This window comes from Pseudomonas sp. BF-RE-21, from assembly GCF_019947305.1.
Taxonomy (GTDB): domain Bacteria; phylum Pseudomonadota; class Gammaproteobacteria; order Pseudomonadales; family Pseudomonadaceae; genus Aquipseudomonas; species Aquipseudomonas migulae.
In genome coordinates this window covers 1-49,745 of record NZ_JAGYGF010000046.1, presented here as the reverse complement: position 1 = coordinate 49,745, position 49,745 = coordinate 1, and the positions used below count along the sequence as shown (strand labels likewise).

The 49,745-nt window shown below is 60.7% G+C and carries 45 protein-coding genes and 1 pseudogene; 27 read left to right on the top strand and 19 right to left on the bottom strand.

All coding sequences use genetic code 11. The annotated features are described in order from the left end of the window. Positions 1 to 99: 99 nt before the first annotated feature. Positions 100 to 540, bottom strand: a complete 441-nt coding sequence (locus KGB25_RS23500; RefSeq protein WP_008034574.1) for a hotdog fold domain-containing protein — start codon at positions 538 to 540, stop codon at positions 100 to 102. Between the two features lie 162 nt (positions 541 to 702). On the opposite strand from KGB25_RS23500, the gene KGB25_RS23495 reads away from it, so the two are divergent. Further along, positions 703 to 1,320, top strand: coding sequence for a TetR/AcrR family transcriptional regulator (locus KGB25_RS23495; protein ID WP_223436901.1), 618 nt, complete (start codon positions 703 to 705; stop codon positions 1,318 to 1,320). A gap of 1,225 nt (positions 1,321 to 2,545) precedes the next feature. On the opposite strand, the gene KGB25_RS23490 is transcribed toward KGB25_RS23495, so the two are convergent. Together KGB25_RS23490 and KGB25_RS23485 are read right to left on the bottom strand one after the other, a co-directional pair. Beyond that, positions 2,546 to 3,661, bottom strand: coding sequence for a P1 family peptidase (locus tag KGB25_RS23490; protein ID WP_223436896.1), 1,116 nt, complete (start codon positions 3,659 to 3,661; stop codon positions 2,546 to 2,548). Between the two features lie 167 nt (positions 3,662 to 3,828). Then, positions 3,829 to 4,932, bottom strand: coding sequence for a polyamine ABC transporter substrate-binding protein (locus KGB25_RS23485; protein ID WP_223436894.1), 1,104 nt, complete (start codon positions 4,930 to 4,932; stop codon positions 3,829 to 3,831). Between the two features lie 111 nt (positions 4,933 to 5,043). Here KGB25_RS23485 and KGB25_RS23480 point away from each other — a divergent pair, with 111 nt between their 5' ends. Beyond that, the gene (locus KGB25_RS23480) at positions 5,044 to 5,817 is read left to right on the top strand and encodes a helix-turn-helix transcriptional regulator (protein ID WP_207286512.1); all 774 of its coding nucleotides are present in this window, start codon (positions 5,044 to 5,046) and stop codon (positions 5,815 to 5,817) included. A gap of 117 nt (positions 5,818 to 5,934) precedes the next feature. Here KGB25_RS23480 and KGB25_RS23475 read toward each other — a convergent pair whose 3' ends face one another. Further along, on the bottom strand, positions 5,935 to 6,870 hold the full coding sequence (locus KGB25_RS23475) for a class I SAM-dependent methyltransferase (RefSeq protein WP_192496267.1): 936 nt from the start codon (positions 6,868 to 6,870) through the stop codon (positions 5,935 to 5,937). A 187-nt stretch (positions 6,871 to 7,057) separates the two neighbouring features. On the opposite strand from KGB25_RS23475, the gene KGB25_RS23470 reads away from it, so the two are divergent. The 6 genes from KGB25_RS23470 (at position 7,058) to KGB25_RS23445 (ending at position 12,143) form a co-directional block, all read left to right on the top strand. Beyond that, positions 7,058 to 7,666 (top strand): cytochrome b/b6 domain-containing protein, encoded by a 609-nt coding sequence (locus tag KGB25_RS23470; RefSeq protein WP_223436892.1) that lies wholly within the window; start codon positions 7,058 to 7,060, stop codon positions 7,664 to 7,666. Continuing rightward, entirely contained in the window at positions 7,663 to 8,442 is a 780-nt protein-coding gene (locus KGB25_RS23465; protein WP_223436890.1) for a molybdopterin-dependent oxidoreductase, read from the top strand. Before KGB25_RS23470 ends, KGB25_RS23465 begins: the two co-directional genes overlap by 4 nt. Before the next feature lie 71 nt (positions 8,443 to 8,513). After that, positions 8,514 to 8,798, top strand: coding sequence for a pentapeptide MXKDX repeat protein (locus KGB25_RS23460; protein WP_223436888.1), 285 nt, complete (start codon positions 8,514 to 8,516; stop codon positions 8,796 to 8,798). Between the two features lie 357 nt (positions 8,799 to 9,155). Next, complete coding sequence (fae, locus tag KGB25_RS23455; protein ID WP_008043405.1) at positions 9,156 to 9,668, top strand: formaldehyde-activating enzyme; 513 nt, start codon at positions 9,156 to 9,158, stop codon at positions 9,666 to 9,668. 10 nt (positions 9,669 to 9,678) lie between these two features. Beyond that, positions 9,679 to 10,713: an aldo/keto reductase gene (locus KGB25_RS23450; protein WP_008043408.1), complete on the top strand. Its 1,035-nt coding sequence runs from the start codon at positions 9,679 to 9,681 to the stop codon at positions 10,711 to 10,713. Beyond that, positions 10,710 to 12,143 carry an NAD-dependent succinate-semialdehyde dehydrogenase gene (locus KGB25_RS23445; RefSeq protein WP_223436886.1) on the top strand — a complete coding sequence of 478 codons (1,434 nt, stop codon included), beginning with the start codon at positions 10,710 to 10,712 and terminating at the stop codon, positions 12,141 to 12,143. Before KGB25_RS23450 ends, KGB25_RS23445 begins: the two co-directional genes overlap by 4 nt. Positions 12,144 to 12,257: 114 nt before the next feature. On the opposite strand, the gene KGB25_RS23440 is transcribed toward KGB25_RS23445, so the two are convergent. The 6 genes from KGB25_RS23440 to KGB25_RS23415 all read right to left on the bottom strand — a co-directional run bounded on the left by KGB25_RS23440 (position 12,258) and on the right by KGB25_RS23415 (position 19,817). After that, complete coding sequence (locus KGB25_RS23440) at positions 12,258 to 13,133, bottom strand: LysR substrate-binding domain-containing protein (RefSeq protein WP_223436884.1); 876 nt, start codon at positions 13,131 to 13,133, stop codon at positions 12,258 to 12,260. A gap of 260 nt (positions 13,134 to 13,393) precedes the next feature. Then, positions 13,394 to 14,575, bottom strand: coding sequence for a hypothetical protein (locus KGB25_RS23435; protein WP_207286507.1), 1,182 nt, complete (start codon positions 14,573 to 14,575; stop codon positions 13,394 to 13,396). A gap of 86 nt (positions 14,576 to 14,661) precedes the next feature. Beyond that, complete coding sequence (locus tag KGB25_RS23430) at positions 14,662 to 16,308, bottom strand: dipeptide ABC transporter ATP-binding protein (RefSeq protein WP_223436882.1); 1,647 nt, start codon at positions 16,306 to 16,308, stop codon at positions 14,662 to 14,664. Positions 16,309 to 16,310: 2 nt separating this feature from the next. Next, entirely contained in the window at positions 16,311 to 17,147 is an 837-nt protein-coding gene (locus KGB25_RS23425; RefSeq protein WP_008043419.1) for an ABC transporter permease, read from the bottom strand. Then, positions 17,144 to 18,097 carry an ABC transporter permease gene (locus KGB25_RS23420; RefSeq protein ID WP_223436880.1) on the bottom strand — a complete coding sequence of 318 codons (954 nt, stop codon included), beginning with the start codon at positions 18,095 to 18,097 and terminating at the stop codon, positions 17,144 to 17,146. The genes KGB25_RS23425 and KGB25_RS23420 overlap by 4 nt, the downstream gene beginning before the upstream one ends. Before the next feature lie 76 nt (positions 18,098 to 18,173). Next, the gene (locus KGB25_RS23415; RefSeq protein ID WP_207286505.1) at positions 18,174 to 19,817 is read right to left on the bottom strand and encodes an ABC transporter substrate-binding protein; all 1,644 of its coding nucleotides are present in this window, start codon (positions 19,815 to 19,817) and stop codon (positions 18,174 to 18,176) included. Positions 19,818 to 20,186: 369 nt separating this feature from the next. Here KGB25_RS23415 and KGB25_RS23410 point away from each other — a divergent pair, with 369 nt between their 5' ends. The 7 genes from KGB25_RS23410 to KGB25_RS23380 all read left to right on the top strand — a co-directional run bounded on the left by KGB25_RS23410 (position 20,187) and on the right by KGB25_RS23380 (position 28,438). Next, positions 20,187 to 21,119, top strand: coding sequence for a LysR substrate-binding domain-containing protein (locus KGB25_RS23410; protein ID WP_223436878.1), 933 nt, complete (start codon positions 20,187 to 20,189; stop codon positions 21,117 to 21,119). Positions 21,120 to 21,354: 235 nt separating this feature from the next. Next, positions 21,355 to 22,779 (top strand): aldehyde dehydrogenase, encoded by a 1,425-nt coding sequence (gene aldA / locus KGB25_RS23405; RefSeq protein ID WP_223436899.1) that lies wholly within the window; start codon positions 21,355 to 21,357, stop codon positions 22,777 to 22,779. Between the two features lie 84 nt (positions 22,780 to 22,863). Continuing rightward, positions 22,864 to 24,183 carry an MFS transporter gene (locus KGB25_RS23400; RefSeq protein ID WP_008043429.1) on the top strand — a complete coding sequence of 440 codons (1,320 nt, stop codon included), beginning with the start codon at positions 22,864 to 22,866 and terminating at the stop codon, positions 24,181 to 24,183. Between the two features lies 1 nt (position 24,184). Further along, positions 24,185 to 25,402, top strand: coding sequence for a mandelate racemase/muconate lactonizing enzyme family protein (locus tag KGB25_RS23395; protein ID WP_008043434.1), 1,218 nt, complete (start codon positions 24,185 to 24,187; stop codon positions 25,400 to 25,402). 163 nt (positions 25,403 to 25,565) lie between these two features. Continuing rightward, positions 25,566 to 27,173: a GMC family oxidoreductase gene (locus KGB25_RS23390; protein ID WP_207286502.1), complete on the top strand. Its 1,608-nt coding sequence runs from the start codon at positions 25,566 to 25,568 to the stop codon at positions 27,171 to 27,173. A gap of 112 nt (positions 27,174 to 27,285) precedes the next feature. Further along, positions 27,286 to 27,693 (top strand): response regulator, encoded by a 408-nt coding sequence (locus KGB25_RS23385; protein WP_207286501.1) that lies wholly within the window; start codon positions 27,286 to 27,288, stop codon positions 27,691 to 27,693. A 76-nt stretch (positions 27,694 to 27,769) separates the two neighbouring features. Continuing rightward, a complete protein-coding gene (locus KGB25_RS23380) occupies positions 27,770 to 28,438 on the top strand; it encodes an HAD-IA family hydrolase (RefSeq protein ID WP_223436876.1) in 669 nt (222 codons plus the stop codon). Between the two features lie 108 nt (positions 28,439 to 28,546). On the opposite strand, the gene KGB25_RS23375 is transcribed toward KGB25_RS23380, so the two are convergent. Then, positions 28,547 to 29,206, bottom strand: a complete 660-nt coding sequence (locus KGB25_RS23375) for a methyltransferase family protein (RefSeq protein WP_008043500.1) — start codon at positions 29,204 to 29,206, stop codon at positions 28,547 to 28,549. Positions 29,207 to 29,568: 362 nt separating this feature from the next. Further along, positions 29,569 to 30,513: a GlxA family transcriptional regulator gene (locus KGB25_RS23370; RefSeq protein ID WP_223436874.1), complete on the bottom strand. Its 945-nt coding sequence runs from the start codon at positions 30,511 to 30,513 to the stop codon at positions 29,569 to 29,571. A 124-nt stretch (positions 30,514 to 30,637) separates the two neighbouring features. Between KGB25_RS23370 and KGB25_RS23365 the strand changes: the two genes are divergently transcribed. Together KGB25_RS23365 and KGB25_RS23360 are read left to right on the top strand one after the other, a co-directional pair. Then, positions 30,638 to 31,429 carry an SDR family NAD(P)-dependent oxidoreductase gene (locus KGB25_RS23365; RefSeq protein ID WP_223436872.1) on the top strand — a complete coding sequence of 264 codons (792 nt, stop codon included), beginning with the start codon at positions 30,638 to 30,640 and terminating at the stop codon, positions 31,427 to 31,429. 102 nt (positions 31,430 to 31,531) lie between these two features. Next, a complete protein-coding gene (locus tag KGB25_RS23360) occupies positions 31,532 to 32,461 on the top strand; it encodes a pyridoxal-phosphate dependent enzyme (protein ID WP_223436870.1) in 930 nt (309 codons plus the stop codon). A gap of 69 nt (positions 32,462 to 32,530) precedes the next feature. Here KGB25_RS23360 and KGB25_RS23355 read toward each other — a convergent pair whose 3' ends face one another. Beyond that, entirely contained in the window at positions 32,531 to 32,848 is a 318-nt protein-coding gene (locus KGB25_RS23355) for a DUF2388 domain-containing protein (RefSeq protein WP_008043507.1), read from the bottom strand. Positions 32,849 to 32,893: 45 nt separating this feature from the next. Here KGB25_RS23355 and KGB25_RS23350 point away from each other — a divergent pair, with 45 nt between their 5' ends. Continuing rightward, on the top strand, positions 32,894 to 35,731 hold the full coding sequence (locus KGB25_RS23350; protein WP_223436868.1) for a C2H2-type zinc finger protein: 2,838 nt from the start codon (positions 32,894 to 32,896) through the stop codon (positions 35,729 to 35,731). Positions 35,732 to 35,771: 40 nt separating this feature from the next. Here KGB25_RS23350 and KGB25_RS23345 read toward each other — a convergent pair. Beyond that, positions 35,772 to 35,987: pseudogene (locus tag KGB25_RS23345) on the bottom strand (helix-turn-helix domain-containing protein); the annotation flags it as partial. Between the two features lie 96 nt (positions 35,988 to 36,083). Between KGB25_RS23345 and KGB25_RS23340 the strand changes: the two are divergent. The 3 genes from KGB25_RS23340 (at position 36,084) to KGB25_RS23330 (ending at position 38,671) form a co-directional block, all read left to right on the top strand. After that, complete coding sequence (locus tag KGB25_RS23340) at positions 36,084 to 36,872, top strand: SDR family oxidoreductase (RefSeq protein ID WP_223436867.1); 789 nt, start codon at positions 36,084 to 36,086, stop codon at positions 36,870 to 36,872. A 24-nt stretch (positions 36,873 to 36,896) separates the two neighbouring features. Beyond that, a complete protein-coding gene (locus tag KGB25_RS23335) occupies positions 36,897 to 38,006 on the top strand; it encodes an NAD(P)/FAD-dependent oxidoreductase (RefSeq protein WP_223436865.1) in 1,110 nt (369 codons plus the stop codon). A gap of 71 nt (positions 38,007 to 38,077) precedes the next feature. After that, entirely contained in the window at positions 38,078 to 38,671 is a 594-nt protein-coding gene (locus KGB25_RS23330; protein WP_192496277.1) for a DinB family protein, read from the top strand. Here the strand turns inward: KGB25_RS23330 and KGB25_RS23325 are convergent. Both KGB25_RS23325 and KGB25_RS23320 read right to left on the bottom strand, forming a co-directional pair. After that, positions 38,592 to 39,512: a LysR substrate-binding domain-containing protein gene (locus tag KGB25_RS23325; protein WP_223436863.1), complete on the bottom strand. Its 921-nt coding sequence runs from the start codon at positions 39,510 to 39,512 to the stop codon at positions 38,592 to 38,594. The genes KGB25_RS23330 and KGB25_RS23325 overlap by 80 nt on opposite strands. Before the next feature lie 297 nt (positions 39,513 to 39,809). Then, positions 39,810 to 40,697, bottom strand: coding sequence for a LysR substrate-binding domain-containing protein (locus KGB25_RS23320; protein WP_223436862.1), 888 nt, complete (start codon positions 40,695 to 40,697; stop codon positions 39,810 to 39,812). Positions 40,698 to 40,925: 228 nt separating this feature from the next. Here KGB25_RS23320 and KGB25_RS23315 point away from each other — a divergent pair, with 228 nt between their 5' ends. Genes KGB25_RS23315 through KGB25_RS23305 form a run of 3 tightly spaced genes read left to right on the top strand, consistent with a single transcriptional unit; the run spans position 40,926 to position 43,180 of the window. Continuing rightward, positions 40,926 to 41,942 (top strand): aldo/keto reductase, encoded by a 1,017-nt coding sequence (locus tag KGB25_RS23315; protein ID WP_223436859.1) that lies wholly within the window; start codon positions 40,926 to 40,928, stop codon positions 41,940 to 41,942. Positions 41,943 to 41,944: 2 nt separating this feature from the next. After that, complete coding sequence (locus KGB25_RS23310; RefSeq protein WP_223436857.1) at positions 41,945 to 42,742, top strand: SDR family NAD(P)-dependent oxidoreductase; 798 nt, start codon at positions 41,945 to 41,947, stop codon at positions 42,740 to 42,742. Between the two features lie 27 nt (positions 42,743 to 42,769). Continuing rightward, positions 42,770 to 43,180, top strand: a complete 411-nt coding sequence (locus tag KGB25_RS23305) for an SRPBCC family protein (protein WP_223436855.1) — start codon at positions 42,770 to 42,772, stop codon at positions 43,178 to 43,180. Positions 43,181 to 43,699: 519 nt separating this feature from the next. Here the strand turns inward: KGB25_RS23305 and KGB25_RS23300 are convergent. Together KGB25_RS23300 and KGB25_RS23295 are read right to left on the bottom strand one after the other, a co-directional pair. Further along, the gene (locus KGB25_RS23300; protein WP_223436853.1) at positions 43,700 to 45,094 is read right to left on the bottom strand and encodes a sensor histidine kinase; all 1,395 of its coding nucleotides are present in this window, start codon (positions 45,092 to 45,094) and stop codon (positions 43,700 to 43,702) included. Beyond that, a complete protein-coding gene (locus KGB25_RS23295; protein ID WP_008028105.1) occupies positions 45,072 to 45,755 on the bottom strand; it encodes a response regulator transcription factor in 684 nt (227 codons plus the stop codon). Before KGB25_RS23295 ends, KGB25_RS23300 begins: the two co-directional genes overlap by 23 nt. 175 nt (positions 45,756 to 45,930) lie before the next feature. Between KGB25_RS23295 and KGB25_RS23290 the strand changes: the two genes are divergently transcribed. Then, on the top strand, positions 45,931 to 46,239 hold the full coding sequence (locus KGB25_RS23290; protein ID WP_223436898.1) for a hypothetical protein: 309 nt from the start codon (positions 45,931 to 45,933) through the stop codon (positions 46,237 to 46,239). A gap of 77 nt (positions 46,240 to 46,316) precedes the next feature. On the opposite strand, the gene KGB25_RS23285 is transcribed toward KGB25_RS23290, so the two are convergent. Then, positions 46,317 to 46,928 carry a glutathione S-transferase gene (locus tag KGB25_RS23285; protein ID WP_223436851.1) on the bottom strand — a complete coding sequence of 204 codons (612 nt, stop codon included), beginning with the start codon at positions 46,926 to 46,928 and terminating at the stop codon, positions 46,317 to 46,319. 372 nt (positions 46,929 to 47,300) lie between these two features. On the opposite strand from KGB25_RS23285, the gene KGB25_RS23280 reads away from it, so the two are divergent. Then, the gene (locus tag KGB25_RS23280) at positions 47,301 to 47,705 is read left to right on the top strand and encodes a TraR/DksA family transcriptional regulator (RefSeq protein WP_007907888.1); all 405 of its coding nucleotides are present in this window, start codon (positions 47,301 to 47,303) and stop codon (positions 47,703 to 47,705) included. 200 nt (positions 47,706 to 47,905) lie between these two features. Then, positions 47,906 to 49,510: a methyl-accepting chemotaxis protein gene (locus KGB25_RS23275; protein ID WP_207286490.1), complete on the top strand. Its 1,605-nt coding sequence runs from the start codon at positions 47,906 to 47,908 to the stop codon at positions 49,508 to 49,510. The last annotated feature ends 235 nt before the right edge of the window (positions 49,511 to 49,745 follow it).

Below are 49,745 nucleotides of genomic sequence, written 5' to 3'. Positions count from 1 at the left end.
AGATGAAGTTGACTGATACTCCCTCTTCGTCGGAACGCCGCCCGGAGCAAGCCCGCTCCCACAGTTGTTTTGCGTCCACTCAGGCAAATCGGTCAGCGTTTAAGAAAGCTTCACGTTCATGGTGATCCGCGCCGTGAACACCTTCTTCCCCTCGACGTCGTGAATGTCCACCGGCACGAGCTTGTCGCCTTCCGTGGTCCAGTCCACGGAACCCCCATCGGCCACCGCCGTCACGTCGGTTTTTGCCTTCGCCAGGTACTCCACCGTCATGCCTTTTGGAATCCAGCGTGCGCCTTCGGGAATCGACACGTCGGTCATCATTCCCGCCGCCAATTCAGCCGCATTGCACATCGCGATCGCGTGCACGGTGCCCAAGTGGTTGGTGATTTCCTTGGCGAACGGCACCTGCACCGTCGCGCAGCCTTTGCGTAACTCCGTGACCAGCGGGTTGATGGTGCTGAAGTAGGGCGCAACCTGACAGGCCATTTTGCTGAATGCTTGCGGGCCCACGCTGTTGAACATGCTGAGAAACTGACTCATTTGAAACCTCGCTGAGGGGCTTAAAACAGAATGGTGTTCCGTTACAGAATATTGTTCTGTAACGGAACAGTATTCTGTCGGCGGGAAATCTGTCAACCTGTCGCCACGTGTCCGATGGCAGTCATCTGCCTTCACCATCGATTTTTTGGGACTGTGTTGAGCATGGAAACGTCAGATTTACTCGAGCGCTGCTACCCCGGAAGACGCGCCGAACTCAAGCGCGATATTTTTCGAAAGGCCCTCGCCCTGTTCAACGAGCAGGGGATCGAGGCCACGACCATTGAAATGATCCGCGCCGAATGCGACACCAGCGTGGGCGCGATTTATCACCACTTCGGGAACAAGGAAGGGTTGGTGTCCGCGCTGTTTTTCACCGCTCTGGATGATCAGGCCAGGCTGCGCGACAGCTATTTGAGCGAGGCGAAAACCACGCAAGAGGGCGTGCATGCGCTGGTGCACAGTTACGTGGATTGGGTCGACAGCCAACCCGAATGGGCGCGTTTCCAGTACCACGCGCGATTTGCTGTTACCAAGGGGCCTTTGAAGGACGAACTGGCTACCCGTAACAAGATGCGCAACAAGCAATTGCTGGAATGGCTGTCGGATTCGGCCAGAGGCGATGAGTTGAAAGGTTTTCCGGCTGAATTGATGCTGTCTCTGATTATTGGTCAGGCAGACAACTATTGCAGGACGTGGTTGTCGGGTCGGGTGAAGGGCAGTCCGAAGGTGTACAGGGACGAGCTTGCACAGGCGGCGTGGCGGTCGATTTCCGGCGGTTGACCTGCCAAAAGCCTGGCCTGATTGCGCAATGCTGTTCGGAGGGCATGCGCTAACGGGAGGTTTTGAATGGGGGCATATCCGTTGCTGCGGTAACGGCGGCTATTGGTTTCGCCCTTACGGCGAGTCACTTGGAAGAGCCCCAAGTAACCAAGGGCTTTTGCCCCTTTCGTTCGGTGCCTCGCTCCGGTCCTGCTCCGTGGGCCCGCCGCGATCGGCCATCCCTGGCCGTGCGCGGCTAACCCGGCATCCATGCCGGGTTGCCCACTACGCAGAACCTGCGCTCGGCCTCTCGAGGGGGCGCTCAGATCAAAAGCGGAAGGCGAGCTAACGCTCGGCCTGATGAGTGGTGAAAATCAAAAGCGTACACCGATCCCTGTAGGAGCCGGCTTGCCGGCGAAAAACGTCTAGGCGACGCGTTCATTCAGACAGCCCGCGTTATCGTTGACGTCCATCGCCAGCAAGCTGGCTCCTACAATTTTGAATCGTGTGAACCCAATCCTCGTGTAGGAGCCGGCTTGCTGGCGATAGCGGTGGGTCAGTCGCGCATTTATCGCCTGAAAGGACGCCATCGCCAGCAAGCCGGCTCCTACAGGAGATTGGTGTACATGTCCGGAATGAGTGAACGCAGCAGTGAAGGAGAACGCGTACGCAAAATGAGCCAGGTCGGCTTTCAGGCCGCCTCGGCGGCTGTGGCGGTAGTCGCCCCCTCGAGAGGCCGAGTGGAGGTTCTGCGTAGTGGGCAACCCGGCAAGGATGCCGGGTTAGCCGCCCCCGGCCATGGATGGCCGATGGCGGCGGGCCCACGGAGCAGGACCGGAGCGAGGGTATGCCGAGCCACAGCGAGGCACCGAACGAAAGGGGCAAAAGCGCTTTGGTTACTTTCGCGCTTTTCGAAAGTGACTCGCTGTAAAAGCGAAACCAATAGCAGCATCACCGCAGCAACGGATATGCCCCCCACCCAATCCAAAAAAATCACAATTGAACAGCATTACTACGTTCAGATACCGGGCTTTTTCTGGGTCTGTCACCCATGCAAAAAAAAAAGAGCCTCAAGGCTCTTTGATGGGGAAAAAGTAGAGCCCTTGAGGCTCAAGATGCACGTGAAACAGGCGGTGAGCTTGGTAGGGGTTCAGATCACTCACCACCTACGCAACCGCTCGAGTTGAGCAAACAAACGGCTGCGTAGAATCATCGTAGGAAGATGGAGTTTGGCACTCAAGTACCGCTAGTCGCGTCCCGGCCAGCCCGCACGACGCAAGGCGTTGAGCAGTGTTTCGGCGTCCAGCCCCGGCACCGTATGGCCATTGCCCTCGGCGGTGTCGCAGGCCAGCAGGGCGTTGATGATTGCTTCTTCCACGGCTTCGGTAGCGGCAAGGAACAACTCGCTGATGTGGTCGTTGTTGACCATGCTCAGGCTCTCGGTTGTCGGCGACTTCTTGCTCTCATAAGCAGCCGGTGGCACATCGTTACCGGTCGCAAAGGCAATGAAGATATCGCCGCTGTGGTCTTCGTTACCGCCACCGGTCCGCGCCAGACCGAGGCTGGCGCGCTGGGCGAGGCGGGTGCATTGATGTGGCAGCAACGGTGCATCGGTGGCCAGGCACACCACAATCGAACCCATGCCCGGATGCGGCAGCGATGCCTTGAGGAATGGTGAGTCAGCCTTTTCCATATAGCGCCCGACCGGGTAACCGTCGACGCGTAATTCGTTGCGGATGCCGTGGTTGGCCTGGACGATGGCGCCCACTGTCCAACCACCCTGACCGGCGTTCAAACGTCGCGAAGCGGTGCCGATGCCACCTTTGAATTCGTGACAGATCATGCCGCTGCCGCCACCCACCGCACCTTCTTTCACCGGCCCGCTTGTCGCCGTGCGCAGGGCTTGGGCCACGTGCTCGGGTTTGACGTGGAAACCGTTGATGTCGTTGAGCAAGCCGTCGAAGGTTTCCAGCACCACCGGCATGTTCCAGTAAAGTCGCCCGTCATCCGGTTGCTGTTCGCGGTCCAGCACAATCAACGCATCGCGCACCACGCCCAGGCTGTGGGTGTTGGTGAAGGCGATCGGGCTGGTGAGCAGACCCGCTTCGCGGATCCATTCCAGACCTGTGGCGTCGCCGTTGCCGTTGAGCACATGGACGCCGGCAAAACACGGTTGCTGGCTGGTGGAACCGGCACGCGGCTCGATCACGGTGACGCCGGTCAGGATGTCGCGACCGTTGGCGGTGCGGCCTCGCACATCGCTGTGGCCGACCCGCACGCCGGGCACATCGGTGATGGCATTGAGCGGGCCGGGTTGCAGTTGGCCGAACTGGAGGTTCAGGTCGCGGGCACGTGGTTTCATTGTTTCTCTCATCTTCAATTCGTGGCAGAAAAAATCGTTGGGCCAAACGCAATCCCTGTGGGAGTGAGACCGGCTTGCCGGCGATGGCGGTGTGTCAGTCGACATCTTCATTGCCTGACACACCGCCATCGCGAGCAGGCTCGCTCCCACAGGTTTTTTGCGGTGGATTACTGACCGTTTTTGACCTTGCTCCAGATCCGCGTACGCACGCGTTCGGTAGCCGGCGGCAGCGGCTGGAGGGTGAATAACGTGGCCAAGGCTTGCGCGGACGGGTACACCGCCGGGTTATTGCGAGTCGCTTCGGCCACCAGCGACGTGGCGCTACGGTTGCCGTTGGGGTAGTTGAGGTGATCACTGACCGGGGCAATCACTTCAGGGCGCATCAGGTAGTCGATGAAGGCCAGACCCTGCTGCGGGTGCGGTGCGTCCTTGAGCAACACGAGGGTGTCGAACCACACCGGCGCGCCTTCCTTCGGCAGGTTGTAGGCGATCTTCACGCCATTGTTGGCCTGCTCGGCGTTGGTCTTGGCTTCCAGCATCGCGCCGGACCAACCCACCGCGACGCAGATGTTGCCGTTGGCCAGGTCGCTGATGAATTTCGACGAGTTGAAATAGGCGATGTGCGGACGCAGTTTGAGCAGCAGCGCTTCGGCCTTCTTGTAGTCCTCGGGATTGGTGCTGTTGGGCGGCAGGCCGAGGTAGTGCAGGGCCACCGGTAGCATCTCCGACGGCGAGTCGAGCATGGCCACGCCGCACTGGCCGAGCTTGGCCAGGTTGGCTTCGTTGAACACCAGCTCCCAGGAATCCACCGGTGCCTTGTCGCCCAGCGCGGCGCGGACTTTATCGACGTTGTAGCCGATGCCGTTGGTGCCCCACAGGTACGGCACGGCGTACTGATTGCCCGGATCGTTGTTGGCCAGTTTCGCCAGCAGGTCAGCATCCATGTTTTTGAAGTCTGGCATCTGCGCGTGGGGCAATGGTGCCAGGGCGCCGGCCTTGATCAGGGTCGGCAGGCTGAAGTTGCTGGCCACCACCACGTCGTAGCCGCTGCGGCTGGTGAGCAGTTTGCCTTCCAGTACTTCGGCGCTGTCGAAGGTGTCGTAAACCGGCTCGATCCCGGTGTCGCGCTTGAAGTCGTGCAGGGTGTTGGGACCGATGTAGTCGTACCAGTTGTAAACGTGAACCGTCGGGCTTTCGGCAGCCAACGCCGACAGCGAAACGCACAAACAGGCGCTCAACCCGAGATTGATCTGTGGAAGGCGACGACTCATGATGCGGCACTCCTGGCCTGCTGCAGGCCGGTGATGAACAGGTGCTTGCAGCGTATCGGCAGGCCGGGGACTCACCCATTCCCATCATGGGTTACTCGAAAGGGGTAGAGCGTGGACGCGTTGCTGAAAGAGTTGCCGGTGCACCAGGGCCTGGCGCGGGTGTTTGGCGCGTTGGGCCGGGACGGTTTCTGGCGCGCACTGGTCGACACGCTGCGGTTGCTGGTGCCGCTGGACAACGCATTGGTTGCGGTGATGAGGCCGGGGCGAGTGCCACGCCTGCTGATCGATTTCGACGCCAAGGGCAGCGCCGACGAGCATGAGGAACTGGCCGGTTACAGCGCCGGCATGTACCTGCTCGATCCGTTTTATCAGGCCGCGTGTGCAGGCATTGCCGATGGCTTGCACAGCCTAGAGTCGCTGGCGCCAGACCAGTTTCAGCAGAGCGAGTACTACCTGAGTTACTTCCGCTCGGTGGTGGGCGACGACGAGTTGCAGTTCATGATCAACGTCGAAGATTCCGTGCTCGGTTTGTCACTCGGCCGTTCGACGCGTTTTACCCTGGAAGAGCAGGGTCGTCTGCTTTGTGTGCGTGACTGGGTGCTGGCGGCGATGCGCCGTCACCTGCAATTGATGCCGCCAGAAGGCCCGGTTGCCGAAGCCGTGGCCGGGGATCTGGCGACGTTGCTGGATCGCTTTGATGCGCGTTTGACAGTGCGCGAAATCGAAACGGCGCGCCTGATTCTTCAGGGCTTTTCAAGCAAGGCGATTGCCCAGCAATTGGGGATCTCGCCGGAAACGGTGAAAGTGCATCGGCGCAACGTCTATCACAAGCTCAACGTGAACGGGCATGGGGAGTTGTTTGCGTTGGTGTTGCAGCCGCGTTGACTGGCCAATCAAAGAGATTTGTTGCCTGTCAGGCCCCCATCGCGAGCAGGCTCACTCCCACATTCGATCGCATTCCAATGTGGGAGTGAGCCTGCTCGCGATGGGCGCGGCGCGGTGTTACTGCCGAAACACCAACGCCTTCAACCCGCACTCGACATCCGCATCCGGAAACTCCGGCGGATTCTCCAGCCGTTGCTCGAACCGCAGGCTCGGCGCCTCGCGCATGACGCCATCAATCAGGAAATCCGCGCCAAACGCCGGGTCGTTCATGCAGGCCAGCACCGTGCCCTGTGGCGTGAGCAATTCCGGCAACCGACGCAGCACGCGCTGGTAATCCTTGGTCAAAAGAAAACTGCCTTTCTGGAAGGACGGCGGATCGATGATCACCAGGTCATAAGGGCCTTTACCGATCACCTTGCCCCAGGACTTGAACAGGTCGTGGCCGAGGAAACTCACCTTGCTCATGTCGTGGCCGTTGAGCCGGTGATTGTCGCGGCCACGGTTCAGGGCCGGGCTGGACATGTCCAGGTTGACCACGTGTTCGGCACCGCCCTCGATGGCCGCCACGGAAAAACCGCAGGTGTAGGCAAACAGGTTCAACACGCGCTTGCCCTCGGCATTGGCGCGCACCCAATCGCGGCCGTAACGCATGTCGAGGAACAGCCCGGTGTTCTGCTTGCGGCCCAGGTCTACGCGATAACGCAGGCCGCCCTCGGTGATGGTCATGTCATCGATGACTTCCCCGACCAGCCATTCGGTGGTGCTTTGCAGCAGGTAGCGATGTTGCAGCGCCAACGTATGCGCGCCGGATGTCGCCCACGCCGGCGATTGAGTGAGCGCCATCAACCCCTGTTTCAGCGCTTCCAGCTGTGCCGCTTCCGGTTCCTTGAACAGCGACACGAGCACCACGCCTTGCAGCCAGTCGACGGTCAATTGCTCCAGCCCCGGCCAGCACCGTCCGCGACCGTGGAACAGTCGGCGGGTTTCTGCGGGTGCCGCGGCCAGGGCGGTCAGCAGATGGTCGTGGAGGGTGGTGAGCGCGTCTGAGTTCATCGGGCGGTGTCGGTCATTTGAGGGGGCGGCATTTTAACCACAAATGCACACCTTAGGCTGACAACACAAAACACTGTGGGAGCGGGGGGTAGTTATCACGGTTAATTTAACTTTACGTGAGGATTTGGCGATCTGTCGGCTCCCATACTCGGCTCCAACGAATAACAACAACCGCCGGGAGCCGATCATGTCGCCGATACCTGCTTCATCCCATCCGCGCTGGCTGCGCCTGACCCATTGGCTGAACGCCCTGGCGGTGCTGGTCATGGTCACCAGCGGTTGGCGCATCTACAACGCATCGCCGCTCTACGACTTCAGTTTTCCCAAGGGCATCACGCTGGGCGGCTGGCTCGGCGGGGCGTTGCAATGGCATTTCGCGGCGATGTGGTTTCTCGCGATCAACGGCCTTGTCTACCTGATTATCAACCTCGCCAGCGGTCGTCTCTCTCGACGCTTTTTCCCGGTGTCGCCCAAAGGTGTTCTGCAGGACCTGTGGGCCGCATTGCGCGGGCGGCTGGGGCATGCCGACCTGAGTCATTACAACCAGGTGCAACGGCTGGCTTACCTGTTTGTGATGCTCGATATCACGCTGCTGGTGGTCTCCGGGCTGGTGTTGTGGAAGTCCGTCCAGTTTCCGCTGTTGCGTGAATTACTCGGCGGTTATGAAGCAGCGCGGCATGTGCATTTCATCGCAATGGCGCTGTTGGTGGCGTTTGTCGCGGTGCATCTGGTGATGGTCGCGCTCGTTCCCAAAACGCTGCTGGCCATGATTGTCGGTCGCAAGGAGCCCGTATGAAAAAGCCCATCGAAGGTCTGGATGAGTCATCCATCCTCAAAGACGCCCGGAAAATCATTGCGCCACAGATCGAAGACCGCTCCCGCCGTTCGTTCCTGATGCGTGGGCTGACCCTCGGCGGCGTAGCCATGTTGTCGGGCTGCAACCTGACCGACAACGAAAGCGTCGAGACCGCGTTGTCGTCCATGTCGCGCTTCAACGATCGGGTGCAGGGCTGGCTGTTCAATCCCAATGCACTGGCACCGACCTATCCGGCGTCGATGATCACCCGGCCGTTTCCGTTCAATGCGTTTTACGGCATCGACGAGGCACCCATCGTTGAGGAAGAAAGCTATCGACTGGAAGTCACCGGCCTGGTCGCCGACAAGCGCAGCTGGCGCCTCGAAGAGCTGCGCGCGATGGCGCAGAACGAGCAGATCACCCGGCATATCTGCGTCGAAGGCTGGAGCGCGATCGGGCGCTGGGGCGGCGTGCGGTTCAGCGATTTCCTCAAGCGGGTCGGAGCCGACACCGATGCCAAATATGTCGGTTTCAAATGCGCCGACGATTACTACACCAGCATCGACATGGCCACCGCGCTGCACTCACAGACGTTGCTGGCGCTGACCTATGACGGCGCGGTGCTGCCGCGCGAATACGGCTTTCCGATGAAGCTGCGCATGCCCACCAAGCTCGGCTACAAAAACCCCAAACATATTCAGGCGATTTTCGTCAGCAACACCTACAGCGGTGGCTACTGGGAAGACCAGGGCTACAACTGGTTCGGTGGCAGCTGACGGCACCCGCCAACTTCACAGCGCGGCTCACGCTGCGTTCAATCGCAACCTGTGCTTCAAGGAGTTTCATCATGAAAAAGTTGACCACCGTCGTATTGTCCATGTGCCTCGCCGTAGGCGCCGCCAGCGTGTTTGCCGCCGAGACGACAACCAGTGATGGCATGAGCAACGACAGCATGAGCAAGGACTCGATGTCCAAGGACGCCATGAAAAAAGACTCGATGATGAAAAAGGATTCCATGTCCAAGGACGCGATGAAAAAAGATGCCATGTCCAAGGATTCGATGAGCAAGGACGGAATGAAAAAAGACGCGATGTCCAAGGACGCCATGAAAAAGGACGCCATGTCGCAGTAATTCATTACAACGCGATCCCTGTAGGAGCAGAGCTTGCTCGCGAAGACGGAGTGTCAGCCGACATCATCGTTGCCTGATACACCGCTTTCGCGAGCAAGCTCTGCTCCTACAGTGTTGTGCATTGCAGGGTATGACTTTAAGTCATGCCCCCATGACTTTTAATGGTTACAGCCCTACCAACCCCCAGTGTTAAAAAATCGCAAACACAGCTCATCAACAACAAAAAAGAGCGTTTGCACCCATGACTGATTCCCTCCGCCACGTCCTGCGCTCTTCAACCCCCGACCAAAACCACGCGACTTCCTCTGTCTGCGTGCACTTCTGATCATCCAGAAAATCACTGAAGAGTAACGACCCATGAAAGAACTCGACCTGTACATCGGTGAAGGTTTCGAAGGCCCAGGCGTGAACGCCGCGCACATCAACATCCTGATCGGCCCGCGCAACGGCCCGGCAGGGCAGGCGTTTGCCAACAGTCTGGCATCGCCAAGCCAGGGCCATTGCCCGTTCATGGTGATCGCTCAGCCGAACATCCCGGTCAAGCCGATGACCCTTTACGTGAACAAAGCCGCGATCAGCAGTGACCTGCACGGCAACGCCACCTGGGGCGCGTCGCAGGCCGGCATCGCCAAGGCGGTGCTCGAAGCGCTGCTCGACGGCACCTTGCCGCCGGAAGCCGAAGACGAGTGGGCCATCGTCACCGCCAACTGGGTCAACCCGGCCTGCGATGACCTCGATGCGGTGTACCTGAACAACTACAACGCCTGCCGCACGGCGATCCGTGCCGCGCTGACCGGCAAACCGGAAACCGCGCAACTGGCCGATGTGGTCAATCACATCAGCAACCCTTTCTACACGCCAAAAGCCTGAGGTCCGAATCATGCAATACATTCGTTTGGGCAACTCCGGCCTTGAAGTCTCCCGCCTGTGCCTGGGCACCATGAACATGGGCACCCCGGACTGGAAACCGTGGATCTTCGATGAGAAGAAAAGCGAGCCGATCGTCGCGCACGCGCTGGACAACGGGGTGAACTTCATCGACCTCGCGGACTTCTATTCCGCCGGTGTCGGCGAGGAAGTAGTGGGGCGCATCGTCAAGCGCCTGGCACGTCGCGAAGACCTGGTGATCACCACCAAAGTCGGCTACGGCACCCGCTCCGGCATCAACGCCAGCGGCCATTCGCGCAAGCACATCATGGACAGCATCGATGCGTCGCTTAAGCGTCTGAACATGGATTATGTCGACGTGTTCATGCTGCATTACTTCGACGTGAACACCCCGGTCGAAGAAACCATGAGCGCGATGAACGACATCGTGCGTTCCGGCAAGGCGCGTTACATCGGCGTGTCGACCATGCTCACCGGGCAGTTGGCGAAAATCCTCATGGCCTGTGAGCGCAACGGTTGGGTCAAACCGATCAACATGCAGCTGCAACTGAACTGCGCCTACCGCGAAGAAGAACGCGAGATGATTCCGTTCTGCCGCGACCAGGGTTTGGGCGTCTCGGTATTCAGCCCGCTGGCCCGTGGCTTGCTGACCGGCGACGCTCAGTCGACCCGCAACCAGACCGACTTCTTCACTCAGCAGATGTACAGCGACGAAGCCTCGTTCGAAATCGCCCATTCGGTACAACGCGTGGCCCGTGCCCGTGGTGTGTCCAACGCACAGATAGCTCAGGCCTGGGTCGCCAACCATCCCGGTGTGGATTGCATGCTGGTCGGCGCTGACACCACCGAGCAGTTCGACAGCGCCCTGGCCGCGCTGGAAACCAGACTCGATGCCGAAGAGCTGCACGAACTGGAACGCAATTACACCCCGTGCGACGTGATCAACGATTACACCGCCGGTAAACGTATCTTGCGTTCGGCCCGTCCGGGTCTTGAACGCTTCAATCTGACCGAGGCTGTGGCATGAGCTCGTTGATCCGTCACGGCAATTTCATCGACGGCCAATGGTCCAGCGGTGGTGCCACTTACCCGGTGCTGAACCCGGCCAATGGCGAGTTGATCACCGACGTACAAAAGGCCGGCGCTGAAGAAACCAACCGCGCCATCGACGCCGCCAACCGTGCGTTGCCGGCCTGGCGCAAGTTGACCGCCAAGGAACGCAGCCAGAAGCTCAAGCGCTGGAGCGAGCTGATGCTGGGTAACCAGAAGGATTTGGCGACGCTGCTCAGCCGCGAACAGGGCAAGCCCCTGGCCGAAGCCATGGGCGAAGTGGTCTACGCCGCAAGCTTTCTGGAGTGGTTTGCCGAAGAAGCCAAGCGCGCTTACGGCGACGTGATCCCGAGCCACAAGGCTGACGCGCGGATCATCGTGGTCAAGGAAGCCATCGGCGTGGTCGCTGCGATCACCCCGTGGAACTTCCCGCTGGCAATGGTCACTCGCAAGGTCGGCCCGGCGCTGGCGGCCGGTTGCACGATGATTCTCAAACCCTCGGAAGAGACGCCGTTGTCGGCCTTCGCCTTGGCGGTGCTGGCCGAGCAGGCGGGCATTCCGGCCGGTGTGTTCAACATCGTTTCCGGTGATGCCGTGGCGATTGGCGGGGCGCTGCAAGCCTCGGGCATCGTGCGCAAACTGTCATTCACCGGCTCCACCCGTACCGGCAAGTTGCTGATGCGTCAGGCGGCGGACACCCTGAAAAAAGTCTCGCTGGAACTGGGCGGCAATGCGCCGTTCATTGTCTTCGACGACGCCGATCTGGACGCCGCCGTCAAAGGCGCGATGGCCTCGAAATTCCGCAACACCGGGCAAACCTGTGTCTGCGTGAACCGCTTCTTCATTCAGGACGGCGTCTACGAAGCCTTCACCGGCAAACTCGCTGAAGCCGTGGCGGCGATGAGGGTCGGCAGTGCGCTGGACGGCGAAACCGAGCAAGGTCCGCTGATCAACGCAGCGGCGCTGGCCAAGGTTGAACTGCACGTCGGCGATGCACTGGAGAAGGGCGCCAAACTGTTGTGCGGCGGCCGTCGCCACGCACTCGGCGGGACGTTTTACCAGCCGACCATCCTCGCCGAAGCCAACAGCGAAATGCTGATTGCCCAGGACGAAACCTTTGGCCCGGTGGCCGCGTGCTTCCGCTTCAAGGACGAAGCCGAAGTGCTGCAAAAAGCCAACGACACGCCGTACGGTTTGTCGGCCTACTTCTACAGCCGCGACATTGGCCGCGTGTGGCGCATGGCCGAAGGCCTGGAAGCCGGCATGGTCGGGATCAACGAAGGGATCATTTCCACGGAAGTGGCGCCATTCGGCGGCATCAAGGAATCGGGCCTTGGTCGCGAGGGATCGAAGTACGGTCTGGAAGACTACCTGGAACTCAAATACCTGCTGATGGGCGGCCTGTAACAGCACGGTGCCCCCCTGTAGGAGCGAGCCTGCTCGCGAAGGTGTGTCAGTCGACATTAATGTTGCTGACACACCTTCGCGAGCAAGCTCGCTCCTACAAGGAAAATTGGTGTTTCAGGGATTGCTGACCACCCCCAGCCACTCCGTAAACAACCGCACTTTCGACAAGCCCTGCTTGTCATTCGCCACATCCAGCCAATAGCCATACGGCCCGATCACTTCCACCGGGGTGATCGGCAACAAACTGCCATTCGCCAATTCCTTCTCGATCATCTGCCGGTCAATCACGGCTAATCCACCACCCGCCAGAGCAGTGTGGATCACCTGATCCAGCGTGCTGAATTCCAGCCCTTGCCCCGCATCGACATCGTCCCGGCCCATTGCCGCCAGCCAGTTCTCCCAAACCTTCAACCGTTTGCCGTCATGCAGGATGTGCAGCAACGGAAACCGCCGCAAGTCCGGCGGTTGGCCGTTGACGAACAACTCCGGGCTGGCCACCGCCATGTGCCGTTCCATCACCAGTAACTGGCTGCTGCAGTGGCTGGCCGCTTCGAGGCCGAAGCGGATGTGGCAGTCGATTTCCGCAAGGTTGTCGTGGCCGCTTTGGTTGGTCACGCTCAGGCTGATGTCCGGGTAGCGTTGGCAAAAGACGCGCAGGTGCGCCGACAACCAGCGCGTGGCCCAGGTCGGCGGTGCGACGATGCGCAGGCGTTGGCGCAGGTTGGGCACGCGCACGGCTTGCAGGGCACGTTCGACGTGGTCGAAGGCGTCGCTCAGTTGCGGGGAGAGGGCGAGGCCGGTTTCGGTCAGGGACAGGCCTTGTGGGGTGCGGATGAACAGCGCCACGCCGAGGTAGTCTTCGAGCTGCTTGATCTGACGACTCACCGCGCCCTGGGTGACGTTCAACCCCAAGGCTGCCTGGCTGAAACTACGATGCCGCGCGACCTCTTCGAAGACGCGCAGCATGTTGAGCGAGGGCAGTTGACGCATGGAAGGAGGGCTCCGCACTGGCCTCGGGTGATGCGTCGGGCCGGTTTGTTGTTTTTGGATGGTTTTGTGGTGCCTATCTGACTATTAGCAAGGGGCTGATGCAAGTGGTGTTTGGGCTGACGCTTTCGCGGGCAAGTCGGATCGCCGCACCGCTCGCTCCTACAGGTTTTGTGTCGTTCGCAAAATTCGGGATCGACACAAAACCTGTAGGAGCGAGGCTTGCCCGCGAAGGCGTCCTCATGGACGCCGAAAATCCCGGATCAGAAGTAATACCCGATGTTCATGTACAGCTGATTCTCCCAATGATCCGTCCCGCCAGCACCCAGACTCTGGGTGTAGCTGCTGCCACCGATGTACGGGTCATTCTTGCCATACAGCCACTCGGTCGCGATCCACAGTTTGCTGAAGGAAAACGAGGTGCCGAGAATCATCCGCTGCGAGGTCTTGAACTCATCGGCGGATTTGTCGAAGGCACTGTAGTTGGCGTACAGCTTCACGCCGCTGACCAGGTCGAACAAGTATTTGCCGCTGACGTCGTAGCTCAGGTCCGCCACGTACAAATTGCCGCGACTGGCGACGTTGTAAGTGCCGTCGTAACCGCCCAGCGTCACCAGTTCATCGGTACCGGCGTTGCGCGGCGACATCTGTTGCCGCGCCGCTTGCAGTTGCACGCCCCACGGACCGTTCTTGCCCAGGTAGTGCACGGCCACGGCGTTGCGTCGGCCGTCGTTGTCGGTGTCCTTGTTTTTCAGGGTCGAGGTCAGGCCAGAGATCCCGACTTCGGATTTCCACGGCCCCAGGTCCAGCGCCTTGGCCACCCGAAGTACGATGGTGTTGCGTTCCTGGTTGTCGCTGCCATCGCTGACGTAGCTGTCCGCTCCGGACACCACGCTGGAATACGTCACGCCTTTGCTGGTGCCTTTGCCTTGCCATGCCGGGCGCAGGTAGTAGCCGGCCTGAACGTTCCAGTCGCCGCTTTGCTGGATGTACTTGGCGCCGATCTGTTGCACGTCTTCCAGGCCGATGACGTTGCCGAGGGTTTCATAGAAGGTGCTGCCGAAGTACGGCTGCAAACCGAACGGCACGGTGTTCAAACCTACCTGCACTTGCTGGTCCGGGTTGAACTTGTAGCCGGCCCACGCGTACTTGGCGAACTGGATGTCGCCGTAGTCCTTGGTGTACTGGTAAGGGTAGGAGCGTCCGTAGAAACGGTACTGCGCCTCACCAATCCAGGTGTCGGAGTTGTACTTGGCGCTGAGGAACACGGTGTCCAGGCCGAATTTCTGAATGTCGCGGTCCGGGTCATAGTCCCAACGGGCTCGCACGGCGCCGCCGAGGTCGAGGTTGTCGGTCACTTGAACCGCCATGGCCGGGGCTGCGAGGGCGCCGAGCACTGGAATCAAAGCAATGGAACGGATAGCACGAGGGGTGATTGCGCGCACTGTGATACTCCCGATTTTCTGATTATTGTTGGCAACAGCAACCCATGCCGCAGCGAACGCTGCGACCTGGGGAAAGGGTTATGGGCTTAGTTGGCTTGAGGCCGGATCAGCCTCAACGCGGGCTCCGCGACAGGCACCACCGGTATCGCCGAAGCGCCGGGGGCCGCCGCCAGCAAGGTCTGGGTGTAGGTGTTTTGCGGGCGCAGCAACACCTGTTCCGCCGTGCCGTATTCCACCACTTCGCCCTGGCGCATCACCGCGATGTAGTCACTGATCTGCGCCGCCACGCGCAGGTCGTGGGTGATGAACAAAATGCTCAGGTTCAGTCGCTGTTGCAGCTCGGCGAGCAACTCCAGCACCTGTTTCTGTACCGAGACATCGAGCGCCGAGACGCTTTCATCGGCGATCAACACTTCCGGGCGCATCGCCAGTGCCCTGGCAATGCCGATGCGTTGACGCTGACCTCCGGAAAACTGCCGGGGCTTGCGCTTGAGCGCATCACGTTTGAGCCCGACCTGCTCCAGCAAGTCGCCAGCCTCGGTCCACGCATCCTTGGCCGACAACCCGCGCAGTTGCGCGGCGCGGGCAATGATGTCGCCGACCCGATGGCGCGGATTGAGTGAGCCGTACGGGTCCTGGAAAATCATCTGGATGCGCCGCCGGTTGGCCGCCAGTGCCGAGCCGCGCAAGGCGAGGAAATCCGTGTCGCCGACCCACACGTGGCCGCTGTCGCTGTCCACCAGGCGAATCGCCGCTTTGACCAACGTGCTCTTGCCCGAACCGGACTCGCCGACGATGGCCAGGGTCTTGCCCCGTGGTAGTTGCAGGGAGACATCCCTGAGCGCCGCCACCGAGCAGCCGCCGACGTTGTAGGTTTTGTTCAGGTGCTCGATGCGCAGCGCCAGTTCACCGTCGGCGCTGGGCACGTGCAGTTCCGGGTGCAGGGCCGGCACGGCGGCGATCAGTTTGCGGGTGTAAGGGTGCGCCGGGGCGTTGAGCACCTGATCGCGCTCACCGATTTCCACCAGGCGGCCACCTTCCATCACTGCGATGCGGTCGGCGATTTCCGCGACCACGCCGAAATCGTGGGTGATGAACAGGATGCCGTGCTGGCCCCGCCCGCGCAGTTCACGCACCAGTTTCAGGACTTGCGCCTGGGTGGTGACGTCGAGGGCTGTGGTCGGTTCGTCGGCGATCAACAGGTCGGGGTTCATGGCCAGGGCCATGGCAATCACCACCCGCTGGCATTGGCCGCCGGAGAGTTGATGGGGAAAGCTGTTGGCGATCCGTGGCGGGTCCGGCAAGTGGGTGGAGTCGAGCAGCGCGAGCATACGTTCGCGGCGCTCGGCGGCGGGCATCTGCGGGGCGTGGATGTCGAAGATCTCCTCGACTTGCTGGCCGATACGGATCGCCGGATTCAACGCGGCCATGGGCTCCTGGAAGATCATCGCGATGCGATTACCGCGCAACTGACGCAGGGCGTTTTCTTCCATGCGGCAGATGTCATCGCCGAGAAAATCGATCACGCCTTCGCTGTGGCGCAGGCCTTTGGCGTAGTCGCCCATGATCGCCGCAGAAAGCACCGATTTACCGGAGCCGGACTCGCCGATCACACAAAGGATTTCGCCCTTGCGCACATCCAGGCTGATGCCTTGCACGGCGTGGCTGCGGTCGGCGCCGGCCGGCAATTCAATGGAGAGATTCTCCACCTTCAAGACTTGTTGTTGATTCATGCTCAGCTCCTTGCGCCTTTCTGGGCGTGTTCGTCCAGACCGTCCGCCAACAGGCTCAGGCCCAGCATCAGGGTGGAGATGGCAATGCACGGGAAGATCACCAGGTGCGGAAACGCGATGGCCATGCTGCGGCCTTCGTTGATCATGCCGCCCCAGTCCGGGGTCGGTGGTGGCAGGCCGAGGCCGAGGAAACCGAGGGCGCCGATCATGATCGCGGTGTAGCCGATACGCAGGCAGAAATCGACGATCAGCGGGCCGCCGCAGTTGGGCAGGATTTCCACCAGCATGATGCGCAACGAACCTTCACCCTGGGTGATCGCGCTGAGCACGTAATCCCGGGAGCGGATGTCGATGGTCAGGGCGCGCATGATCCGGAAGATCGCCGGGGCGCTGGTGAAGGTCACCGCAATCAGAATGTTCAGCGCCGAAGCGCCGAGGGCGATGATGATCACGATGTACAACACCAGCACCGGGAACGACAGCACGGTGTCGGCGACGTACGACAGAAAGGCATCGACCTTGCCGTTGAAGTAACCGGCGCACAGGCCCATGGCAATGCCCACGGCAAACGCGGTCAGCGTTGCCAGGATCGACCAGAACAACACGGTGCGCGTGCCCCAGACCAGCCGCGAAAGAATGTCCCGGCCAATCATGTCGGTGCCCAGCAGAAAACTCTGGCCATTGCCGTCGGCGCTCATCGGCGTGAGCAACGGGCTGAAACTTTCCAGCGGGTCATGGGGGGCCAGCCAGGGTGCAAACGTGGCGGTCAGCACCCAGCCGCCCACCAGCAGCAAACCGAGCAAGGCCAAGGGATGTTTGAACGATTGCAGGAAGCTCATTGGCCACCTCCGCCAAGACTGCGCAAGGTGATGCGCGGGTTGAGCCAGGTGTAGGCCAGGTCGGAAAAGATTTTCGTCGCGCCGACTACTGCGCCGCTGATCATCGCGCAGGCTTCGATCAGGTAAACGTCGTGGTTCAGCGAAGCGGTGTACAGCAACGAGCCGAAGCCTTTGTAGGCGAAGAACACTTCGACCACGATCACGTTCGACAGCAACCACGGGATGTACAGCATGATCACCGTGATCGGGGCGATGAGGACGTTGCGCAAGGCATGGCGCAGCACGATGCGCGAGGTCGATGCGCCTTTGAGGCGAGCGGTGCGGATGTACGGCGCCTGCATGACTTCAACCATCGATGCGCGGGTGATGCGGGCCAGGTAGCCGATGCCGAACAGGCACAACACCATCAGCGGCAAGGCCAGCTCGGCGCCGTTGAAGCCATCACTCATGCTGCTCACGCCTGGCAGCCAGTTGAGCCAGAACACGAAGATCGCGGAGACGAACACGGCACTGGCGAAGTCCGGAATCGAGGTGGTGACGATCGACAGGAACGACACGAGGCGGTCTATCGCCGAACCCTGGCGAATGCCGGCCAGAATGCCCAGGGTCAGGGCCACCGGCACCATCACCAACAGGGCCAGCCCGGCGAGGATCAATGTTTGCCCGAGGTTGGGCAGTAGCAGGTTGATCACCGGTTCGCGAAAGTGCACCGAGGTGCCCCAGTCGCCACTGACGAAATCTTTCAGCCACACCAGGTAACGCCACAGGAACGGTTGGTTGTAGCCATGTTCCACCAGCCACGCGGCGCGCTGGTCGGCGGCGGAGTAGGGGCCGAGGACGTTGATGGCGACGTCTTCGATGTTCAGTTCTAGGGCGACAAACACGATCAGCGACACCGACAACAGGGTCGCGACCAGCGCCATCAATTTGCGTAACAGAAATTCAGCCATGCTTGCAGGCTCCGGCTAATCAAGGGATGCCGGCCCGCCGCACCGGTTGGTGGGCGGGCACGTTTGGGGCTGCGCGTCAGGCGCTCAGCCAGACTTCATCCATTGGGTAGAAGTCCGAAGGGTGAACCTGGAAACCCTGGACCTTCTTGCTGGTGGCGGTGAACTTGTCACCCCAGAACGGCTGCACCATCACCGCGGCGTCCTGCAGGATGCGCTCGACATCCTGCATCGCCAGGGCCCGTTGTTTCGGATCGATGATGCCCATGGCCTTGTCCAGCGCGGCGTCGAAGGCCGGGTCGCTGTAGTGGCTTTCGTTCCAGGCCGCACCGCTGCGGTAGGCCAGTTCCAGCGACATCACGCCCAGCGGGCGATGCGCCCAATAGGTCAGGCTGAACGCCGCCTTGTCCCAGATCGGCCAGTATTGGGTGGCCGGAATGACTTTCAGGTTGATGCGGATGCCGGCCTCCAGGCAGTTCTGCTGCAGGATCTGCGCGCAGTCCTGTTCGTAGCGGCCCTGGGTGTTGCCGACAATCAGGTCGATGTCGATGCCATTCGGGTAACCGGCGTCGGCCAGCAGTTTTTTCGCCCCGGCGATATCCCGCTCACGCTTGGGCAGCGGCGCATATTCCGGATGGGAAGGCGCGACGTGGTGGTCTTCGCCCAGCGTGCCCATGCCGCGATAGGCGATTTTCAGCATCTGCGCATTGTCGGCGCAGAGCACCACGGCTTTGCGGATACGCACATCGGTGAACGGCTTCTGGTCGCAGGCCATGCGCATGACCACGGTCTGCGCGGACTTGCAACTGAGCAACTGCGCGCCCGGCAAGCGCTTGGCCAGGTCCAGTTCGGCCACGGTCACGCGGTAAAGCACGTCCACTTGCCCGGCTTGCAGCGCCGCGAGATGGGTGGAAATGTCGGTGCCCATGTCGACGTAGCGCAATTCGTCGAGATTGGCCGGTTTGCGCCAGTAATCTGCGCGTTTGGCGAAGGTGGCTTGCTTGTTCACCGCAAACGACACCAGCTTGAACGGCCCGGTGCCAATCGGGTTTTTCGCCCAGTCATCACCGTTTTTGAAGCTGCGGTGAACCAGGGTGCAGGTGAAGGCGCTGAGCATTTCCGGGATGGCCAGAATCGGCCGCTTGAGCAACAGACGGAACTGGTACGGGCTGACTTTTTCGAAAGCAGCGATGTCCTGGAACGCGGTGCGGTTGACCGACTTGGAGTCGGCGGCGATCCAGCGATGGATGTTGTGTTCGACATCGTCGCTGGTGAACTCGTCGCCGTTGCTCCACTTGACGCCCTGGCGCAGGTTGAAGGTCCAGGTCTTGAGGTCTTCGGACGGGCTCCAGCTCTCGGCCAGGTAGGGGTGGGTGATGTTGTCGGCATCCACCCAGGTCAAGAATTCCAGGGAGTTGCGCAGCAGGTTCGAGGCTTCGATCCAGGTGATCAGCATCGGGTCCTGGATTTCCTGGATGGCGCAGGCAAAACGCAACGTACCGCCCTGGCGTGGCGGGATGGCCTCGGCGGCGTGGGCGGAATTACCGAGCAGGGCGGAACCGAGGAAGGTGCTGGCGCTGGCGACGGTGATGCCGAGGAGGGCGGCGGTGCGCAAGAATTGCCGGCGGTTGATCTCGCCACTTTTGACTTGGGTGCACAGGTCGTTGACTGCTGGATGCGGCAGGGCGCCGTCCAGAGTTGTTAGCTCGTCGAGATGGGGCATGGGGCAGCTCTCATGTTGTTTTTATTTGAGATGGCCGCAGTTTTGTCATCGGCGCAAAGATCGACAAACGATAAATTCAACGCGCAAACGTTCGATAAATGCATGTTACTGGCGCAGGGCTATGTCAGAGCTTGAAATAGACAGGCTGGACTCAACCCCTGTAGGAGTGAGCCTGCTCGCGATTGCGGTGTGCCAGTCGACATTTATGTGTCAGATAGTCCGCTATCGCGAGCAGGCTCGCTCCTACAGAAAAGCGGTTCTCGGTGCTGCTGGATTGTCCTACACAACACAAAAATGCATGTTACTGGGGAAATTTCCTACGAGGCGTGGGATGCTTGGTACCTCGTCAGCCTTCCACGAGTGCCTTTCATGAAACGCAAAATGCCTGGTCTGAATGCCCTCAAAGCCTTCGAAGTGGCCGGCAGCACCGGCAGCTTCACCCGGGCCGCCGAGTTGCTCAATGTCACCCAGAGCGCCGTCAGCCGGCAGGTGCGCCAACTCGAAGAGCAATTGGGCGAAAACCTGCTGGAGCGGCGCCATCATCACCTCGACCTGACCAGCGCCGGGCGAGTGCTGTTACGGGCGCTGCATCAATCCTTCGACAAGATCGAGCTGACGGTGCGCAGCATCCAGCAGAAAACCCATTCCAATCGCCTGCACATCAACGCGCCGCCGACCTTCACCAACCGCTGGCTGATGCCGCGTCTGGGGCGGCTGCGCGAGAAGCATCCGGAACTGGAGTTGAGCATTACCACACGCTTGCAGGACAGCCTCGCGGAAACCAGTACGCTGGATTGCGCGATTCGTTTCGGCGACGGTGAGTGGGATGGGCTGGACAGTTCGCTGCTGATCCAGGAGCGGCATATCGCGGTGTGCGCGCCGACCTTGTATGCGCGGGAGTGGAGCGAGCAGGGCATTGACCTTAATCGCCTGACCTTGCTGCACGTGCTGGCCCGGGAAGACCAGCGTTACCTGACCTGGAAACACTGGCTGGACGCCGCGCGCATCACCGGCGTCGATACCCAGGGCGGCTACGAGTTTGACCTGCTGGACCTGGCCATCCGCGCGGCCGTCGACGGTTTGGGCATCACCATCGCCGACTGGCACATGGTCGCTTCGGAACTGGCCAGTGGGCAGTTGACCCAAGTGCTGAACGTGCACGTGGAAGGGCATCAATCCTACTGGCTGGTGACCCGGCCGGAACAGACGCAGATGCCGCAATTGCAGCTGTTCAGCGAGTGGTTGCAGGAAGAAATCTGGTTGGCGCAACGACAACTCGAGCCCTCGACCGCTGCCACCTGAACACCACAACCCCCTGTAGGAGCGAGGCTTGCCCGCGAAGGCGGAGTATCAGGCAACATCAATGTTGACTGACACTCCGCCTTCGCGGGCAAGCCTCGCTCCTACAGGGGCGCGTACCGTTCACATGGGTAACCTGCATTTTTCGAATGTTGCACCGCTCAATAAATCGTTTGTTCAACCCGCTCCGGATGCCAAGACTGCAAGCACTGGATAAAAACAACGATGGGCGATGCACATGCGACTCGAGCGAAATTTTGTAAACGGTCACTTCATTGAACCTGCCAGCGAAGCGCTGATCGCGGTGTACAACCCCGCGACTGAAGTGCTTTTAGGTCATGTTTCAGCGGCCACCGCCGATGAAGCGACCCACGCGGTCGACGCTGCCGCCACGGCCCAGAAAGTCTGGGGCAAGCTCACCAGCATCGAACGCGCCGAACACCTGCGCTCGTTTGCCGATGCACTCGATGCCTGCGCCGAGAGCATTGGTAAGGCGCTGGCCGCCGAATCCGGCAAAAGTGTCGCCGACGCCAGCAACGAAGCTCGCTACGCAGCACAAATCACCCGTTATCACGCCGAATGGGCGCGCCGCATCGAAGGCGAGATCATTCCCAGCGACACCCCGAACGAAAACCTGTTCCTGCACCGCGAGCCGATTGGCGTGGTCGCGTGCCTGATCCCGTTCAACTACCCGGTCTACACCTTGCTGCGCAAAATCGCCCCGGCGCTGATTGCCGGCAACACCGTGGTGGTGCGCCCGAGCAACAACACGCCGATCTCGGCGTTCGAAATCGCCAAGGCTGTGCAACAATCCGCAATGCCGGCGGGGGTGATCAACATCCTGACCATGGATCACGCTACCGCTGCTGCCGTTTGCACGCACAAGGCCGTGGGGTTGATCACCCTGACCGGCAGCGTCAACGCCGGGCGTATCGTGCTCGACTACTGCAAGGCCAACATCGCCAAACCGTCGCTGGAGCTGGGCGGCAAGACCCCGGCGATCATCGAGGCCGACGCCGATCTGGAAAAAGCGGCCAGCGACATCATCGCGTCGAAGACCACGCACTGCGGCCAGTTGTGCACGGCGGTCGAGCGGGTCTATGTGCAGGAAAGCGTCTACGAGAAATTCCTTGGCCTGCTGAAAGAAAAAATCAGCGCCGTGGAGTTCGGCGATCGCGCCCTGGATCCCGCCTTTATGGGGCCACTGGTCAACGCCAGTTCGCAGCAAAACATCCACGCCATGGTCAAGCGCGCTGTCGCCGACGGTGCTGTACTGGAAACAGGCGGTTTTATCCCGCAAGGCAAAGGCCATTTTTACCCGCCGACCCTGCTCAGCGGTTGCCGTCAGGACATGGAAATCATCCAGGAAGAAATCTTTGGCCCGGTGCTGCCGGTGCTCAAGTACCGCGACATCGACGAAGCGCTGGCCATGGCCAACGATCACCAGTTCGGGCTGTCGTCGGTGCTGTACACCGAGAACTACCGCACCACGATGAAAGTCGCCAACGCCATCGAGGCCGGCGAGTTGTACGTCAATCGCACCCCGGCGGACCCGTATCAGGGCTTCCACGCCGGCTGGAAACGCTCGGGCCTGGGCGGCGATGACGGCAAGCACGGCATGCTCGAATTTACCCAGACCCGTCTGGTGGTCATGAAGTATTGATCCACCCGCAACACGCCTCACGCCACACCCATAAAAACAATTATTTGGGGCGCCCGGACCACCGGGCTGCCCGAGGTCTCACAGATGTCCAAGCCTGCAACCACTGTTGCCGCTGTTCAGGGTTCGAACGCGGGTTCAAAAAGCCACAGTGACAAGGGAAGTCGTTACATCCAGCTGATGCTGTTGGTGCTGGCCGCCGGGGCGATCTACCCGATCCTCTATCTGCGCCAGGTCTACCAGACCACCATGCTCGAAGTGTTCCAGATCAACCACAGCGAACTGGGTTATCTGTACTCGATGCTCGGCACGATTTTCCTCCTGAGTTACTTGCCCAGCGGATGGCTGGCCGATCGCATTGCCCCGCGTTTCCTGATCTTCTTCTCGCTGGTCGCCACCGGTGCCCTGGGCCTGTGGTATTCCACCGCGCCATCGTTGACCGGCTTGATGATCATCTTCGGTTGCTGGGGCCTGACCACCGGCCTGACGTTCTGGGCCTCGGTGCTCAAGCGCGTGAAGATGATTGCCCATCACACTGAGCAAGGCCGGTTCTTTGGCATCCTCGATGGTGGTCGCGGCCTGGTCGAAGCGTTGCTGGCGACCGTTGCGCTGGGGCTGTTTGCCTTCGCCACCGAAACCCGTGGCGAGTCCGCCGCTGAAGGTTTCAAACACGTGGTCTACCTCTACGCCTTCACCTGTATCGCCATCGGCTGTGTGTTGGTGTTGATCAAGGACCCGAAGTCGATGGAAGACACGGCGGCGGTGGAGAAGGGCAAGTACAACCTGCTCAGCGACCTGGCCACGCTGGTGAAAATCCCCGAGTTGTGGCTGGTGACGGCCATCGTGTTCTGCGGTTATCACATCTTCTGGGCCACCTACAGCTTCTCCGATTACCTGCAGGGCGGCGGCATGACGGCGGTCATGGCCGGCACCATCACCACCATCAAGCTGTGGATGCGCCCGATTGGTGGCATCGGCGGTGGCTGGCTGGGTGACAAGTTCTCGAACATTTCGGTGCTGATCGTGGCGTTGTTCTTCGCGACGTTGGCGATGGTCGGCCTGATCGTGTTCCCGGCGCTCAACAGCATGGGCCTGCTGATCGGTACGGTGATCTTCATCGGCCTGATGACCTACGCCATTCGCGGTTTGTACTGGGCGATCCTCGACACCTGCAACATTCCGCTGCGCATCACCGGCCTGGCGATTGGGATTGTCTCGGTGGTCGGTTACTTGCCCGACGCCTTCATTCCCTTGATCAACGGCTACCTCACCGAACATTTCCCCGGTGCCTTTGGTTACAAGCTGTATTTCGGCTACATCGCGTTCGTCGGCCTGCTCGGGACCCTGGCGGCCCTGACCCTGCGTGCCCGAATCAATCGTCAATCTTTGAACAAGACAGGTGCCTGAGATGAAAATCGTCGCCCTTGAAACCCACATTGTTGCCGTACCGCCACCGCACATCGGCGGCATGTACTGGCTGTTCGTCAAGCTCAAGACCGATTGCGGCATCGAAGGCGTGGGCGAGATCTACGCCGCGACCTTCGGCCCGAAAGCCATGCTGCCGATCATCGAAGACGTGTTCGAACGCTACCTGCTCAACCACGACCCGCACCACATCGAACGCTTCTTCCGCCAGGCCTATTCGAGCGGTTTCACCCAGCGTCCGGACCTGACCATGATGGGTGTGGTCAGCGGCCTGGAGATGGCCTGCTGGGACATCATCGGCAAAGCGGCGAACAAGCCGGTCTACGAATTGCTCGGCGGCAAGGTCCACGAACGCCTGCGCTCGTACACCTATTTGTACCCGGTCAACAGCAAGGGCGAGTACGACTACGACGACCCGGACCTGGCGGCCGAATGCGCCATCGAGAACATGAACAAAGGCTTCACCGCCGTGAAATTCGACCCGGCCGGGCCTTATACCGCGTACTCCGGGCACCAGATTTCCCTGGAAGTGCTGGAACGCTGCGAAACCTTCTGCCGCAAGATCCGCGAAGCGGTGGGCGACAAGTGCGATTTGCTGTTTGGCACTCACGGGCAGATGGTGCCGTCCTCGGCGATTCGCCTGGCTAAACGCCTGGAGAAATACGACCCGCTGTGGTTCGAAGAGCCAGTACCGCCGGGCCAGGAAGACGCCATGGCGCAAGTTGCGGCCAAGACCAGCATCCCGATTGCCACCGGTGAACGGTTGACCACCAAGTACGAGTTTTTCAAGTTGCTGCAGGCTGGCGGTGCATCGATTCTGCAGATGAACGTCGCCCGTTGCGGCGGTCTGCTGGAGGCGAAAAAGATCGCCAGCATGGCCGAGGCCTACTACGCGCAGATCGCGCCGCACCTCTACAACGGGCCGATTGGCGCGGCGGCGAGTTTCCAGCTGGCCACCTGTACGCCGAACTTCCTGATCCAGGAAAGCATCATGACCTGGGGCGGTTTCCATGCCGAAGTCCTGACCAAACCGCTGCAATGGGAGGACGGCTACATCATTCCGTCCACCGAGCCGGGCCTGGGTGTCGAGCTGAACATGGACGTGGTGCGTAAACATTCGCCGTACACCGGTGAGCGTCTGCACCTGCAAATGGCGCCGACCCCGGCGGACGTCAAAGACACATCGCCAGCCAGAGGCTGACAGGAGAGGCCGCAGTTCTCCTGTAGGAGCGAAGCTTGCTCGCGAAAGCGGCGGGCCAGCCAATACCAATGTTGACTGACTCGACGCCTTCGCGAGCAAGCTTCGCTCCTACAAGGGGGAGGCGCGCGGTTTTTTTGTACAACGACTTACGCGGTAACCGTGCATGACTTATGACTACATCATCGCTGGCGCTGGCGCCGCGGGCTGCATCCTCGCCAATCGGCTCTCGGCCTCGGGGAAATACTCGGTGCTGCTGCTGGAAGCGGGCGGCAAGGACAGTTCCCTGTGGTTCAAGATCCCGGTCGGCTTCGCGAAAATGTATTACAACCCGACCTTCAACTGGATGTACTACAGCCAGCCGCAAAAGCAGCTGAACAACCGCGAAATCTATGCCCCGCGCGGCAAGGTCCAGGGCGGTTCGGGTTCGATCAATGCGATGATCTACGTTCGCGGCCAAGCCCATGACTTCGACGATTGGGCGGCCAACGGTAACGAAGGCTGGGGCTTCAAGGACGTGCTGCCGTACTTCCGCAAACTGGAAAACCATCCGCTGGGCGACAGCGAATACCACGGCGGCAGCGGCCCGATCAGCATCACGCCGATGAAGGGCCAGACCCATCCGATCTGCGATGTGTTCCTCAAGGGCTGCGACGAACTCGGTTACCCACACAGCGACGACTTCAACGGACCGAAGTTCGAAGGCTCGGGCATCTACGATGTCAACACTCGCAACGGTCAGCGTTGTTCCAGCAGTTTCGCGCATTTGCACCCGGCATTGACCCGGCCGAACCTGACGGTCGAGCATTTCGCCCTGGTGGATCGTGTGGTGTTCGATAACGGCCGGGCGACCGGCATTTCCGTGACCCAACACGGCGTTGTACGCACTTTCACTGCCAACAAGGAAGTGATCCTGTGCGCCGGTGCCGTGGATACACCGAAGATCCTGCAGCTGTCCGGTGTCGCCGATCAGGCGCTGCTGGCCAGGCACAATATCCCGTTGGTCAAACACCTGCCGGCGGTGGGGCAGAACCTGCAAGACCACTTGTGCGCCAGTTACTACTACAAGGCCAACATCGAGACGCTCAACGATCAACTGAGCTCGCTGTTCGGTCAGTTCAAACTGGGCCTCAAGTACCTGTTCACCCGCAAGGGCGCACTGGCCATGAGCGTCAATCAGGCCGGCGGATTCTTCCGGGGCAATGAACAGCAGGCCAACCCGAACCTGCAGTTGTACTTCAACCCGCTGTCGTACCAGATCCCGAAAAACAACAAGGCCAGCCTCAAGCCTGAACCGTATTCGGGTTTCCTGCTGTGCTTCAATCCGTGCCGGCCGACCAGTCGCGGGCACATTGAAATCGCTTCGAAAAATCCCCGTGACGCGGCGTTGATCGACCCGAATTACCTGAGCACGCAAAAGGACATCGACGAGGTCATCCAGGGCAGCCGCCTGATGCGCAAGATCATGCAGGCGCCGGCACTCAAAAACATCACCGTGGAAGAGGTGCTGCCGGGGCCGGTCGTCGAAACCGACGAACAGATGCTGCAGTATTTCCGCGAAAACAGCGGTTCGATTTATCACCTGTGCGGTTCCTGCGCGATGGGCGCAGACGACCAGCGGTCGGTAGTGGACAAGCGGTTGAAGGTGCATGGTCTTGAGGGATTGCGCATTGTCGATGCGTCGATTTTCCCTAACGTGACGTCGGGCAATACCCATGCCGCCGTGTTGATGGTGGCGGAGAAAGGCGCCGATCTGATTTTGCAGGACGCCTGATTTCGTCGACTCCCTGTATCAAAAATGAATTTCCGCCGAGTCCGCTGCTCATACCTGTAGGCAGCGGATTTGAGCCCGCGAATTCATTCGGCAATCAGGGAGTGGCAAAGTCATGTGTCCAGTATCGACGGCGGGCGAGAACCTTCCAGGCGGGTTGATTCTTGTGGTTGAAGATGACCCGCTGATCCTGGAGTTTCTCTGCGAAGTTCTTCAGGAGGAGGGTTTCACCGTCGAACCGAAGATCAGTGCGGATGCTGCGGCGGGTTACCTGGAGCAGCACGCAGACAAGGTGGTGTTGCTGCTGACGGACATCACCATGCCCGGCAAACTCAACGGTGCCGATCTGGCCAATCAGTTCGGAGACCGCTGGCCGGGCAAGCCGATCATGATCATGTCCGGCTTCGAAACGCCGCAGACTTCCGGCGTGCGGCATGAGGTGTCGTTCATCAAGAAACCCTGGGCGCTGGGGCAGTTGCTCGATTGCGTGGAAGGTGCGTTGAAGTCGAAGACGGTTGGCTGAAACAACACGCGGCGGACAAGCCAATGCTACATTGCTCGGCAAAACTCGCCCGGCTCTTGCAAAAGGACGCTCATCCTTGTCAGCTCAACCATCGGTTTTCAACAAGCCTTATCGCGCTTTCCTGTTCGATATGGACGGCACCGTCCTCAATTCCATCGCCGCCGCCGAGCGCATCTGGACCGTCTGGGCCTTGCGCCATGGCGTGGATGTGGAGTCTTTTCTGCCGACCATTCACGGCGTCCGGGCCATTGACACCATCAACCGTCAGGCATTGCCGGGTGTCGATGCCGAGGCTGAAGCAGCGTGGATTACCCAAGCGGAAATCGATGATGTCGAGGGAATTGTCGAGGTGCGCAGGGCGGCGGATTTCCTGACGTCGCTGCCGGCCAGCCAGTGGGCCATCGTGACATCTGCGCCCAAAGCGCTCGCGCTTCGCCGGATGGCGGCGGCGGGGATTCCCGAACCTGCAGTGATGGTCACGGCGGAAGACGTCAGCGCCGGCAAACCCGATCCGGCGGGTTATCGGTTGGCGGCCAGGCGGTTAGGTGTTGAAGTGACTGATTGCCTGATTTTCGAAGATGCCACCGTCGGCATTCTCGCCGCGCAAGCCGCTGGGGCAGATTTGCTGATCATTACCTCGACTCACGACCATCCAATCGAAACGCCGCATGCGACGATGGTCGATTATGACTCGGTCACCGTCCAGGTAGACCCCGCCGGCCAAGTCCGCCTGCTTCCTTTGTAACAACACCATCCCCTGTAGGAGCCGGCTTGCTGGCGATGGTCTATCAGCCACATCGATGTCGACTGACACGCCATCGCCAGCAAGCTGGCTCCTACAAGGACCGCGGTGTTAATAGAGACCGGGAATCAACCGCCAGCTACGGCTGCAATACGCCTCATATTCACTGCCAAACTGCGCCCGCAGCAGCGCCTCTTCCGCGTGGATGCGGGCAATCAGCGGGATCACCGTCAACGCTGCCAGCAACAGGCCAACGCCCGAACGAAACGCCAGCGCCCAACCCACCGCAATCACCAACATCCCCAAATAGCTGGGGTTACGCAAACGGCGATAAATCCCCTCTGTGACGAGGCGATGCCCCGGCTGAATCGCCACCAGTCCGCTGAAGCGCTTGCCCAACACAAACACCGGCCACATGCGCAACGCACCGCCGATGATGAACACCAACGCTCCGAGCCAACGCACGCCTTCGCCGCCGAAGGTCCAGAAGTCGATCCGGTCGGTGTAGGCGGGTAGAAAACCGCTCGCTATCCCGATCACCCCGAAGGCCGGCAGCACCCAGCGATTGGCCCGGTCTTCACGTTCGCCGGAGCTGAGGTTGACCTCGGTGAACAACGCTGCGACCGTCATCAGCAGAGTCGCCAACACAACCACCACCAGCGCCCCGTGAGAGAAAAAAGCGGCCCACCCGCCGAGCCCCCAGACAGCGAGCCCGAGGTAGGCGAGGGTGCTGACAATGGCGAAAAACGCCAATCTGGCCGAGATTTTCATAGTCACCCCGCACATTCAACGAATACACCATTCATTGTAGGAGCCGGCTTGCTGGCGATGGCGTTCCCAAAATCACCGCCGGCCTCAAGGGCCAATCGCCAGCAAGCTGGCTCCTACAAATGGTGCATATGACGTAGGACACTGGGATTGCCCGGACCCTGTAGGAGCCGGCTTGCCGGCGATGGCGTTCTCAAAGTCGCCACCTGCCTCAAAGGCCAATCGCCAGCAAGCCGGCTCCTACAAATGGTGCATATAACGGAGGACACGGGGATTGTCCCGAACCCTGTAGGAGCCGGCTTGCTGGCGATGGCATTTTCAAAATCGCCACCTGCCTCAAGAGCCAATCGCCAGCAAGCTGGCTCCTACAGAACCTCGACTCGGGCGTTGCGGCGAATTACTTGCGGCGGTTGGCCGAAGGCTCTGAGGAAGGCTTCACGCATGCGCCGGCGGTCGCTAAAACCGGTTTCGGTGGCGATCTGATCGAGGGTCAACCGACCGCGTTCCAGCATCTGCCGAGCCGCTTCCAGGCGCAGGTTTTCGATGGCTTTGGCTGGCGACTGCCCGGTTTCGGCGCGAAACGCCCGGCTGAACTGGCGCGGGCTGAGGCTCGCTACGTCCGCCAGGTGTTCCACCGACAACGCTTCGGCGAGGTGTTCGCGGGCATAACCGAGCACGGTCTGGATGCGGTCGGATTTCGGCTCCAGTTCCAGCAGCGCCGAGTGCTGGGACTGGCCGCCCGCGCGCCGGTGGTACATCACCAGTTTCTGCGCCACGGCGCGGGCGAGTTCGGCACCGTGATCCTTTTCAACCATGGCCAGCGCCAGGTCGATACCGGCGGTCATCCCGGCGGACGTCCAGATCGAACCGTCAACCACGTAGATGCGATCCTCTTCCACTTTGATCGACGGAAACCGCGCCTGCAGTTCCCGTGCGTACGCCCAATGCGTGGTCGCCCGCCGTCCTTCCAGCAAACCCGCCTGGGCCAACACAAAGGCGCCGGAACAGATCGACGCCGTACGCCGTGCGGTCTTGATGCTGCCGCGCAGGTAATTCAATACCCCCTCGGGTGCCTGCTCGAGAATGGCATCGCCGCCGACCACGATCACCGTGTCGAACACCCGTTCACCAAACGCCTCGGTGCCAACGCTCAAACCACCGGAGGCGCGCAGGGTGCGGCCGTCTTCGGACACCACACTCACTGCATAAAGCGTCTCGCCAGCGCTGAAGTTGGCGTATTCGAACACTGGCATCGCCGCCAGCGCCATGGACTGGAAGCCTTCAAACACCACAAACGCTACGGAAGTCATTGCCGGCTCCTCAAAAGGATATGTCCTGAAAACGTACTTTAAACGTCATTTGAGACAAGCGTCAGTCAATTTATAACTGTTCACACCCGGCGAACACCTCGCCTCACTGTGAAGGAAACTGAACATGGCTCTCTCGTCCAAAGGCACCGCCCTGATCACGGGCGCCTCATCCGGCATCGGCGCGGTCTACGCCGACCGTCTCGCCCGTCAGGGGTATGACTTGATTCTGGTCGCCCGCAGCCAGGCCAAACTGAACACCTTGGCCAATCACCTGAGCAACGAAACCGGGCGCGCCGTGGAAGTGGTCGCCGCCGACCTGAAAAACCGGGCCGATCTGCGCCGGGTTGAAGGCATTCTGCGTAACGACGCCAGCATTACATTGCTGGTCAACAACGCCGGGGTCGGCGCCGTGATGCCGCTGCTGGGCAGCCCGGTGGATGACATGGAAGACATGATCACCCTCAACGTCACCGCGCTGATGCGCCTGGCCTACGCGGTTGTGCCAGGCTTCGTCGCCCGTGGCACCGGAACCGTGATCAACATCTCCTCGATCGTCGCAATTGCGCCGGAAATCCTCAACGGCGTGTACGGCGGGACCAAGGCATTTGTGTTGGGCCTGAGCCAATCGCTGCACCACGAATTGGCGGATAAAGGCATCCGTATTCAGGCCGTGCTGCCCGGCGCCACTGCGACTGACTTCTGGAGCGAGGCCGGCAACCCGGTGGAAAACCTGCCGCAGGAGATCGTGATGTCCGCTGAGGACATGGTCGACGCCGCGCTGGTGGGGCTTGCGAGCGGGGAAGTGGTGACCATTCCGGGCCTGCACGATGGCGAGCAGTGGGATCGTTACGAAGCCCAGCGCAAAACCTTGTCGGGCTTGTTCGGCAACTCCACGGCGGCACCGCGTTATCGTTGAAACAGCAAGCTCGGGCCAGGGTGATCTAAGCTTGGATAAGGACCGTGCAACACCGGCTGGTTGAAGAACTCGATCCGTCGGTGCGCGCCCGAGGAACCCAACATGCTTCACATCAGAACCCCCCTGATCCTGCACCCGGGTTTGTCGACCCCCACTCGGCGGATCTGGCTCAAGCTGGAAAACCTGCAACCCAGCGGCTCGTTCAAACTGCGCGGCATGGGGCTGTTGTGCAGCCAGGCAAAGGCCGAGGGCAAGCGCAAGGTGGTCTGTCCTTCCGGTGGCAACGCCGGTTTCGCCACCGCTGTCGCGGCGGCCAGCCTGGGGTTGCAAGCCTGCATCGTGGTGCCACACACCACCCCGGAAAGCACGCGCGCGAGGATTCGTAAAACCGGTGCCGAAGTGATCGTTCACGGCAAGGTCTGGGACGACGCCAATCAGCGGGCGAAGGAGCTTTCAAAAGGGGCAGACACCGAATACGTGCCGGCCTTCGATCATCCGGTATTGTGGGAAGGGCACAGCACGATGATCGATGAGATTCTCGAGGACTGCCCTCAAGTCGACACGCTGGTGACGTCGGTGGGGGGCGGTGGTTTGCTGGCAGGTATTCTTACGGGATTGATTCGGCATGGCCGTATGGATTGCCGCATCATCGCCTGCGAAACCATGGGTGCGGCGTCTTTTTCGGCCGCGATCAAGGCCGGGCATCCGGTCAGGCTTTCGCGCATCGACACCGTTGCCACCTCGCTCGGCGCGGCTCAAGTGGCCGCCTGGCCGGTGCAACACATCCTCGATTTTCCTCACCAATGCGTGGTGCTCGGCGATGACGAAGCGATCATGGGCGTGGTGCGGTATGCCAACGATTTGCGCCAGCTGGTTGAACCGGCGTGCGGTGTTTCGTTGGCAATCGGCTATCTGGACCACCCGGCAATTGCCAATGCCCATGACGTAGTGATCGTGGTGTGCGGTGGTGTCAGCATCAACGCACAACTCGTTGCCGGATGGGCGCGTTCATCCGCTGAAAGCGCAAAGTAGCCGGCAAGCGAAGCAGGGCCGTAAACGCCTGGTCAGGTGTCACAAGCCCCACCGCGAATGTTTCAGCCTTCATTGCCCGGCAGCGGCACCGTCCTGGATCAGAATCGCTCTGGCGAGGTCTTCATCGCTGGCGTTCAGTCCGGGATTGTCCTGGCGGATCTGCTGCATGACCGACTCCAGATACACCCCACGAATCGCACCGCCACTGGCCACGAAGCTGGAGGCATCATCCCGGGCGGGGATCATGAGTTTGTCGTCCTTGAACGTCGAGTACAGCGAAGCGGAAACCCCGGCCGAGGTGGCCACATCGCCCGCATCCACATCCGCGAAAGCCGAGCCGAAGGGTACGCACAACACAAGGGAAGAAATGATGATCAGACGGCGCATGACGGTGTCCTCTGAAAGCGTAATGGAAGTACCACATAATTTAGGATGCGCGGCGGCCGTCAGGAGTTCCTTGCCGCATACACAATCACTTCAATGCGCAGGTTTGGATCCGCTCGGCTGTTGGCATCGGCATGGATTGACCTGTTATTTCTGTCAGTAGTCGCCGTTCGCGTCGCATGGTATTCAACCTTTATGAATAACCTTGGCGTGGACACCCACACTCCCGATCTCGCGGTCATTGACCCGCGACGTCTGGCGGTGCGCGCGGTGGCTTATTGCCGTTCTGCGGTAGGGCAACCGGCGCAGCCGCAGATCACCCGGCAGGTGTTTGATCCGTTGGGGCGGGAAGTGGCGCGTGTGGATCCGCGATTGGGGACTGCGGGGCGTGGGCCGAACCGCACCTCTCTTCGCGGGTTGTCCGGCACTGAGTTGTTGAACGTCAGTGTCGATGCTGGCTGGACCCTGTTGCTGCACGGCCCGGCGGGTCAGATTCTGCAACGCTGGGACAGTCGCAGCACCGAGCAACGCGTCTACGATCAACGCTTGCGTCCCATCTCGGTGACCGAGCAACTTGAGGACGAAACACCACGGGTGGTCGAGCGCTTCCAATACGGCGACCCCGGCGGCAACGCTCGTAATCAATGCGGACAGTTGATCCGCCACGACGACCCGAGCACCACCCGGCACATGCCCGACTTCGATCTGCGCGGCCTGCCGCTGCTGGAAACCAGTCATTTTCTGTCATCACTGGATCCAGTGCATTGGCCGCTGGAAATCGACGCCCGCAATGCCTTGCTCGAACCCACACCCGGCTTCGACAGTCGCTGGACCTATGACGCCTTGGGCGAGGTCGCGACGCAAACCGATGCCAAGCTTAACTGCCGACGGTTCAGCCGAACCTGCGCCGGGCAATTACGCGCGGTTTCCTTGCGGCGCCAGGGCGAGGCCGAGGTGACGCTGGTCAGCGAGATCCGCTACAACGCTGGTGGGCTGGTCGAGCAGGAAACGGCGGGCAACGGCGTGATCACCCGTGCCGAGTTCAGCCCGGAAGACGCGCGCCTGCTGCACTTAAGTACCGGTCTGCCCAGTCAACCGCTGCTGCAAAACCTGCATTACACCTACGACCCGGTCGGCAATCCGGTGCGGATCGATGACCAGGCCAAAGCCACCACCCATTTCAAGAACCAGCGAGTCGACCCTGTCAGCACCTGCACCTACGACAGCCTGTACCGGTTGATTTTCGCGACCGGCCGAGAGGTCTACCGCGCCGCCAACGACCCGAACGCGCTGGTCAACTATCGCGAAGAATACGACTACGACGCCGGCGGTAACCCGCTGGAATTGCGGCATCTTGGCGCGCAGCCGTTCACTCGGCGTTGGGCCGTGGATGTGAGTAGCAACCGTCGCGTGAACCAGCACGACGGCGATCCACCGCCGGATTTCACCCGAGAGTTCGACGGCAACGGCAATCAGCTTCACCTGCTGCGCGGGCAAACGCTGCGCTGGGATGCGCGCAACCAGTTAAGTCAGGTGTCCCCGGTCACCCGCGAAGATGGTCCGGACGACCGTGAACTCTATCGCTACGGCGGCGGTGGCAAACGCCTGCGCAAAGTACGCTGCGAACTGACCTCACGCCGCACCTTGATCGCCGAGGTACGCTACCTGCCGGGTGTGGAAATTCACCGCACCGCCGACGGAGCCGAGCGGCATGTGCTGGAGATCGAAGCCGGACGCAACACGGTGCGGCTGCGGCATTGGGTCGGCTCACCGCCCACCGGGGTGGACAACGATTATTTGAGTTACAGCGTCAGCGATCACCTGGGCTCCAGCCAACTGGAGCTGGACGAAAAGGGCGCGGTGATCAGTGACGAAGGCTATCTGCCGTTTGGTGGCCGGGCGTGGTGGGTGGCACATCACGCCGCCAAGGCGTCGTATAAAACCAAGGGTTACTCGGGCAAGGAGCGTGACGCCACCGGGTTGTATTACTACGGTTATCGGTACTACGCGCCTTGGCAACACGGCTGGCTCAACCCGGACCCGGCGGGGGAGGTGGACGGGTTGAATCGGTATGGGTTTGTCGGGAATTCGCCGATGCGCTATTTCGACAGAGATGGGCGAGTAAAAGACGATGACCAATCGTTTGGTCAGACCGCGCAGCTTGAGTTTATTAAGGCCTTGGAAGGCTACCCCGATACCCTTGAAGTCTTTGCTGCGCTGGTTGGCGAGGATATGGCGTCAGATCCGGATGATTTGCCAGCCGACGAAATTCATGAACCTCCCCCATCACCACAGCCCGTCATGCCTATGCCACCTGCATCTACGCCTGTGACGGATTTGGCTCCGGTGTCGCCGATACGCGGTACCAGTCAACCAGCGCCAGTCCTGAGTCAGGCAGAACCCCAGCCCTCGACCTCTGCTGCGGGTGATGGGAGGGAGCAGGCGCACGGCAGGAATATGCGGTTTAGCTGTCCGCGTTGCGCCAAAAGATTTGCGGGTAAAAGTAATTTAGATAACCACCTGCGAACCCACACCGGTGAAAAACCGTACAGCTGCGAGTTATGCAACAAATGCTTTGCGCAAAAGGGTAGTTTGAAGGAGCACATGCGCAGACATACCGGAGTAAAGCCTTATAAGTGCCTAATTTGTGAAACAGGTTTTGCACAATCGTCTCATTTGAAGGCGCACATGCGCACTCATACCGAAGAAAAGCCTTATAAGTGCTCGACTTGTGACGCAAGTTTTGCCCGGAAAAGTGTTTTGGATATTCACATGCGCACCCATACCGGAGAAAAGCCCTACGTTTGCCCGACTTGCGGCACACGTTTTTCACATCGCAACTGTATGCTTCGCCATCAGCGGAGCATACATAGTGCTGTGATCTAGCCATATCCGAACGAAGGAAGTTTGCTCCAGACTTCCCTCATCACCGCGAAAACCGCCTCCGATACTCCCTCGGCGAACCCCCAAATTGCGCTGAAACGTAAACCGCATCCGCTCCTCATCCCCAACCCGCCCCCTGGGCAATCTGCTCAATATTGCACTCGGACTCTTCCAGCAACCGCCGGGCCGCTTCCAGCCTCAGCACTTCAACCGTGAGGTTGTCGTGGTTGAGATTCTGGGCGATCCACTCGTGATAATCCGGAACAATTGAATTGCCGAACAAACCTGATTCCCTGGGGTATCCCGACGGCGCACGGTGGTAACTTAAGGTTTTCGAACCGTCGGGAGCATCGTCATGGAATTGGGCATATCGGGTCGCTGGGCGATTGTCTGCGCCGCCAGCAAAGGCTTGGGGCTGGCCTGTGCGCGAGCCTTGGCGAAGGAGGGCGTGAACCTGGTGATCAACGCCCGTGGCGACGAAACGTTGCAAGCTGCCGCCACAGAATTACGCGGCCTGGCGCCGAGCATCGAAGTGCGCACGGTGGCCGGTGACATCAGCGAACCGGCCGTCCGCGAGCAAGTATTGGCGGCCTGCCCGCAGGTGGACATCCTGATCAATAACGCCGGAGGCCCGCCGCCGGGTGACTTCCGCGACTGGCAACGCGAAGACTGGTTGAAGGCGCTGGATGCCAACATGCTCACGCCCATCGAGCTGATCAAGGCCTGTGTCGATGGCATGGCCAAGCGTGGTTTTGGACGCGTCGTCAACATCACCTCCGGTGCAGTGAAGGCGCCGATCGATGTGTTGGGCCTGTCCAACGGCGCCCGTAGCGGCCTGACCGGTTTTATCGCCGGGCTCGCGCGGCAGTCGCGGCTGGCCGGGCACAACGTCACGATCAATAATCTGTTGCCCGGCCCGTTCGAGACCGAGCGCCTGCACAAAACCCTGAGCGCCGCCGCCGAGGCCAATGGTGCCAGCGTCGAGAGCATCAGCGCACAGCGGCGCAAAAACGTTCCGGCCCAGCGCTTTGGCCAGCCCGATGAGTTCGGCGCCTATTGCGCATTCATCTGCAGCGCCCACGCTGGTTTCCTGACAGGGCAAAATCTGTTGCTGGACGGCGGCAGTTATCCCGGCACGTTTTGATCGTTTAAAAGGAGCGCAGGGCAGGTGAGCGTCGATATCGAATGCGTGGTGGTCGGGGCCGGCGTGGTCGGGCTGGCGGTGGCCAGAGCGTTGGCCCGCAGCGGGCGCGAAGTGATTCTGGCCGAAGCCGGCGAGGGCATTGGCGTGGGCATCAGTTCGCGCAATTCGGAAGTGATCCACGCCGGCATCTATTACCCGAGCGGCAGCCTCAAGGCGCAATTATGCGTGGAGGGCAAACAACGCCTTTACGCCTTTTGTGATGAGCGTGGCGTCGGTTATCAGCGACTGGGCAAGCTCATCGTCGCCACTGATGATGACCAGCGCGGGGCGTTGCAGAAGTTGTTGGAGCAGGGCGCCCGCAACGGTGTCGATGACTTGCAATGGCTGGACGCCAACCAGGCCCGTGACCTGGAACCGGCGCTGTCCTGCGTCGCCGCGCTCTGGTCGCCCTCTACCGGAATTGTCGATTCCCATGCCCTGATGCTGGCGCTTCAGGCGGACGCCGAGGCCGCCGGAGCGTCGATGGCGTTTCATACGCCACTGATATCGGCCCGATGCAGCGAACACGGTTTCGAACTGCAGATGGGCGGCGTCCAGCCGATGACCCTGAGCTGCCTCGAGTTGATCAATTGCGCCGGGTTGTCCGCCCCGCAGGTGGCGAGCCGCATTGAGGGCCTATCGTCGCGGTACGTGCCAACGGCTCGTCTGTGCAAGGGCAGCTATTTCAGTTTCAGCGGCCGCGCGCCGTTCCGGCACCTGGTTTATCCGGCACCGGAGAGCGCGGGGCTGGGGGTGCACATGACCCTCGATCTGGGTGGTCAGGCGCGTTTTGGACCGGATGTCGAGTGGGTTGATGACATCGATTACCGCGTCGATCCGCGCCGTGCCGATGGTTTCTACGAGGCCATCCGGCGTTACTGGCCCGCCTTGCCCGATGACAGCCTGCAACCGGCCTACAGCGGCATCCGCCCGAAAATAACCGGCCCGACAGAACCCGCCGCCGACTTCATCATCAGCGGCCCCGCCACGCATGGCGTGCCCGGGCTGGTCAATCTGTTCGGCATCGAATCGCCGGGGCTGACCAGTTGCCTGGCGCTGGCCGAGCGGGTAACGCAGGCACTGGGCGACCGATGATCAGCGTTTGAGCTGCCACGCCTCACGAGGACTATGCTTTGCAGTGCGCCCATCGCAATGGGAGACCTCCGATGATTAACGTACGCACAGCCCGCATGCTGGCCGATTACAAACGCTGGGCCGATCAGCGTCTCTTTGACAGCCTGGCCGATTTGCCACCGGGCGAGGTCAACAAAGAACGGGTCTCGGTGTTCAAGAACATGATTGGCACGCTAAACCACATCTACGTCGTGGACTGCATCTGGCAGGCCCACCTCGAAGGCCGGGGGCACGGCTTCAAGACTTCGCACGATCTGCTGCATCCCGATCTCGCCGATCTGCGCATGGCACAAAAAGACATCGATCACTGGTACTGCGACTGGAGCGAACGCCAGACCGACGCCTCGCTGGATAAACCCCTGGAGTTCACGTTCGTCTCGGGCGAAAGCGGGACCATGAGCGCCGGTGCGATGCTGCTGCACGTGGTCAATCACGCCAGTTATCACCGTGGCTGGGTGATCCAGATGTACTTCGATATTCCGGCCATGCCGCCGATGACGGACCTGCCGATCTTCCTGCGCGAGACCGATCCGGATTTCAATTCGCTCACCCCTCCGGCAGTGGCGCCGACATGTGTTGGGCAATTCGCGCGCGCAACCAACGTTCTGCCGGATCGTTATCGTTGACCCCGTTCCAGACCATCGACAGTTCGGACAGGTTGATGTCAAACGGTGGGTCATCGGCGCGTAACTGGCTGCTGCCTTCGATCAGCGCACACGCGGCGTAATCCGGCACCGTGGCGAGCATGTCGGTGCCGGCCAGCAACGCGCGCAGCCCGGCAAACTGCGGCACCGCCAACACCACGCGGCGTGAACGACCGATGCGCGCCAGGTCATTGTCGATAGCCCCGGTCAGATCCCCAGAAAACGACACCAGCGCGTGAGGGCGCTCGCAGTAATCATCCAGCGTCAGGACACCGGGCCGACTGTCGCCGCGCAGGATCTTCACGCTCAGGTCGCGCAGTTTCTTGCGCTTGGCGTTGGCCGGTAATTCGGTGGTGTAGCTGATCCCGACGGAAATTTCGCCGCTGGCGAGCATCGACGACATCAGCAGGAAATTCACCCGTCGCACCACCACCACGACGTTCTGCGCCTCTTCGCGGATCTGCTTGAGCAGCGGCGGAAACAGACCGAACTCGGCGTCGTCGGACAGGCCGATGCGGAACACGTCGCGGCTGGTGGCCGGGTCGAAATCCTTGGCCCGGCTGACCGCGCCGGAAATGGTGTCCATCGCCGGCTGCAACTCTTTCAGAATCTGCAGCGCGCGCTGGGTCGGCTCCAGCACACGACCGTTGCGCACCAGCAGCGGGTCATCGAACAGATCACGCAACTTGGCCAGTGAAGCGCTGACGGCAGGCTGGCCGAGGAACAGCTTTTCCCCGGCCCGGGTCAGGTTTTTTTCGAACATCAGGGTTTCGAAAATCACCAGCAGGTTCATGTCCACGCGGCGCAGGTCGTTGCGGTTCATGGGGGGCTACTCGCAGGGGGCGGGGTCTTTCCAGTAAAGCACCAAACCTTTGCCAGCGATGATCCCTGTAGGAGCTGGCTTGCCGGCGATGGCGTCCGTGAAATCGCCATCGCCAGCAAGCCGGCTCCTACAGGTTTGGTGTGAGCCCCCATACCTGAACATCCCGCGATTCTGTAGGAGCCAGGCTTGCCGGCGAAGGGGTCTGTGAAATCGCTATCGTCGGAACGCCGCCCGCAGCAAGCCGGCTCCTACATGGGGCGCGTTTGAGGAACGGGTATTCTGATCATCCCCCCTTGCTTATGTTTCAGTCAGCACCTTCCTGAACGTCTCCACCAACGGCCGCAAATTCACCCGATGCCACGCTGCCCACAGCGGCGTGGTAAATGAAATCCACGGCACCTCCCGCAGCACCACACCCGGCGGTGCATTGCGGCTCAAACCTTTCTGAATCATCGCAATCCCCAACCCCGACGCCACCAGCCCCAGTGCGGTGAACGGCTCTGTCGCCTCCATGCGGATGTCCGGGGTGAAGCCGGCGCGGATGCAGGCGCTGACGAAGTCGTCGCGGCTCGCGCAGTTCTGGCGGTGTTGCACGCCGATCCATTCCTGATCGGCCAGATCTGCCGGGGTCAGTTCCGCTTGCAAGGCCAGCGGATGATGCTCGGGCAGCGCCAGCAACATCGGGTCGTCCAGCACCTGAAAACCCAGCAGGTCCGGATCGTCGGCGACGGGCGGTTCGCTGACCAGTGCGATATCGAGACTACGCTGACGCAGGCCTTCGAGTTGTTCGGCGGAGCTGAGGTTGTACAGCGCGACGTGCACGTTCGGCCGGTCGACCCGCAGCACGCGCAGGGCATTGGGCAAGACGCCGGCGTGCATGGCGTTCTCGATGTAGCCGATGCACAGGCCGCCTTCTTCACCGCGACCCAGGCGTTTGCCGAGGGATTCCAGGCGATTGGCGTGGGTCAGCAGGGCGCGGGTTTCGGCGAGAAAGGTCTGGCCGTCGCGGGTCAGGCGGATGCGTTGCTGGCTGCGCTCGAACAGGGTCAGGCCCAGGCGTTCCTCAAGCTGGGCGATCTGCCGGCTCAGGGGCGATTGGGAAATGTGCAGGCGTTCGGCGGCGCGACCGACGTGTTCTTCTTCGGCGACGGCGACGAAGTAGCGCAATTGGCGGATGTCGATCATGTAAGACCTATAGGGACTCAAGTGCTGCGCATTATGTCTTGGACGGTCCGATCATCGCAATCTAGGATTGGCTCAACGGTAAAGCAAACACCGCTCTTTGTAGGAGCCGGCTTGCCGGCGAAAAGCGTCTAGGCGACGCGTTCATTCAGACCGCCCGCGTTATCGTTGACATCCATCGCCAGCAAGCCGGCTCCTACAGGTTTACGAGACATTCGAGAGGATTTTTTCATGAGCTTGAAAGACAAACTGCCCGGCACCCTGGGTTTCGGTACTGCCCCATTGGGCAACATGTTCCGCGCCATCCCTGAAGAAGAAGCGCTGGCCACCGTGCACGCCGCCTGGGATGCCGGCGTGCGTTACTTCGACACCGCACCGTTTTACGGTTCGGGCCTGTCGGAAATTCGCTTGGGCGCCGCGCTGTCCCAATACAACCGCGACGATTATGTGCTGAGCAGCAAGGTCGGGCGGGTGATTCTGGATGAAGTCGAAGACGCCGCCGCCCGTGATCTGGGTGAGAAGAGCGGCGTGTTCGAACACGGTCGCGCGAACAAGATCGTTAACGATTACAGCGCCGACGCGACGATGCGTTCCATCGAAGACAGCCTCAAGCGTCTGCAAACCGATCGTCTGGATATCGTTTGGGTCCACGACATCGCGCAGGACTTCTACGGTGATCAATGGCTGGAATACTTCAACCAGGCCCGCACCGGCGCGTTCAAAGTGTTGACCCGTTTGCGCGAAGAAGGCGTGATCAAAGGATGGGGGTTGGGCGTGAACAAGGTCGAGCCGTGTGAGCTGACCCTCGACCTGACCGAAGCCCAGCCGGACGGTTTTCTGCTGGCGGGCCGCTACACACTGCTTGATCACGACCGTGCCCTGCAACGCCTGATGGATGCCGCGCTGGCGCAGAATGTCGAGATCGTGGTCGGTGGTCCCTACAGCTCGGGGATTCTGGCCGGGGGTGCGCATTTCGAATACCAGAAGGCCAGCCCGGCGATCATCCATAAAGTCGAGCAGATCAAACGTATCGCGACGGCTCACGGCGTTGACATCAAGGCCGCTGCGTTGCAGTTCTCCCTCGCTAACCCGGCCGTTGCTGCCGTGATTCCTGGTTCCAGCCGTCCGGACCGGATTGCTGAAGATGTGGCTGCGTTGTCAGCCGCCATTCCCGCTGCATTCTGGCAAGCCATGCGCGACGCGAAACTGGTGTCCGAACGCGCTCCATTACCCCTCGCAGGAGTTTGAGCATGAAGATCGATCTGACTGGAAAACTCGCCATCGTCAGCGGCAGCACCGCCGGCATTGGCCTGGGCATCAGCAAGGCACTGGCCGAGTCCGGTGCGACGGTGGTGGTGATCGGCCGCGAGACGGCCAAGGTCGAGCAGGCGCTGGCGAGCATCCGCCAGAGCGTGCCGGGCGCGCAACTGCGTGGCCTGACCGCCGACCTCGGCACCGCCGAAGGTGCTGAGCAGTTGTTCGTCGCCGAGCCGCGAGCGGACATTCTGGTGAACAACCTCGGGATCTTTAACGAGGTGGATTTCTTCGACACGCCTGACAGCGAGTGGACGCGGTTCTATGAGGTCAACGTGATCTCCGGTGTGCGCCTGTCGCGGCATTACGTGCCGGACATGGTCAAGCAGGGCTGGGGTCGGGTGATTTTCCTGTCCTCGGAATCCGGGATTGCGATCCCGGCGGACATGCTCAACTACGGCGTGACCAAAAGCGCCAACCTCGCGGTGTCTCATGGCCTGGCCAAACGGCTAGCGGGCACTGGCGTGACGGTGAATGCGATCCTGCCAGGCCCGACGTTGACCGATGGCCTGGAGCAAATGCTCAAGGACGCCACGGCCGAATCGGGGCGCAGTGTGCGCGAAGAAGCCGATGCGTTCGTGCGCAAGGCCCGGCCGACATCGATCATCCAGCGCGTGGCGGACGTCGAGGAAGTCGCCAACCTGGTGGCTTACATCGCTTCACCGCTGTCATCGGCCACGACCGGCGCCGCCCTTCGAGTCGACGGCGGTGTCGTCGACAGCCTGGCGATTTGAATTTTTTGATTGAGGAGAGAGGACTGCATGGCAACTGCATCAGCGTTTATCGACATCCCGGCTTCGGCCGACAAGGTTTGGCAATTGATCGGCGGCTTCAACTCGCTCCCGGACTGGCTGCCGTTCATTCCCAAAAGCGAACTGAGCGAAGGCGGGCGGGTGCGCAGTCTGCAAACCGCCGATGGCGCGATAGTGGTGGAACGGCTTGAGTCGTTTGATAACGCCGGGAAGACATATAGCTACTCGATTTTGCAGGCACCGTTTCCGGCGACGGATTACCTGGCGACGATCCGCGTTGAAGCGCAGGGCGAGGGCGCCCGAGTGACCTGGTCGGGGCGGTTTGCACCGGTCGGAGTGACCGAGGAAGAAGTGGCGGCGTTGTTTGCTGGAATTTACCAGGGTGGCCTGGAAGCCCTGCGGGCCAACTACCCCGTGTAAACCCGATCCCCTGTAGGAGCCAGGCTTGCCGGCGAAGGCGTCCGCAAAATCGCCATCGCCGGCAAGCCGGCTCCTACAGGTTTCGCGTTAATCCAAAATCCCGAACCTCCCCCGATCCTGTAGGAGCCAGCTTGCTGGCGATAGCGCCCGCAAAATCGCCATCGCCGGCAAGCCAGCTCCTACAGGTTTTGTGTTAACCCAACATCTCGAACATCCCCCCAATTCTGTAGGAGCCAGGCTTGCCGGCGATGGCGTCCGTGAAATCGCCATCGCCAGCAAGCCGGCTCCTACAGGTTTCGCGTTAACCCAACATCCCGAACATCCCCCCAATTCTGTAGGAGCCAGGCTTGCTGGCGATGGCGTCCGCAAGATCGCCATCGCCGGCAAGCCGGCTCCTACAGGTTTTGTGTTAACCCAACATCCTGAACATCCCCCGATCCTGTAGGAGCCAGGCTTGCCGGCGAAGGCGTCCGCAAAATCGCCATCGCCAGCAAGCCGGCTCCTACAGGGGGGGCTGTGTCAAGTCTGGGCAATCAGGCTCTGTCGGCAATCGAGCACCAACCGTGCGCCGCCCGATTCGCTGTCAGCCACTTCAAGCGTAAACCCATGCAGGCTGACAATCGCCGCGACGATCGACAAGCCTAGCCCGAAGCCGCTTTGCTGATTGCCGCCCTCGGCGCGATAGAAGCGCTGAAACACCGCCTCGCGCTCGGCCAGCGCAATGCCGGGGCCGGAGTCGAGCACTTCGATCCTCGTATGCCCACCTTCGTTGATCCCGCGCAAAATCACCTCGCCCCCCGGCGGCGTGAATTTGATCGAGTTGCTCAACAGGTTGGCCACCGCCTCGAACAGCAACGCCCGGTCGCCGTTCAATGGCGGCAGAGTGTCAGGCAATTGCAGCTTGAACGTCAGCTCGCCTTCTTCCGCCAACGGCAGATAAAAGTCGTGCAGCTCCTGCAACAACGGCACCGGATCCAACTGCACAAAACCGGAACGCCGCTGACGATCCTCCAGCTCGGAGATCCGCAGCAACCCGCGAAAACGCGCCATCAGCGTATCCGCTTCGGCGAGCACCGAATCGAGCTGTGTCGCTTCTGCCGACCCTTCGCCAGCCTGTTGCTGCATGCGGTACAACTGCGCCCGCAAGCGGGTCAGCGGCGTGCGCAAGTCGTGGGCGATGTTGTCGCACACGCCCTTGACCTCGTTCATCAAACGCTCGATGCGTTCGAGCATGGCGTTGACGATGGCGGCAAGCATGTCCAGTTCGTCGCGGCGATTGGACAGCGGCAAGCGACGAGTCAGGTCACCGGCAACAATCGCCTCGGCGCTGGCCTGAATCCCGCGAATGCGTCGCAACGGTCGACGGCGTAACAGGTGCCATCCGACGATGCCCGGCAAAATGGTCAGGGTCACGCCCCAGAGCAACGCGTGCAGAATGATGCGGGTCACGGCGAACAGTGAGCCGTTGTCACGCACCAGAATCAGCCAGCGACCGTCCCGTGTCTGGGTCGCCACGGCGTCGCAACTGTCGGCGGGCAGCGTCGGGTCATCGGAGTCGGCGCAGTCGCTGAGCATGTGAATCTTGCCGTCCAGCGGCAAACCTTTAGGAATGTGACGCAGGGCACCGTTGAGGTAGCGATGCTCGGCATCAAACAGGCCATAGGCGTCGATGCCGCGAATATCGAAGGTCATGCTGACGGCGAGGGCGTCCACCAATTGCTCGCCGGAAAAACGCGAGAACAAATGCTGACGTTGCATCAGCGAGTGCTTGGCCAGGTTGTCCAGGTAGGCGGACACCTCGTAATACATGACCCCCATGAGAATCCCGCTCCAGAGCACGAACAGCGAACTGTAGAGCGCCAGCAACCGGCTGCTGGAAGAACGCCAGCCTTTAGAGGGGTTCGGCAATGACATAACCCGAGCCTCGCACGGTCCGAATCAGTGGGACATTGCCGGGCGGGTCGATCTTCTTGCGCAGGCGGCCGATGTGCACGTCGATCAGGTTGGTGCCGGGGTCGAAGTGATAACCCCAGACCTCTTCGAAAATCATCATCCGCGACAGAATCTGCCCGGTGTTGCGCATCAGGAACTCCAGCAACTTGTACTCGGTGGGCAACAGCGTCAGCAACTGGCCGTCGCGGCTGGCTTCGTGGCTGATCAGGTTCAGTTCCAGGTCCGCGACCCGCAGCGTGGTGGCCTGGGCGGTCACGGTGTTTTGCCGGCGCAGCAGCACTTCGACGCGGGCGGCCATTTCATCGGTGGCAAACGGCTTGGTCAGGTAATCGTCACCGCCGGCACGCAAACCGCGCACGCGTTCATCGACGTCGGAGAGGGCGCTGATCATCAGGATCGGCGTCGCCACGCCCATGGTCCGCAGCGTCGTGACAATCGCCAGGCCATCGAGCTCGGGCAACATGCGGTCGAGGGTGATCAAGTCATAGTTGCCATTGACCGCGCGCTCCAGACCTTCACGGCCATTGTCAACCCAATCCACGTCGAGGCCGTGGCTGCTCAGTTCGGCGACGATCTCCCGGGCGGTCACGGCGTCGTCTTCGATGGTCAAGATGCGGGTCATAGGGCGGACCTGATAGTCAGTTCAAGGCAAGTGTGTGGGCATTCTGCCAAGAAATGCCGGCGACTTTTTAAATTAACTTTCATGTGGCTCATGGAGCGGCCCGGAACATTGATATCATCTGGCCATAACCTTGAAAGGGAGTTCGACTGTGTGCACTTTGATTCGCCGTGGCGGGATGTCGATTGTTGTGTTGTTGCTGTGTGTCATCAGCGGGAGTGCCTTGGCGGGAAACACTCCGTGTTCGGGGAAGAAGGGCGGTATCGATCGTTGTGATGGCGACCTGTTCCTGTGTAATGACGGCTCTATCAGCGCCTCGAAGAAAAGCTGCTCGGCACTTTATGGCGGTTCAAGCCAGGCTCGCCCACAAACCTTATTGCAGAGCTCCGATGGCTGCACCTGCGGCTCAGGTTCGTTTTGCACCGGCCCACGAGGCGGGGTGTATTGCCTGACACCCAGCGGTAATAAGAGCTACAAACGCAAGTAGCTCATCTTTAATGCATAAACATCGCGAGCAGGCTCGCTCCTACAGCAGACCGCGTTCTCCTGCTGTCAGGTGCAACACTATTCAATCGGTGTACTCATGAATGCCTCAAGCCCCTCGGCATAGTCGGTAAACGCACTGATCAGCGGAAACTGCCAGGCATCCACCTGATCCGGCACCACCAGACGGGTAAAGCTCCAGGCCACCGCCAATGTAATCCCGTCCTGATCAATCGAACCGTCAGTCTTCAACGGTCGCAGTTCCAGCTCCCGTTCCAGTGCCGAATACGCGGCCGCCAATTGCCCCTCGACCCGTTCCACCCACGGTTCGAACTGAATTTCCGCGGGCCGCAGGTTGCGTTCGTAATAGAGCTGCACCGACTTCTCGCAGGCTGCCAACGCCAGGCCGATCAAGCGCAACGAACGCAGGCGTTGGTTCAGGTCCTCTGGCATCAGGCTGTTACCCGGTCCGGCGAGTGCCTCCAGGTAATCGATGATCAACGTCGAGTCGATCAACACCTCGCCATCATCCAGCACCAGCGTCGGCGCCTTGACCACCGGGTTGATCTGCTGGAACTGCTCGAAGTGCCGAAACACCGAAACCGACTGATGATCGAGGTCGATGCCCAGGCGTTTGGCGGAAATGGCAACGCGTCGCACGTAGGGCGAATCCAGCATGCCGATCAGCTTCATTGAACCTCTCCTCAAGATTTGCCATTTCGGGAGGACAACCTTAGCTGAGGTTCATTGCCCTGCAAATGTGCTCGGTAAACACCACCGTTGAGGCCATTTGTCTTCTATATACAGCCGCTCGGTTGAATTTCTTGCTATAAACGCACTCCGATAACCACCGTAAAGGCTGACATAGAGCACTTTCGGGGCTTTGTCGGACAAATTCGCTGTCTTTTCAGTTGCTGAGGCCTCAAGTCGGCCTTAGACTGCCGCCCCTCGTAAATTGAGTGCCGGGTGGCGCTTGGAATAAACGGCGCCTTTCCGATGGCCAGACCAGGTCCGCCGGAACGCTCCCTAATTCGCCTTAATGCACGTTTTTTTATAGAGATATCAATGACAAAGGACAAGTTGCTGGCCATGCCGGCGGATGACTACATGAATGCCGAGCAACATGCTTTTTTCTCTGAGCTGTTGCAGAACATGAAAGTCGAAACCCATGAGCGCATCGAACAGAACCGCATCGCCATCGAAAGCCTGGACACCCCGGCCGATCCGGCTGACGCAGCTTCTGTCGAAGAAGAGCGCACCTGGCTGGTGAACGCGATCGATCGCGACCAGCGCATGCTGCCTCAGTTGGAACAGGCGCTGGAGCGCATCAAGGAAGACAGCTTCGGCTGGTGCGACGACAGCGGCGAGGCCATTGGCCTGAAGCGCCTGCTGATCAGTCCGACCACCAAGTACTGCATCGAAGCGCAAGAGCGTCACGAACAGATCGACAAGCACCAGCGTCAGGCCTGATTTCGTAGCGCCCCGCATCGCGGGCAAGCCTCACTCCTGAAGGAGCAAGGCTTGCCCGCGATGCTTTTTTTCGTCTGCGAAAAACCTCGCGCACTTCTATTGATCTGCTGCAACGACCACTACTAATGGACCATGGATAATGGCCCTCTAGTGGCGTTTAATGCAGTCACAACAATTAGAAGACGCATGGGGTGACGAAGATGACGAGAGACGGATCTCTGGTTGGGGCATTGCCTGCACCAGTGTTTGCACCGAAGACCCGCTGGCTGACGCCGACGCTGCAAAGCATCGCCCTGATGCTCTTGCTGTGCGGCATGACGCTGGGTGGCTGGCCGCTTTACGTTGGCTTGCCGTTGGCCGTCCTGATTATCTGGCTTCCTCGGCTCCGTTCTCGTGCCATTCCCTTAGAACCATCTGCCGACAACTCCAGCGCCATCGCCGAACTGACTCGCGATCTTTCCTACACCACCAGTCATAACGCCTTGTCGGCCGCCGGCGTGGCCTTTTCGGTCAAGCAACTGGCCGACAAACTGCAATCGCAACTCGGTGCCGCGGCACAGATTGTCAGCAATGCCGAAGTGATGATCGCCACCGAACAAGCCACCTCGACACTCAGTCGAACGGCCCTCAGTGCCGCCAGCGAAGCGCATCAGAGCAGCGCGGCAGGGCGCACGGAGCTGGTCGAATCCATCACCCGCATGCATCAACTCAGTCAGCGCGCGAGCAACAGTCGTGAGCTGATCGAAGCCCTGAGCCTGCGCAGCGACGATATCCAGCGGGTCACGCTGGTGATCCAGTCCATTGCCAGCCAGACCAATCTGCTGGCATTGAACGCGGCCATCGAAGCGGCCCGGGCCGGGGAGCATGGTCGCGGGTTCGCGGTGGTCGCCGACGAGGTTCGCGGCCTGGCGGCGCGCACAGCGACGGCGACCGGCGAAGTCGGCGAGATGGTTGCCGATATCCAGCAACGCACCGCGCAAGTGGTGGAGCAGATCCGGCAGCTGTCCAGCGACCTCGACATCGGTGTCCAGCAGGTCGAGCACACCGGCCAGCACCTGGAAAACATTGCCCGCCTGGCGGCTGGCGTCGAAAGTCAGGTCGGCGATATTGCCAAGGGCGCCGACACCAACCGCGAACAACTCGACAGCCTGTTTCACGCCATCGAGCAGATGCGCAGCGATCTGGCGATCAGCGATCAACAGACTCAGCGTCTGGCGCAAGCCGCGGTGCAAATGGAAGGTCAGGCCGAAACCATCAGCGAGCGTCTGGCCGAGGTCGGACTGGATGACTATCACCAGCGGATTTATGACCTGGCCCGCGAAGGCGCGCGTCAGATTACGGCACGCTTTGAGGCGGATATCGACCAGGGGCTTGTCAGTCTCGATGACTTGTTCGATCGCAGTTATCAGGCCATTCCTGACACCAGTCCGGCCAAGTACCAGACCCGTTTCGACCGCTACACCGATAAGGTTTTGCCGGCGATTCAGGAACCGTTGCTGCCGCGCCATGAAGGCCTGGTGTTTGCCATCGCCTGCACGCAGCAAGGTTATGTGCCGACCCATAACAAGGTTTTCAGTCAGCCACTGACTGGTGATGCGCAGGTCGATACGCTGCAAAACCGCACCAAACGCAAATTTGCCGACCGTACCGGGATTCGTTGTGGCAGCCATCAACAGGCTGTTTTGTTGCAAACCTATACGCGGGACACGGGGGAGTTGATGCACGATCTTTCGGTGCCGATCATGCTCAAGGGGCGGCATTGGGGTGGTTTGCGGTTGGGGTATAAGCCGCAGGGTGCTCGTTGATAGGTATTGTTTTAGGGGCGTGTGCGTATCCGTTTCTGCGGTGATGGCGGCTATTGGTTTCGCCCTTACGGCGAGTCACTTGGAAAAGCGCCAAGTAACCAAGCGCTTTTGCCCCTTTCGTTCGGTGCCTCGCCTAGGCTCGGCATGCCCTCGCTCCGGTCCTGCTCCGTGGGCCCGCCGCGATCGGCCATCCTTGGCCGTGCGCGGCTAACCCGGCATCCATGCCGGGTTGCCC

What these genes read in the sequence shown, in the direction of transcription:
- KGB25_RS23310 (WP_223436857.1), top strand. Translation starts at nt 41,945, where the DNA reads ATGAAGATCGATCTGACTGGAAAACTCGCCATCGTCAGCGGCAGCACC.
- KGB25_RS23430 (WP_223436882.1), bottom strand. Translation starts at nt 16,308, where the DNA reads ATGAATCAACAACAAGTCTTGAAGGTGGAGAATCTCTCCATTGAATTG.
- KGB25_RS23445 (WP_223436886.1), top strand. Translation starts at nt 10,710, where the DNA reads ATGAGCTCGTTGATCCGTCACGGCAATTTCATCGACGGCCAATGGTCC.
- KGB25_RS23420 (WP_223436880.1), bottom strand. Translation starts at nt 18,097, where the DNA reads ATGGCTGAATTTCTGTTACGCAAATTGATGGCGCTGGTCGCGACCCTG.
- aldA (WP_223436899.1), top strand. Translation starts at nt 21,355, where the DNA reads ATGCGACTCGAGCGAAATTTTGTAAACGGTCACTTCATTGAACCTGCC.
- KGB25_RS23470 (WP_223436892.1), top strand. Translation starts at nt 7,058, where the DNA reads ATGTCGCCGATACCTGCTTCATCCCATCCGCGCTGGCTGCGCCTGACC.
- KGB25_RS23390 (WP_207286502.1), top strand. Translation starts at nt 25,566, where the DNA reads ATGACTTATGACTACATCATCGCTGGCGCTGGCGCCGCGGGCTGCATC.
- KGB25_RS23385 (WP_207286501.1), top strand. Translation starts at nt 27,286, where the DNA reads ATGTGTCCAGTATCGACGGCGGGCGAGAACCTTCCAGGCGGGTTGATT.
- KGB25_RS23275 (WP_207286490.1), top strand. Translation starts at nt 47,906, where the DNA reads ATGACGAGAGACGGATCTCTGGTTGGGGCATTGCCTGCACCAGTGTTT.
- KGB25_RS23465 (WP_223436890.1), top strand. Translation starts at nt 7,663, where the DNA reads ATGAAAAAGCCCATCGAAGGTCTGGATGAGTCATCCATCCTCAAAGAC.
- KGB25_RS23500 (WP_008034574.1), bottom strand. Translation starts at nt 540, where the DNA reads ATGAGTCAGTTTCTCAGCATGTTCAACAGCGTGGGCCCGCAAGCATTC.
- KGB25_RS23285 (WP_223436851.1), bottom strand. Translation starts at nt 46,928, where the DNA reads ATGAAGCTGATCGGCATGCTGGATTCGCCCTACGTGCGACGCGTTGCC.
- KGB25_RS23460 (WP_223436888.1), top strand. Translation starts at nt 8,514, where the DNA reads ATGAAAAAGTTGACCACCGTCGTATTGTCCATGTGCCTCGCCGTAGGC.
- KGB25_RS23365 (WP_223436872.1), top strand. Translation starts at nt 30,638, where the DNA reads ATGGCTCTCTCGTCCAAAGGCACCGCCCTGATCACGGGCGCCTCATCC.
- KGB25_RS23360 (WP_223436870.1), top strand. Translation starts at nt 31,532, where the DNA reads ATGCTTCACATCAGAACCCCCCTGATCCTGCACCCGGGTTTGTCGACC.
- KGB25_RS23415 (WP_207286505.1), bottom strand. Translation starts at nt 19,817, where the DNA reads ATGCCCCATCTCGACGAGCTAACAACTCTGGACGGCGCCCTGCCGCAT.
- KGB25_RS23490 (WP_223436896.1), bottom strand. Translation starts at nt 3,661, where the DNA reads ATGAAACCACGTGCCCGCGACCTGAACCTCCAGTTCGGCCAACTGCAA.
- fae (WP_008043405.1), top strand. Translation starts at nt 9,156, where the DNA reads ATGAAAGAACTCGACCTGTACATCGGTGAAGGTTTCGAAGGCCCAGGC.
- KGB25_RS23305 (WP_223436855.1), top strand. Translation starts at nt 42,770, where the DNA reads ATGGCAACTGCATCAGCGTTTATCGACATCCCGGCTTCGGCCGACAAG.
- KGB25_RS23280 (WP_007907888.1), top strand. Translation starts at nt 47,301, where the DNA reads ATGACAAAGGACAAGTTGCTGGCCATGCCGGCGGATGACTACATGAAT.
- KGB25_RS23300 (WP_223436853.1), bottom strand. Translation starts at nt 45,094, where the DNA reads ATGTCATTGCCGAACCCCTCTAAAGGCTGGCGTTCTTCCAGCAGCCGG.
- KGB25_RS23400 (WP_008043429.1), top strand. Translation starts at nt 22,864, where the DNA reads ATGTCCAAGCCTGCAACCACTGTTGCCGCTGTTCAGGGTTCGAACGCG.
- KGB25_RS23450 (WP_008043408.1), top strand. Translation starts at nt 9,679, where the DNA reads ATGCAATACATTCGTTTGGGCAACTCCGGCCTTGAAGTCTCCCGCCTG.
- KGB25_RS23315 (WP_223436859.1), top strand. Translation starts at nt 40,926, where the DNA reads ATGAGCTTGAAAGACAAACTGCCCGGCACCCTGGGTTTCGGTACTGCC.
- KGB25_RS23320 (WP_223436862.1), bottom strand. Translation starts at nt 40,697, where the DNA reads ATGATCGACATCCGCCAATTGCGCTACTTCGTCGCCGTCGCCGAAGAA.
- KGB25_RS23440 (WP_223436884.1), bottom strand. Translation starts at nt 13,133, where the DNA reads ATGCGTCAACTGCCCTCGCTCAACATGCTGCGCGTCTTCGAAGAGGTC.
- KGB25_RS23370 (WP_223436874.1), bottom strand. Translation starts at nt 30,513, where the DNA reads ATGACTTCCGTAGCGTTTGTGGTGTTTGAAGGCTTCCAGTCCATGGCG.
- KGB25_RS23485 (WP_223436894.1), bottom strand. Translation starts at nt 4,932, where the DNA reads ATGAGTCGTCGCCTTCCACAGATCAATCTCGGGTTGAGCGCCTGTTTG.
- KGB25_RS23410 (WP_223436878.1), top strand. Translation starts at nt 20,187, where the DNA reads ATGAAACGCAAAATGCCTGGTCTGAATGCCCTCAAAGCCTTCGAAGTG.
- KGB25_RS23340 (WP_223436867.1), top strand. Translation starts at nt 36,084, where the DNA reads ATGGAATTGGGCATATCGGGTCGCTGGGCGATTGTCTGCGCCGCCAGC.
- KGB25_RS23325 (WP_223436863.1), bottom strand. Translation starts at nt 39,512, where the DNA reads ATGAACCGCAACGACCTGCGCCGCGTGGACATGAACCTGCTGGTGATT.
- KGB25_RS23495 (WP_223436901.1), top strand. Translation starts at nt 703, where the DNA reads ATGGAAACGTCAGATTTACTCGAGCGCTGCTACCCCGGAAGACGCGCC.
- KGB25_RS23355 (WP_008043507.1), bottom strand. Translation starts at nt 32,848, where the DNA reads ATGCGCCGTCTGATCATCATTTCTTCCCTTGTGTTGTGCGTACCCTTC.
- KGB25_RS23425 (WP_008043419.1), bottom strand. Translation starts at nt 17,147, where the DNA reads ATGAGCTTCCTGCAATCGTTCAAACATCCCTTGGCCTTGCTCGGTTTG.
- KGB25_RS23295 (WP_008028105.1), bottom strand. Translation starts at nt 45,755, where the DNA reads ATGACCCGCATCTTGACCATCGAAGACGACGCCGTGACCGCCCGGGAG.
- KGB25_RS23290 (WP_223436898.1), top strand. Translation starts at nt 45,931, where the DNA reads ATGTCGATTGTTGTGTTGTTGCTGTGTGTCATCAGCGGGAGTGCCTTG.
- KGB25_RS23375 (WP_008043500.1), bottom strand. Translation starts at nt 29,206, where the DNA reads ATGAAAATCTCGGCCAGATTGGCGTTTTTCGCCATTGTCAGCACCCTC.
- KGB25_RS23350 (WP_223436868.1), top strand. Translation starts at nt 32,894, where the DNA reads ATGCGCGGCGGCCGTCAGGAGTTCCTTGCCGCATACACAATCACTTCA.
- KGB25_RS23475 (WP_192496267.1), bottom strand. Translation starts at nt 6,870, where the DNA reads ATGAACTCAGACGCGCTCACCACCCTCCACGACCATCTGCTGACCGCC.
- KGB25_RS23330 (WP_192496277.1), top strand. Translation starts at nt 38,078, where the DNA reads ATGATTAACGTACGCACAGCCCGCATGCTGGCCGATTACAAACGCTGG.
- KGB25_RS23395 (WP_008043434.1), top strand. Translation starts at nt 24,185, where the DNA reads ATGAAAATCGTCGCCCTTGAAACCCACATTGTTGCCGTACCGCCACCG.